The organism is Ferdinandcohnia sp. FSL W7-1320, from assembly GCF_038050315.1.
GTDB lineage: Bacteria > Bacillota > Bacilli > Bacillales > Bacillaceae_L > Ferdinandcohnia > Ferdinandcohnia aciditolerans.
The window spans coordinates 1-57,671 of the sequence record NZ_JBBPAM010000002.1; the positions used below are offsets into that span (position 1 = coordinate 1).

Genomic DNA, 57,671 nt, shown 5'->3' on the forward strand with positions numbered 1-57,671 from the left:
ACCACATTGAGCTTAAAAGGATTTAAACTAACAGAAGAAAAGGTCCTCAAATTGAAGCCGATTATCGAAAAGATATTATCTCGTAAATACGGTAAGGAAGTAAATTTTGTGGAGTTATCAATAGGAAATATTAAGATTGATTCTAAAAGCAACTCAGAAAAAATGAACTGAGCAAACTAGCCTAGCCTTTCAAGTGGTTAGGCTTTTTTCAAAAATAAAGGTTTGGATAAAAAATTACGTAATTTATGTTAAGTATCGAATTTGAGATTAATGTCTATATTACTGCAAATAGGGAAAAGTTGTTCTTATCGAAACCTATTTAGTTTACATAACATCGACTTGAACAACCCAATTTGTAAGAATTTCGAGTTTTTTCGATATTTTGCTCAGCGTTCGGCTACAGCCTCTTTAGTTTGAACGGACTCTTTTATTTGTTCTTGGATCCAGGCATCAATTGTTTCGTGGTTAAATAATATCCGTCTGCGAACTCGGAAATGAGGAATCTGTTTCTGACGGACCATTGTATAAATCATATCTTTGTGAACACCTATGTATTCAGCAACCTCTTCGGTTGTTAAAGTATTTCGTTGCAAATGAATCACCTCCAGTTTAATTAGCCAGGGTTAATTCATTCCTTCCCCATTTTCTTCAGAGGTATAAGCATTAATTAGAATTTGATTAACTTCAACCCCGTAAAAATCAGCAAGTTTTTCGATAACCTTTTTCTTAGGGAAACGCTCATCATTTTCATATCTGCTAAGAGAATTAACGCTTATTCCAATATTTCGCGCGACTTCTAATTGAGTAAGATTCTTCTTAAATCGCAACATTCTAAGACTCTGCCCTATAGTAAAAAACATGATGGTTTGCCCTTTCCATTTTCTGAACTTTATTTTATTAGTATCAAAGTCAGGTATTAAAGTAAATAACGTCTTTCATCTCTTCCAAGGGAATTTATAACTACTAGTTGTCATATCTTCTAATAACAAATTTGGTAGGAGATGAGTTAATTTGCAACTAACTTTTAAAGAAAAATTACCTAATTTAGTAAGTGGAATTATAAACAAGATCTCAATGGATGTTGATTATGAGATTAAAGAAGTCGGAAATGACATCGAGATTTTTGGGAAGTTTATCGTTATAAGAGAAATAAAGAATGAAAATAGGATAACAGAAATTAAGGACTGTATCCCTATAGAAATAACGATTGCAAAGAAATATCTGATTAAAAAAACAAAAGAGGTCTCTCTTCGCTTAGAAGGATTTCACTTTGAATTTGAAGAGGATATTACTGTTATATCGGGTGAAATAGAACTATCTAATGTCGAAGAGACGGAAGATAAATACGAGGAATTCGAATTTATTATAGAGGAGACAATCAATTCATGAATTAAATCGGGATGGATTATCCACCGATTCTTTGGAATGGGTCAATTCTTTTTTAGTTTTTAGTCCTAAAAGCTGTTAGATGCCCCTGTAGGCGTTTTTTATGACTGATAATATAAAACCGCTAGACTAATTCAAAAAACGTCATATCAACAAAGGTGGAAGTAGGTGGAGTGGGTTTAATACTTTCCTTGTAACTGTTTATTCCGACATTAAATAATCACATTTCTGTCACAGTATGGGAAAGGTTTAACCTTCTACTTATAGAATTTTTGTAAGTAGGGGGATGATAAAATGATAGCCAATACTGAAATTAAGGAACTAACTGCAATTCAGGAAATTAAATCAATGGTAAATTTGACAGTAGCTGAGATGGCAAATGGTGAAATTGATGTATTTGTGCTACCGAAACAGGGGGGCATCAAGGGATAAGATTCACGAAAGCAGGTAATAAAGACGATATTGTAGCTGAAGCATTAAAGGAATTTGAAGATGAAAATAATGTGAAATTAACATGAAATAAGTCCTATCTCTTAATCGAGGTAGGGCTTTGTTTTATTAATATTTTATTTGTAGGTTCAAGTCTTATCCAACAATATGAGAATATTCCTAGGGTGCTGGATAAATGGAATAACCTAAAGGAATGGGAACGAAACTGGGAGCAACAACTTGAAGAGGAAAAGAACGGTCCAGACCACGAATATAAACAGCATAATATCGAGTTATTAACGGAACAATTAAAGTCCATCAGGAAGGCCGTAAAAGAGATTGGGAAATGGATTTAAAATATGCAGGATTTTATGCGGAAAATGAGCACTATGGAAAACTGCTGGGTCCTCTCAAACCTTGTGATCATGAAAATTATTGAAATAGAGTATTGCAACCCTAAAAATTTTGTCTGTTTATAAATTAACAACCCACCTCATCTGGTAGGTTGTTAGTAAGATATATTAGTAACCAAAATTGTTATATTTTCTTTAGACGTTCATAAAAAATCTTTTTCTTTTTCTCAAATTCTTCATTTGCTTCCAAAGTATTTTCTTTTTGATTCGGTTCATTAATATCTAAAGCTAAAAAAAGATCTGCTTTTAAGGCATTAAATAATATACTTGCCTCATCAAAGTTTATATCCAATACATTTTGTATAATTTCTATAGACTTTTCTTGAATCAACCAATTTGGAAGAGGTTCTATTGACTTACGAAAGTAAGAAATGAGCTGTATTAATATCGATTGCTCATCTGAACTTACCGAGACTTGTTTAAAAGCTTCTGTAGTCGATTTCAATACTGTTGTTATGTACCCAATTGGATTATCAATATCTTTTCTTGCAGTCATTTTTTGCATTAGTTCTAGTACGTTTTCCTGGCCATATTTTTCCCAATTCCTAATTAAATCATCAGAAATTGATATTCCTAACTTTAATGCAAGTTTTTTCATCTGATTACTAAAGGACTCTTCAATTTTAGTATCCTCCAGGTTACCCTCGAACAACGATAGTTGCTTATCGATATTGTTATTTTTCTTCTTAGACGAAATTATAACAAATTTTATTTTCTCCACTCGACGACCAATTTTAATCTCTTCTATCTCAAAAGAAATATCGGTTTTTTTATTTAATTCTTTTTGTGCCGGAATTAAAACGCGTTGTTTAAAATTTCCGTAAGCTGGATATATATCTACTGCACCTACCATCTTCCTTAGTTCTAATAACGGCAATGTTCGTTCCCGGATCTTCTCGTACTGTTTCAAGAGTTCATATAAACGAATAGCATAGGTACTTTTTAGTTTAACGACATTTTCTAATTTATAACTTGTAAATTCCTTTTTTAAATGTAGTAAATATGGTCTTAAAAAAGGGTCAAAACGGATATCAATGGTCCCTTCTGTCTCGTTGTATGCTACAAAACTTAGCCAGGCTACCTGTATCACCTTTTTATCTATACGGACTTCAAAAACCTTTTGCATTAGTTCTTTAGTAATTTGTCTTAATTCCGTATATTTTGGATTACCTTTAAGACCTAAAAGTTTATTAAACTCCTTTATTGATAAAGTATAAGTCTTAAAGTCTGAATCTGTTGGTTGGATATTACTTGCTAAACACAAAATGATTTTTTGCTCAACGACACCCAACTTATAGTTTGCCTCTATTAGCATATTCGATTTTGTTACTAAATTATTTGGACTTGCCTCAACCATTTTTGTATCTATCATGTTATATCCCCTTCCCTAGTTCAATTATGACAAAAACTTAAGTATAACAAAAGTATTTTTTTGTTACACAAGACTCATTTATCTAAAAACCATTTTTGTTATGGTTGATAAACCAAATTTGTTATAGTTAAGACCATTTTCGTTATCGTTCAACCAAATTTGTTATAGTTAAGACCATTTTTGTTATGGTTGATAAACCAAATTTGTTATAATTAAAACCATTTTCGTTTTGTTTAGAACCAAATTTGTTATAGTTAAGACCATTTTTGTTATATATATGATTGTCGAAATAGCATGAATCCTAGTTTTATTCATGTCGAAAACAATAAAACAATAAAAACATTTAAAATATAATAAGTAAAACAACAAAACAAGATTATTATGTGTAACATAAATTGATATATTATTTAAATCAATCACTACTAACACAAGTTAAAAGGATCTAAAGATGTGTAAATGAATATGATATATATCGATATTCAACATTTCCCAACATAGTTTATGCTATGTAGAAAAGTAATTGCAGTCCGTTTTAGTTGTAAAACATGGGAGATAGGTACTAATAAATGCAGTAGTTTATCTTCAATCAATAAACGTTGGAAGAAAAGAAGAAATAAACATTTATAGTAGGAGTAATTTTATGAATTTTCGAAAACAGTTGGAAAAAGTCATTGATACCAAAGGATTGACTGATGACACGACACGCGCACGGAATAAAGTTACATGATACAAAATACGAAAAAAACGAGAAAATGATAAGTTTTGATAAGGTTAGTGAAAAAAAGTTGATAAAAAAGTACAAAGTTTAATATAAGAGTTCATGTAGAGAAAAAGGTAAATTACTTCAACTTTCCTCCACTTCTCAACTATTTTGTATTAAATTGGACATAAGGAGAGGGTTTATAAAACGAGGAGGTTGTGGCACTGAAAAAACAGGTTGTAGACATGGAGAAGGAACATACGATTGAGAGGTTAGATGGCTTCATCCAGGATACGGACGAAATTTATAAAGATATTGAGAAGCTTGAAAGTATTAAAAATGCAGAGGAAAAAAGAGTTGCAATAAGTGAAATAAAAGAAAAATATAGATCCTTAAAAGACAATTTAACATCGGACTTAAAAGACTTAGGAAAATATGAAACCGTCGGTATCGCTTCACGTTTTTACTTGCCAGCATTATGTGATATGCTGCATAACTCAGTACTTTTACCAGTAAACCAGGTAGCCTTAAAAAATATTAGTAAATTACATAGTTCTTTGTACGATATCCGGGACTATGCGAACTATTGGAAACACCAATTAGAAGGATTTAAAGTTGAGTAATTATTGTATATCAATGTATATGATATTCAATATTTCTCAACATAGTTAATATTAAGTTGAATTACAAAATATAAAAAACCCCATTACGATGAGGTTTTAGAGATAAGTATACTTAAGGTCATATGCATTATTTTATACATTGCTGATTTATCAACGTTTTGCGTGCAAATAAAAATTTATTTCCTGAATTTTTACGTATAAAATCGTGCTAAATTTTGAGGGTGAAACGGTCCCATCACCCCACATATTTTTTATAAACAATTGCTGCGGTGATTATTGGGGCTAGTGTCCAGACAATATCAGATGCTATTGATAATATGTCAGATGGATTTCCGATCATTTGAGAGACTCCCTTCGTGCTTTTATAAAGCTAATACGAATTAAGGTAAATATAAGTTTCATCTAGTCTCTCGGTTAACTATATAGAACATTAGCCCTATACTTTTCGAAGATGGGGCCTTTTTAATTTGAAATTTTAAAAGCCCTCACGCGATGGTGGGGGCTCACACTATTTGTTAACTTATTTTATTCCTTTGTTCGACTTGATAATTGTGTAGCGCTATGTTTAATCTTTTGATGTCATTTACAGATAAATCAACAAACTCTACACCATATGAAACTAACTTTCCTTTAATATGGTCTTCTCTTCTGATGATTTTGCCTTTCAAATCGAATTCTTCACCTTGGAAAGTAAAGTTTATTTTCATTAAAATATTGTATTTAACGGGAAATTCATAAGAAGAATGAAATTTTAGTCTGGTATGTCAACACTAAACTAGACACTTTTTTTAGGGTGTATCTTTTTAAATTCAATGGGACTTAGATAGTCAAGGGTTCCATGAATTCTTTCATTGTTAAACCATCCCACATAATCACTTAATTTACTGTGTAGATCTTCCAAGCTTTCAAATGTTTGCCCCTTACAGAATTCTGTTTTAATTATCTTAAACGTGGCTTCAGCTACTGCGTTGTCATAAGGACAGCCTTTTAAGCTTAATGAACGCTGTATTTCGAATGTGTCCAATGCCTCGTCAATTACTTTGTTTTTGAATTCACTTCCACGGTCTGTGTGGAACATACGAATCTTTCGTAAATCACCTTTAATCGTTGATAAAGCTCGATACACAAGCTGGGCATCTTTATTTGGACCTGGACTAAATCCAATGATTTCCCTATTGAAAAGGTCGACAAATAAACATATATAATGCCACGAATTTTGGACCCTTACATATGTCAAATCGCTCACTACAACAGCTAGGGGAGTATCCTGGTTAAATTCCCTGTTTAATTCATTTTTTACCGCTGACTCATTAGGCTTTTCAACATGTGGTTTAAACTGGGCAACGGTGTATTTAGATACAAGTCCATTTTCGTTCATGATACGGCTTATACGTCTTCTAGATACCTGTAAACCTAGTTTTTTTAACTCATGTTTAATCTTACGAGTTCCATAATTCTGACGGCTTTTATGAAATATCTCAGTAATAGTAATGGTCAATTCATCATCCTTGTTATCTCTAGCTTTTGCTTCATAATAATAGGTACTTCTTTGGATTTGTAGGACCTTACACATTGCTGATACAGGGTACTTGTGGGCATTTTGCCTAATCACATTTACCTTCGTCCGATTATCAGCGCTGCTTGCTTTAAAATATCGTTTTCCATTTGTAATCGCTTATTTTCTTTTCGTAGTTCAATTAGTTCATTTTCTTCTATTGAACGATTGTCTTTTTCTTTGAATGAACCCGTTCCTTGGCTTTGGATAATCCATCTATCCAAGGCAGAAGCAGTTAATTCATATTCCTTTACAATGTCTTTTCTTGACTTACCACTTTCATATAACTTCACCATTTGTGCCTTGAATTCATCAGTAAATGTACGTCTTGATCCCATATTATCAGTCTCCTTAACTGGTACGTAGCAGACTACGAGCGAAGTGTAAGTATCCGTAACTTGACATGGAGCCTCTGTGGGTATGCTTGATCCAGCCAGGCAACCAGCTCTCAAAGGGATCGCTGGCTTGCCAAGCAGGCTAGCATACCCACCCCTCCTTATAAAGTTACTAGTATCACTCTTTCCCGTTCTTATAGTTGATATACTTAATTCTCTATCAGTCTGCTAGCCCTTAATTTTTTTGTCCAGCTAAGTGTAACCTATCCACAGAAGGCACTTGAAGCAAAGGCAAACTCAATTCTTTACCGGTTAGAAGAGTTTTTAGGTAATGAAGCAACATTTAACATCTTTGCACAAGACCCTCATCCAGAATTAGACTTTGAAAGGTGGATGAAGGAAGGCAAAGTAATTATCTTAAGAATACCGAATCGGAAGTTAGGACCAATACCGACAAGAACGCTAGCACATTGGATAACGCTCAAAGTGTTTATGACAAAGTTACTCATGGATCCAAACGAATCTAAAACTTTTATCGTATTTAATGAACCTCATCAGTATTTGACTGAAGGCTTAAAAAACTTAATGCAAAGGATTTTATTAGAAGGACCTAAATGGAGATTAGCGGGGCTTTTTGCTTTCCACCACTTCAAACTACTAAAACATGGTTTAGACGATGATATTCGTGCTGCAGGAATCAACTGGTTCCTATTTGCCAATGATAACAAAAAGGTATATGAGGATTTAGCAGAACAATTAAAACCGACATTCGATGTTGAAACAGCAATGCAGACAGAGGCTTATCATGCGATTGTCATAACAAGATTTAACGGAAAAAGACAAAGCCCATTCTTAATGAAAGCTCTAGCTCCACCATCCCAACGCTATCCGGAATACGATAATTCGTTTTTAACCAAAAGGCATGCAAGACAATATGGCCGCCATTGGAGGGAAATTGAAAAGATTATCGCACAAAAAGAAGATATGAACTTTGGAACTTAATGAAAAAGTTTAGTGAAACATGCATATTTTCTATGTGGGGGAGCATATGCTTTATTGCAAAGCGCAGCTTGCAAAAAGCGTCTGTGGGGAAATACTGCTCTCTTCTAAAAAGAGAGTATTTTTTATTTCCTTGCGACCTATTTCCGAAATAAGTCTTAACTTGAAACTATATAGAATAAACACTTAAATGCTCCCATAGATTTTTATAAACCAAAAGTACAGGGGGTTATAGGGTGGTATGGAATAAAATTGATAAGATAAAAAAGGAACAAGAGAGAGAAAAATGGCACAGAGAATGGAATATGTTAGAGAAGTTTTTACAAACGTTCTTTTCACTATATCCGGTTGAAACGATAAAAGATCGTCTAATCAAAAGTGCTGAGAATAAATACGGTTTAGATGAATTTAGAACAGAGTACAGAACTAGTGATGCACAATTGGATAAGGAGAAAGATGAATTTATTAAAATAACATATGAAGACGATAAACCAATTATCAATTTGTCTGTCGAATGCTTATTCTGCCTTCATAATAATAAAGAATACCTTTCTACAACGCCTACTTACAAAAGAATAAAAAAAGCAATGAAACGAGATTTCGATATTAAAACAGATGGTAGAACGGAATATGGGGATTTCACATTAAGCTTTTATAAGGTTTATAGGTATTAGTAGCACTCTCTTTTAGAGGGTGTTTTTTTTGTGTGGTGGTGGTTTTCATTTCTTATCAAAACAGTTAAAATATAAGACAATGAAGAAAAGAAGAAAACAACGTTGGAAGATTGGAGGTTTAGATATGGCAATTACTATCACAATGGGAATTCAAAAAGGTGGATGTGGTAAATCAACAACAACTGGGATTCTTGCGCATTTACTAAGCAGAGACGGTTATAAGGTGCTAGCGATTGATATGGACTCACAAGGTAATTTAACTGAATTACTGGCTGAAAAACCTTCTAATGATTTTCTAGGTAAATCTGTACTAGAAGCAATGCAACATAACAACGTAAGAGAATACATATATCCGATAAATGAAAAGTTAGACTTGCTCGCAGCAAATAACTTTCTTGCTACATTCCCTAGATGGATCTATACAGGTAAAACGTATCAAGGAGAGAGTATTCCCTTTAAAGGAAGTCCAAGTTTAATATTGGACAAAACCCTAGAACAAGTCAGTGACGAATATGATTTCATTGTAATAGATACACCACCTTCATTGAGTGAACAAACGACTAATGCATTATGCTCCAGCGATTACGTTATAGTGATGTTTGAATGTTCAAATTGGTGTTATTCTGCAGTACCTAATTTCATGGATACAGTAGAAGGAGCTCGTGAGTTTGGAGAAAAAGGTGTAGAAGTTTTAGGGATCTTAAGAACAATGAATGATGTACGTAGAAGTGACGCAAAAGCATTTAATGAATTAATTGCAGAAGATTATCCAGAAGAAGTATTTGATACGATCATTACAAGGAGAGCTCCTACAGGTCGCTTAGCGTTGTATGGATTTAATAAAAATGCGGAAATAAGACAAGCATTAGAACAATACGAAGATTTTTATAAGGAGTTGTTGAGCCGTGTCGAAAGTAAATGATATTAAAAATAAAATGCGTAGTCAAAAAACAATAAGTCCAACTTTTGCATTAAACGAAGAAGTAGGGAATGAAGAAAACAAAGAAGAAATAAACGTTCCAAGAAAAGAAGAAAAGAAGATAGAGAGAAAGCGCGTGTCATTCGATTTACGCACCGATCTGCACAAGGAATTAAAGATGCAGTCCTTATTACAAGAGAGAAATATCTATATATTGATAGAAGAGGCATTAGAGAAATATCTAGACGAATTAAAGTAAAATTCGAAGGAATTTACGAAAAAACGTAGCTATTTCGTGAAAATGTAACTGTGCGTTACGAAAAACCATGATTTTCCCTTGTATATTATCGCCGATTTGGCTATAATAAGTTTGAGGATGAGATTATATCCGGTGTAGACGGGTGGCTCTACACTCCCGCGTAGGGGACGATAAAGATACTACGATATATCCAGTACGGGGATTCCTTCCTGGTACCGACCACCTTATTTTTTAAAAATTTAACAAATAATGTCGAATTTAAAGTATAATTGACCTTGGGCTTGTTTCCAGGGTCAATTTTTCGTTTTAGGGGAAATTAAGAAATGTTATCAGTTACAGATTTACTTACGATACAGAAAAAACCAAATATAAAAGACGTTTCCCTTCAACTATTCCAAGAGTTTTACAAGGAACATTTATGTGGAAGAGTTTTTCATTTTGAATTAGATGATACCGATAGACCATCGATTAAACTGCGTTTCAAAGAAGAAAACCTGTGTCACTTATTAGGGATTCAATACATAGTGGCTAAGCTTAAAAATAAACATGAGTATGCTGGTAAAACAGGTTATCAAAAGCTAGAAAATGGAACGCTCACTTTTGACTTTTTGAAAGCTACAGATAGGACATGGTTCAAATCAAAAAGAAATCGAATGCTGTATTTTCCATTTGTACATCAAATTGTTCAAAACCCAACAGTAATTGTCTTTTCAAATGACGGTTTAAACACAAATCTTGATGTTGATATTATTCTCTATAACCATTTAGATAATACATATTTGCATTTGGGATTGGATAAAGATCCAGATTCAGATTACTATTATCCAAAGAGTTTTTACGACCGCAAGAAAGATGACCATATATCAGGAAGAGTGCAGCTACCTGTTAAACATATTAATATAGAGATTGATTAGGCTCCCATTTCGGGAGTCTTTTTTTATTTTATAGTAATTTTTTATGATTTTTATAATTCAACATAAGATAAATTATGTTGAATTATGAATTCCTAAAATCCTATTAAAATGAAGTCTTGGGATTGTGCTAGTCAGTTTTTGAAAAAACATTATTTAATAAAAAAACAACATTGGAAGAAAAGAAGAAAACAACGTTGGAGGATTGGAGTCGTGACTGCCACCAGTAAAAGCTTCCTTTCCGTCGACCGTGACAATCTTACAATGATCCCGATAATTCCAATTAGATAAAATCCAGGGAAAGCGTAAAGGAAATATTGTCCGGCATTCTATCCCTGCTTCCACCATCTGAAGGATTTTTTTCGCGGGAATTTTTTACTCCCCCAACCATCTCTAATAAAACGAACCCGAACTCCATTTACTGCTTTTTCAATCAGCAGTTCTGTGATGCGATTACCTATTTGGTCATTCCGATAGATGTAATATTCCAGATCAATGGTTTTTTGGGCTTTTTGTAGGGATTCGATGAGTTGTTCATATTTTGCTATTCCATTGTTTAGTACGTGGACTTTGCCGACTCGAAGCCCGCCTACAGTAAAATACCTTAAAGCATCGGCGATTATCGATGCTGAATCAGTATATGTATCAGGTAATTTATCAGACTCATTATGAGAAGAGGTCAATCTTTTCCGATGAATAATCTTGGGATTTGATGTGCTAAGATATAGCCAGAAACCAATGATAGGCAAAACAAGGACGATTATTATCCAATTCAAAGCCTTGGCAGGACGACGAACTTCCCAAATAGCTATGAATAACATAAAGAACGTATTTAACAGGTATAGATAAAAAATCCACTCCAACTAAAATTCCCTCCTTAGTTTTTCCATTATCATGTACAAACAATGTACACCATGTAGAAGTTTTATAACAACGAAAAGCAACGGTTTCAAAAAGGGATTATTGCCTTTTGCTTTGGGCATCTTCCAATCCATTCTTTACATTAATTAAGCCACTACCAAATTCGTGATCAGTTCCAGGGATTCCTAAATCATAAGTAGAATTCTTAATAATGTCTATTACTTCTTGGTTCGTTAAATTAGGGTTTACTGAAAGCAAAAGACCTGCTAGTCCTGCTACATGTGGTGAAGCCATAGAAGTACCTGAAAGGGCAGCATACTGCTGGTTAAAATAGGTGCTCGGAATTTGAACTCCGGGAGCTGCAACATCGATATAATCTCCATAATTTGAGAAAGGGGCACGTTGTCCGGTGTAACTTACGGCGGCGACACTTAGAACCTTAGAAAAAGCAGCTGGATAGCTCGGCTGCATAGTATTTTCATTTCCTGCTGCAGCAATCAAGACAACATTTTTACTGTATGCATAATCGATTGCCCCTTTTAAAAGGGAAGAATGCTGATAATTGCCTAAACTCATATTAATGACATCGGCTCCATGATCCACTGCCCAAAAAATCCCTTTTGCTATATCAAAGGTCGTCCCATGCCCTTCGGCACCCATTGCTTTTATAGGCATAATTTTGTTATACCAAGTGATGCCTGCAACACCTTCATGGTTGTTTGTTTCTGATGCAATGATTCCTGCTACATGGGTGCCATGCCCGTTGTCATCATCAGGGAAATTATTATTCAACAGTACATTATAACCATTTGTAATTCGTCTTCTCAAATCAGGATGGTCCAGATCAACGCCAGTGTCTATAACAGCAATAATGATATGTTCATCCCCTTTGGTGATATCCCAGCCTGCTTCTGCTTGAATTGCCGATAAGTTCCATTGGTATTGTTCTCTATATAGCAAATCATTAGGAAGTCCAATTTGATTTTGCAGATAAAGATAATTGGGTTCAGCAAATTCAACCATAGCCTGTCTGTTAAAATATTCAATAAGTTCCTTGGTCGAAAGCGTATTAGAACGAAATACAATCGTAGAATTTAGCTTTTTAATGATAGTGCCATTTATCTCCTGTGTTATCCTTTTTATTTCCTTTGTTGAGGGAAGAGTCTTGAATGTAACGTTTACTTCTTTCTTAATATAATGACTCTCAGTTTTTTCATTGTGTTTAATTAGAAAAACGGAAGGATCATTTTTTAATTGATTCTTGATGGTTTGACCCATGGAAAGGCTGTTTATTTGAAGAACATTTTTTTCGTTTTCAACATTTTGGACATTGGTTATAGGGGGATTAAATTTGTTTTTGACAGCAACTGTTTTATTTTCGGGATTCTCTTTGTTTCTTGTATTTGGTACTATGAATAATAACCCTATGGATAGAAGAATAAGTACGGAAACAGTAACCAATAAGGACTTTCGTAATTTTGTCATGAGACACCTCTATAAATTTGTTATTAGAAAATGCTGCAATATTAGTATTAAATTTCTTATTAACATCCTTGAATCTTGATACATAAAGAACACCGTTTGAGAACAAACGGTGTATAAACTTATTCATCAATAGTATCTGGATCTGTTGCGTCTTCAGGATCTTCAATTGATTCTTCTGTATCAGGGGTGACATTATGTTCATCAATAGTATCTGGATCTGTTGCATCGATCGGATCTTCAATTGGTTCTTCTGTATCAGGGGTGACATTATGTTGATCAATAGTATCTGAATCTGTTGCGTCGATAGGATCTTCAATTGGTTCCTCTGTCCCTGGAGTTACATCCTCCGGTGGTGGATTATTATCGTCATCTCCATTATTACACCCTAATAACAAGAAAATTGAAAGAAAAACCGTTGATAAAAGTTTCATCCACTTAAGATTCATCTTACCGCCGCCCTTTCGAATGTTGTAAATTCTAAATTATTTTCTAGGTTGGTTAACAACTAACCAACCTTTTGTCTCGCATAACTATTGTTGTTTTACCTAGAGTTTATTCTTCTTGAACACGTGTTCTTTTATTGTATTACATTACCTCTATATGGATCTTGACTTTGCATGTAGTTAGAAAATTGCTGAACCGATTGTTGAATAGTTTGTGGAGTTTCTTTTTCCAAACCGTACCATCCGTTTTTAAACATTAAGTTATATAGATTGCGGTGACAGTCTTCTGTTTCTTGGGAAACAGACGCTATTGTACGATACAACGATTCATGGCTAGCTTCTTTTAATGCAGTCGAGTATGAGGAAGATATATATTTTTCCGTAGTTAAGGCATCGTTTAGAAAATCTCTATCGTTCATTTGCGGCGTCTTAGGGACTGGTGTTTCAGGATTTTTAATCCTGTTTGGAGTATTATTTTCCACTATAGTTTCCTCCTTATTGATTCATATTTTGTGAAGGTTGAGTTACATACTGTTGCATCTGTTGAAGCAGCTGTTGATAGTGTCGATCATGCATTTGTCCAGCTTGTTCAAGTGCTGCTCTTACTTCGGGATTTTGACATTGTTGAGCGAAAAAATGCATTTTCTTCATCGCAAGTAAATTCCAGCTTAACATATCGTTTACATAGAGATGATCCTTTGTTGACATTATTTCAGGCGGTTGTGTCATTAAAGCTTGTGCTTGTTGATTATTCATACCCGTCTGCATTTGTTGCATGATGTTTCCTCCTTGTTAACAATGTTGTAATCACTTTAGGTAGATTGCCACACAGCGGTCAAAAATATGCAGGTATTTTAGACTAGTTTTAAAGCCCCCCCACCTCTAGATAGCATTAAATACTCCCCACCTATACGCAGGTGGGGAGTATTTGTGGCTAAACTAAATATTAATTTATCCTATTCCAGACCCTGTTTAAATCTAAGGGGACATAGACTTTATCACCATGAATTTCCTTATGTATGATAGGATTGGTAAAACTTTGATCCAAATAATTTTCAATTATTTTCTTATGTCTAGCTCGTGGTTTTGTTCCTAAAATATTTTCAGTATAGTCCTTGTACATTACTAATGTATACCTCGCTTTTTTCACCATTTTCTTGTTTATTGAAAAAATATTAATGAGACAAACAAATTGTAAAATACTCCATTGACAAGTCCTTCACTGTGTTTGAAAAGGAATTCCCTGCAATGTAACAATTTCCAAGACACATAGTAACTACGAATAAATTTTCTGTATTTTAATCCGTTTATTAATAACTTAATTGTCCATTTTCACTATCCTCCTCTCATCGCTTTTTCTTACATGTGTATCTTTTCCAAAAGCAGTGGAAAATTACATAATCTAAATTTTTAAATATTTAAAGTCTGATAAAATTCAATGAATAAAAATCTTTTTATACTGCAATCTAATAAAGGTCAAAATAAAATATAGGAGGTGTTATTCATGACAGTCATCAGTGACGTTAAAACAGCTTTAGCCGGATTAAAAAGCGCTCAAGCTAGCTTTGAAACATTTGCTCTTAGTACAGATAATGAACAAGCAAAGCAACTTTATCAAGATGCTGCTACCCAAACCCAATCTGTTATTGATAATGTTGAACCACGTGTTCAACAAATCGAACAAGAAGAACCTCAATACAAACAACAATAATGAGTATGGCGAAAAGGTTGGTTGAGAGGCCAACCTTTTTTTAGCATCCCAATACTGGTAATACATGGAGGTGATTTCATGAAAGTGAAAATGTTATTTTTCATTTTAATCCTTATCGGAATGGGTTCAGGGTGTAACGGAAACGATAATCAGGTAGGTGAGAAAAATCATTCGAGTATTTCACAAATACATACAAGTAAACCAATTGAACAATCTGTTTCTAATCATGCTAAAGAAAAGATTATTACCAAGGAAGAAATTTCGGATGTAAAGGCAGTAAATACAAATAAGGAGCTTTTAGTAGCGGTAAAAGTCGAAAATTTCAACCGTTTCCGTTTAAAAAATATCGAGAAGTCAGTAAAATCTGACTTGGAAGGAATGTATCCAGATTATAAAGTATTTGTGTCTAGTGATAAAAAAATGTTCTGGGAGCTTGAAAAAATCGAACAAAAGTTACAACAACATGATACGAATAAGAAGAACCTGAAAAAGGATTTGAACAAACTGAAAAGTCTTATGAAAGAACAAACCTAAGAGGAAGGGTAGAGTTATGTCTAACAATCAAAAGAAAAAACTCACTCCTGTACAACAGGAATACCAAAAGTTGCAAAAACAACGAGAAATCAAAAGACCTGTTGTTCAAAATTGCATAAAGGCCTTTTTAACCGGTGGCCTTATTTGTCTGATTGGTCAGTTTATTACAGACTTTTACATTTATTATTTTGATTTTACTGAGCAAACGGCAGGAAATCCGACGGTAGGTACGTTGATTTTTATTACGATGCTTCTCACTGGTTTTGGTGTATATGATCGAATGGCCCAATTCGGAGGTGCTGGAACAGCTGTACCCGTAACAGGATTTGGAAATGCGGTGATATCACCTGCCATTGAGCACCGATCAGAAGGATTTGTTCTAGGCGTAGGCGGTAATATATTTAAATTGGCGGGGGCGGTAATTTTATTTGGTGTTTTTTCTGCTTTTGTCATTGCGCTCATTAAAACCATTTTAATCAAGTGGGGTGGTTTATAATGCTTACGGGTTATCGGACTTGGATTTTTGAACAAAAGCCTGTCATTATCTCCACTGGAACCGTTGGTGGACCATTTGAAGCCAATGGTGCTATCCCAGATGATTTCGATACTCTTCATGCTGATTTATGGCTTGGGCAGGATTCCTATGAGAAAGCACATAAAATCCTTTTTGAAGAGGCTTGCCAAAAAGCCATGGAAAAAGGGGGCATACAAAAGGATCAAGTTCAATTTATCCTAGCTGGGGACTTAATCAATCAAATCACCCCAACAAGTTTCGCTAGCAGAACGATTGGAGCGCCTTATTTTGGCTTATTCGGTGCTTGCTCTACCTCGATGGAAGGACTGGCTCTAGGTGCTTATATTGTAAATACAAAAGGAGCGAAATATTTGTTAACAGGAGCTTCCAGTCATGATACAGCTGTTGAAAAACAATTTCGGTATCCAACTGAGTATGGTGGACAAAAGCCACCTACGGCACAATGGACGGTTACTGGTGCAGGCGCAGCCCTATTAAGTGATTCTGGGGAAGGACCTCATGTCACATCTGCCACAATTGGTCGTGTAATCGATATGGGATTGACAGATCCATTTAACATGGGAGGAGCTATGGCGCCAGCTGCGGTTGATACCATTGAAGCCCATTTAAAGGAACGAAATGTTGAGCCATCTTATTACGATTTAATTGTAACCGGTGACCTTGGGCAAATCGGACAGGAAGTGTCCATGGATCTATTTAAAAAGCATGGAACTCCTATTAGTGAAGAACAATACCAAGATTGTGGCCTTATGATTTATCGGGAAGGACAACCCGTTCTTGCAGGGGCAAGCGGTGCAGGCTGTTCAGCAACGGTAGTTTATGGGCATTTATTAAACCGCATGAAAAAAGGTGAATTTAAACGAATGTTAGTTGTGGCTACAGGTGCTTTGCTTTCACCGTTGTCCTTTCAGCAAAATGAAACGATTCCTTGTATTGCACATGCGGTATCGATTGAATATGGAGGTAAACAATAAGATGACCTATTTTTGGGCATTTGCAGTAGGTGGTTTGATTTGTGTGATTGGACAGATAATGTTTGATGTTTTCAAACTTACACCGGGACATACCTTAAGTACCCTAGTAGTAGTGGGGGCCATTTTAGATGGGTTTGGTTTATATGAACCGTTGATTGATTTTGCTGGGGCAGGGGCCACCGTTCCGATTACAAGTTTTGGAAATTCGCTTGTTCATGGTGCGATGCAGGAAGCAGAAAAACATGGGTTAGTTGGTGTACTGACAGGAATGTTTGAAGTAACTAGTTCCGGTATTTCAGCTGCCATTGTTTTCGGCATGCTAGGAGCTTTACTTTTTAAACCAAAAGGATAAGGAGAATCTAGGATGACAGTAGGATCAGATGTCAAACAATGTTTTGTCAGTTTAAAAGGAGTAGAAGCAAGTCTGTCAATTTTAGCATTACGGACTCTTGATGATGAATCGAAGCGAACTTTGCATGAGGCTATGATGGTCGTACATGAAGTAACAAAAGATTTAAAAAAAAGAGTAGGAGAACTAGAAGGAGAGGAATTTCAGTACAAAGGTTTCTAGAAAACTATATTTACAGGGGGTGTAAGAGGTGCCTGAATGGTTAGATATAGCTGTACGCTCAGCATTATTTGTTGCTGTTTTATTTTTAATTACAAAATGGTTAGGGAAAAAGCAAATTTCCGAACTATCTTTCTTTGAATATGTCACAGGTATTTCAATTGGAAGTATTGGTGCAGAAGTAGCTATGGGACTTGAACGGAATATTTTTCACGGAGTCATTGGAATTGTCATCTTTGCTGCTATCCCCTTTTTCGCTGGTTTAATTTCCTTAAAAAGCAAAGGTTTTCGTAATTTTATAGAAGGGAAAGCAACTGTATTTATCAAAGATGGAAAAATCATGGAAGATAATTTAAAAAAAGAAAGATACACGATAGATGAATTATTAGCATTACTTCGTAAGAAGGATGTTTATCAAGTAGCTGATGTCGAATTCGCTGTATTAGAGGCAACAGGAGATTTATCCGTCATGTTAAAAAAGGAGAACCAACCTTTAACAGCAAAAGCCTTAAACTTATCCGTCCCTTCCATCAAAGAGCCTCAAACTGTCATTATGGATGGTGTTATCATGGATGAACCACTAGCTACAATTGGAAGAAGTCGTGCATGGTTACATACAGAGTTAGATAAATTAGGGGTTACGGTAGAAAATGTTTTTCTTGGACAAGTTAATTCCTATGGAGAGTTAACAGTTGACCTGTTTGACGATCAATTACAAGTCGCATCTCCTCAAGAAAGACCTTTAATTCTTTCGACCATGAAAAAGTGCCAAGCAGACTTAGAGCTGTTTGCTCTTGGAACCGAATCAAAAGAAGCTAAGCAAATGTATAGTAAAAATAGTGAAAAACTACAAGAAGCTATTGATAAAGTGATGCCTATTTTAAAAGGATAATGGTTTATTTCGCTATCTTGGATGATCTTAAGACACATAACAAAAAAGTAGTACCATTTTTTTATATAATATCATTAAGTCGAATCTTGAAAATAAAATCTTTGGAAAAATATTTTTTTTAAATTGATTAGAGGGTGCTTAAAATATTAAAACATTACTGGTTAACTTTCTCTGTTAATTTTTGTCTGTATAGTCAAAGAGATGAACATCCTTAGTCTGACTTCAGACTAAGGTGATTTTTCCTAAGAGGTGTTAGAAGTGTCTATTTTTTTAGTTAAATTAATTTTTATATATATTGTTTTTATTGTAGCCATAAAAATTTTAGGGAAATCAGCCCTAGCGCAACTTACCCCTCACGATTTTGGAGCGATTCTTTTTTTATCTTATTTAGCATTTGGGTCCATTAAAGTAAATGGAGTAACAAAGGGGATTATTGGAATCATTGTTATAACGGGCGTTCACTTAGTTATATCAAAATTAAGTTTATTAAATTGGTTAAACCCTTTTATTATGGGAAAACCGACTATTTTAGTTAAACATGGAAAAATTGTATATAAAAATTTAAGGAAAAATAGATATCCTTTATCTGAGCTGTTGTCAAGTTTAAGAACAGCAAGATATCCAGATATTCAAGATATTGAATATGCGATTTTGGAAGCAACAGGTGAAATCAGCATTTTACCAAGGAAAGAATTAGTTCCTGTTACTCCAAAGGATTTACATATGAAAGTAGAATACCATGGATTCCCAATAGCTGTTGTAATTGAAGGGAAAGTTCAGAAGCGTAATTTAAAATTAATCAACAAGAATGAAGAGTGGCTTAAGCAAGAACTAAAGGCAAAGGGATATCATCAAATTAAAGATATATTTTACGCTTCTGTTAGAGATACCGACCATTCACTAAACATTAACACATTTGATATTAGCGACTAATCTTAAAACGATTTCCCCTCCCTATATTAATCCTAGAATGGCAGAGATTTGTCCCCAGTTTAAGAGTTGTTGTGATGTACTGTACAAATCATTTGCCGCCTCCGTAAACGAGGAACCTTCGCCTTTGCCCACCCAAACCGGGGGCTGCTCCGCTTTTTGCTGTCCCTCCAGCTTGGCCACCTGTCGAGAAATCAAGCAATTGCACATACAAGGTGTATTGGCCATCGACATAGTCTATTCCAACAGCCGTAGCATAGTTCATGTTTTGCACTTCATATCTGCTCCAGCAACCGGTAAGGGTGAGAAGAAGGAAAAGTGCAACCATACTTTTATATCTCCTCATTTATGCCTGTCCCCTTGCCTTGTAGAATCTCGTGTCTTCAATATGTCCGGTCGAGTGTTTCGCCATGGCCAAGGTAATCGAAACAAAGCGTTGGCCAAGTCTTTAAATGGAGGTGATATTGGGGCCAAGTAAGGCAAGCCGCATGAACGCAACGAGGCTAAATGGCTGAGCACAATAAATAATCCAAGAAAGAAGCCATAAATGCCAAGCGTGGCAGACAGAATGAAAAGAAAAAAGCGTAAGGTACTAATCGTTCCAGCCAATGATAGGCTCGATAAAGTTGAACCAAAGATTTGTGTAATTGCTCCGATGACAACGATACCTGGGGATAAGAATCCAGCACGAATGGCGGCATCCCCCAGGATAAGTCCTCCTACAACCGTTACCGTGGAGCCGACCGCAGAAGGCAATCAGATACCAGCTTCCCGCAGGATTTCTAAGAAGAGAAGTGCAATAAACATTTCAACTGCCACATCAAAAGGGATTCCCAACCGGTTAATCCCCAAAGTGGCAAGTGATAATAGGGCAGCTGATCTTGATGATAGGAAAGAATGGCAACAAAAAATGCAGGAAGCAGTAGCGATACGGACAAGCCAAGTAAACGAAGCGTTTGACCAAATGTAGCTGCCAAAGCAGTAAAGTGGATATCTACGGGTGCTTTCACAAGCAAAAATAAATTGGCAGGCGCAATCAACGCAGCCGGTGTACCATCCACAAGTTCACGGTAAAGTCTGCTCTGCCTGTATACCCCATCAATTTATGAAATTGATTCGGGTATATGTATATATAGAAAGTTTTTCTTCAGCCGTTAAATTTAAAAACGCTAGGAAATTTTTTCAACTAAATATTCTGCTACAAATGATGTAAATACTCTAGAAGGAAGTCGTGATACCTATTCGTTAGTAGGGAAAGAGCAGAAGTATCAAAATCGTATTTATGTTATCGCCTAGTGTAAAATAAAGGGAGTAAACTGGGAATGCACCTATATTGCAAAAAAACATATATTATAATTGAATAAATTTAAGTTCTATCTGCAAAAACTGCCTCACCTCGGGTAGTTTTTTTGTATCATTAATAGACATTTTCCTTTAAACAGGGTTACTTGACCTACAAGGGCTAGGGTTATTAGTTATCGTTTTTTTGCGCTTATGTTGCGTCTACTTGCACTTCAGAAGTTATATTCAGTGAAGTAAAAGTTGTCTATAATGCTAACGTTTTTGGCATATACATAGAACACGTCCATTTAGACAGGAGAGTTCTTAATAAATGCCATATTTTATGAAAGCAGTTGCTATTCTTGTAGGCAGCATGTCAATAGCTTTGGGAATAAATACTTTTTTAATACCAAACAAAGTTTTAGATGGCGGAATTATTGGCCTAGGTTTAATTATTAGTTATTTATTAAATACAAACGCCGGGTTCACGATAATGGTATTGAGCATCCCCATTTTTGCTCTAGCTTGGTTTAAGTATCGTTCATATTTTTTTAATAGTTTGCACGGTATGCTTTTATCATCATTTTTTATTGACCTTTTTCATAACGTTAATCAAGTTCCTATAAAATTTTCACCAATTCTTAGTTCATTTACAGGTGGTGTATTCATTGGTTTTGGCATTGGTCTTATGCTTCGCTTCGAGACAAGCACAGGTGGAACAGATTTACTAGCCCAGTACTTTTCTGAATTCATTAAAATTAATGTTGGGATCATCATTCTCATTATGGATGTTTTTGTTATTTGTCTTGGGGGTTTATTCGTTTCAACAGAAACTTTCTTTCTTTCGGCTATAACTATTTCATCTGGTGGAATAACTACAAGCCTTTGCACTTGGAATTTTAAAAGCAATGATTATTGACCAAGTAATTCCAATTAATAACAATTAGGCAACTGTCTAGTCATTGGACAATCGCGGAGCATATGATGAAATTGTTAATATCAAATAGGTAAAAATCATTAACAAGGATGCTTTAATAAAAGGTTTGTGTCATTTTGAATAATTTACTTTTGATAAGTCTATTATCAATTACCGGAGGCCACTTACCTTTTCATAACCAGAAGCATTAACGAAATTTACCTATTTGTACTTTTAAACATGTCGATTGTTTTTTGAATATTATGGATGAAAATTATGGTCGGGAGATGAAGAGGAATGGAAGAAGTAGAAGAAATACAATATCGTGAAGAGTTGCTGGAATGGTGTGATAACATTTATTTGCATTGGGAAAGAATGAAACCAAGGTTTTCAAAATTATTTGATTTGAAGACCTTAGAGGAATGGGAAGAGTCATGTCGTGGGTTGAAAGAAAAATTACAGATAGATACAGAAGCTGATCTTGATGAATATCACACAGCAAAAAACTTATATGAACAGTGGGAAATGTTGTATGGAGAATCAATAAGTGGTAAAGAAGACGTTAATTCCGATGTGAGGGAAGGTGTGGAGTTGTCCACTCAATCTGATCGCGAAATCGAATTGTCGGATCGGGAAAGTGATAAAGAGGACGAACTTATACAGGTGACAATTAATTTGGAAATACCGAGACAGGATTTAAGGAAAATTTTATTAGACTATAAAATGGAAGTCTAGCCATCCCAAATAGAGAGGGGTCAATGGCCTATTTGTAATTCGTATAGAGAAAACGCCAAACCCTAAGTTCAAGGTGTTGGCGTTTGTTCATTTTTTACTCTTTATAAATAGTTATTTACACAACACTATTATTAAATTCCAAGTATCAAAAACCAGACAAGCAAGATCTCAATCTTCCAGAAAGTCCAGTAGACGTCCCAACATCGTTAATTATAGATGGGGAAATTTTATGGGATAATTTACATGAACTCGGATTTGATCAACAGTGGTTAGATAACCAATTAACTACTAATGGATATAATAATGTAAAGCGTATACTCTATGCAGATTGGCGAGAGAGTGAAGGCATACATGTAAGTCCTAAATAAAATTTGTTAGGATAAGAGCACATCAATTTTCTTGATGAATATAAACTTTAGTCTTCAACAATCAAGCGCTTTAATGAAGTAACTAAAGCCTAATTTTTCACTTATAACACCGAGAAATTAGACTTTTTATATTTTGATATCCTTAACGTTGTAAATCCGCATTTTCCTGACGCTACCCCATTATAGAATAATCCATATATCAAAATTTGATATATGGACAGGGGATTCAAAATTTTAACCTTTTTAATTAACATATGTTAACCTGGTTAACCATTAAATAAATATCATCCAGATGGTTAACTTTTACTTTTACTTTCATCAAGTTTTTCTTGTTTTAACTGCTCAACTTTTTCCTCATATTCTTTACGCATAGTGTTCATTTCTTCATACATTTGTTTTATTTTTTCGTTGTATTCCTCATTTGACTTCAACAACCTTTGCTGGTACTCTCTTTCAACCTCTAATATTGCTTTATCTTTTTCATAATCCTTTTTCTCGGTCAGACGTTCCAACTCGATATTGGGTGTTTTTGCCCATCCCCTCGAAAAGGTGGATTAAGGGATCTCCCTAAAAACAAATCCCCGTTAAAAGGCGCTTCCTTATGCAAGAATAGCGCCATTTAATGGAATAACTAAATTCTGACCTCTTCCATAAAATTACTTAATAAACTAACGCACCCCGATAGCGAGTATTTGGGTTGGGAGAAAATCGTATTAAACTGAGGGAGTTTAAGGTTTAAGTATTATCCTCCACAATTTAATTTTTAAAAATGTCAATTAGCTTTTTTATCGCACTAACTACTACTTCTGGTTCATCATTTTGTATAAAATGAGCACTGTTTTCAGCAATCACCAATTCACCATCTGAGGATATTTCAAGAATCTCTCTCTGCATGTCATTCCATAACTCTTGTGATTCCTTTGAATAATGAGCTTTCTTACCAGCTGAAAGAACAATTAATGGGACATTTAATTTAAGTCTGGTTTCTTTTAATTGCTTTAGACTTTCCATAAATTCATCATAATTGCCTTCATAAACAAATTGCTTGTTGTATGCTTGTTGAAAATCTTGTGACATCGTTGGGAGAAATCTTTCTCTGTAATCTTCAGGCGTAGAGTCAACTAAGACAAGTCCGCAAACTTCATTATGATATTCAGTTGCATATATCCGCATATTAACTCCACCAAATGAGTGACCAACTAATATGTACGGAGGTTTAATATTGGCTTCAATAAGAAGTTCCTTCAATTCTTTTACCATCTCACGGCTGGTTCTGGGGTTTGAACTTGTTTCACTTTTCCCAAGTCCTGCTCTATCATAAATTAGAACATTAGAGAGCATTGAAATATCCCCAATTACTGAATCCCAAGCCTTGGAAAAGTCTCCATATCCAGCGTCCATTATTATTGTTGGTTTTCCATTATTTTCCCCTATCAATTTAGCATATAGTTTACAATCACTTATTTGCACAAACATTTCTTTAGCCATTTAGTCCATTCCTCTCTTTTAGCCAACTATCATTAGTTAAAATTTAACAATTTTATGACATTCCTTCTTAATGTGTTTAAACTATCAAATGGTTGATTCTTGATTGTCAATGTCACTTTGATATTCAAGAATATCCCCAGGTTGACAGTCCAATGCCTTACAAATAGCTTCTAAAGTTGATAATCGAATCGCTTTAGCCTTTCCATTTTTCAAAATAGAAAGGTTAGCCATTGTGATTCCAACTCTTTCAGATAGTTCTGTTACACTCATTTTTCTTTTAGCTAACATCACATCGATATTGATTATAATTGCCACTGTTTCACCTCAGACCGTAAAATCATTTTCTGATTTTATATCTAAAACGTTTTTTAATAATTTCTGAAGAACCGCAGTGAAGACTGCAATAACAACAGAAGTAAAAATAATTGTTAATCCGATAATTGCTATTCCTGGGTGTAAGGCGTTTTGAGACATAAGAACGATGGTCCCTATCAAATATAAGATACTGATTGTAATTGCACAGTATTTTATATATTTCAAAACCTTTACAGACAATTCCGAAAAAGCATTGTTATTTTCAATGTAGTTTAAAAGTTTTAAAGCTTGATACAGAGCAAGGAAAAATGGTATCACAGTTACATACAAACCGATTAATACAGGATATTGCAAAAAAGCAAACTCCGGAAACATTTCTGCCGTATCATTTGCTAACCAAGGCAACCAAAATATACACAAGGCGAGTACCGTAATCCCAATAAGAAAAACAGCTATCTTTAAAAAAACAGTTGTTCCTCGTTTCATAAAAATGCACCTCACTTATTTATCGTTAATTTAAGTTTAATACAATATTTATCGTTTTACAATAAATCATTATCCATATGCAATATATTATTGTTTTTTTAAAACAACCCCTTTTATTCTTATTTTTAGACTAAAATAAAAAGCATTCATCATTATAAAATACTTCACAATCCTTAGCTATTTAATTTATCTCTTGTTCAACTAAATGGTCCGTACGTGGAGCAAAAATTCCACACTCAATTCTTTGGGTTCTTTTTTGTTTATAAAGGTGTACTTTTAAAACCTGTCTAATAAAGGGTGGTTCTTGCGTTTATAAATCTATGAAAATCTTTTTATAAACGTTTACTAAAATCGTCATACCTTTAGAAACTAAATATAGTAAAATAGTAGAAGAAAATATATCTTCTGGAGGAAGTTCATTGTGAAGATCGGTTATGTTCGCGTTTCATCTACAGATCAGAATGAAGAACGTCAAATCAAAAAAATGTTAGCTTTAGGCATCGAAGAGCGAATGATCTTTGTTGATAAACAAAGTGGAAAAGACTTTAATCGCCCCAGCTACCAGACGATGAAGCGTATCCTGCGGAAAGGGGATCTCCTTTATCTGGATGCCCTAGATCGATTGGGGAGGGATTACGAAGGGATTATCTATGAATGGAAACACATTACAAGGAACATTCAAGCAGATATTGTCGTGTTGGAAAACGAAACGTTATTTGATAGTCGTAAATATAGAGAGATGGGAGATATCGGAAAGTTAATGGAAGATCAGTTTCTAAGCCTTCTCTCTTATGTGGCCGAACAAGAACGAAAAAAAATCAAACAGCGCCAAGCCGAAGGCATAGCGCTCGCCAAATCTCAAGGTAGACATTTGGGACGACCAAAGCTTAATTTACGGACCCTTTCCCATGAACAGCGCCAATTATTAGATTCTCACTATCCGAAGTGGAAAAATAAAGAGATCACGGGCGTTGAGTTCATGTGTTTACTTGGGTTGAAAAAGAACTAATTTTATAAAGTAGTCAGGGAATTTGAGATTGGAATATGAATATGGAGAATAATACAACTACCCAAAAACGGTTGAGGATTCTTAGCGAAGATGAAGTAAAGATCATTTATGACAGACCAGGTTTCTCATACGAAGATCGCTGTTCTTATTTTTCTCTTTCACAGCCAGAGAAAGAGCTGCTACACACATTGCGTTCTGTCAAATCTAAGGCTTATTTCGTTTTACAACTGGGTTATTTCAAAGCCAGACAACTATTTTTTACATTTGACCTCCATGAGGTAGAAGAGGATCTTCAATATATTCTGAAGGAACATTTCAACAACAGTCAAATTGATGACTTGAGTTCAATTGATAAGTCCACTAGGTTAAAACAACAACAATTGATTCTTAAATTATTTAACTACCACAGTTGCGGTGCCGAAGAACGGCGTAAGATGGAGGAAAAAGCTCAAAAGTCTGCGGCGTTTTGTGGTAAGCCGATTTACATCTTTCGAGAAATCATGAATTATTTGTCTGAAAACTGCATTGTTGTTCCTGGCTATAGTTTTATGCAAGATATGACAGGACAGGCAATAACCCATGAGCAAAACCGATTAATTTCATTGATGCAGGATCATCTAAAACAGAATGATATGGAATCCTTAGATCGATTACTTGAAGATTCTTCAGGGCTGTATAAAATAACACTACTGAAACACGAACCGAAAGACTTTAGCGCCACTGAAATAAAGCTTGAAATGAATCGTGGTAAACAAATACAGCATTTATATTACCTTGCTCAAGAACTGTTACCAAAGTTAGGTATTTCCAACGAAAGCATCAAGTACTATGCTTCATTAGTAAGTTACTACTCTGTCTACAAGCTCAAACGGCTGAATGTATGGATTGTTTATGTCTATTTGTTATGTTTTGTATCCCATCGTTATCAACGGATGCATGACAACCTGATCAATACCCTCATATATAGTGTAAGGGGGTATGCAGATGAAGCTAAATTAGCAGCAAAAGAACGAGTTTACGAGTGCTATACAGAGAGTAATCAAGACATCAAAAAAGCAGGGGAACTGCTTAAAATATTCACTGATGATCATATTCCTGCCAATACTCCCTTTAGGGATATTCAAGACCGTGCATTTACTATTTTGGAACGTCAGAAACTGGAATCCGTAGCCAAACAGATTACTACAAATATAAAATATGATGAAACTGCCTTCCAATGGGAACATATTGGTCAGCAGGCACGACGATTTAAACGTTATTTAAGACCTATATTTTTGCAGGTTGATTTCGTAGCTCCTTCACCAAATGATCCATTAATTAAAGCAGTGAATTTTATGAAAACTGCTTTTAATAAGAATAAAGCGTTAGGACAATATCACTCAGATGATTTGCCAAATGGTTTCATATCCGATGGTGTGAAGCGTTATATCTATGAACAAAAAACAATTTTAGCAGATCGATATGAATTTTTAGTCTATCGCCTCCTACGCAACCGTTTGGAAGCAGGAGATATTTTTTGTCGTGATAGTATCCGATTTCGCAGTTTTGAGGATGACCTGATCAATGATCGTCAATGGGAACAGAAAGAAATGTTGATCGCTGACACTGGTCTGACGATTTTCAACCAACCCATTCATAGTCATTTAGTGGAGCTTGAGAAGCGATTAGAAGATCGCATTACTAAAGTTAACCAGAGTATTTCATCTGGGAAAAATGAGCATCTTCAAATCAAAAAACGGGGTTCACATACCCGATGGACATTACCTTATACTCGTGACACAGAATCTATTAATCACTCATTCTACGATACATTAAAGCAAATAGACATTAGGAGTGTCTTGCATTTTGTTCAACAGCACTGTCAATTCCTTGACTCATTTGAGCACATCTTGGGACGTTATGCCAAACAGAATAAAGACAATCGAATTCTTGTCGCCTGTCTGATTGCTTGGGGAACCAACATGGGGTTAGGGAGAATGGGGGAAATTTCTGATATTAGCTATCCGTTACTGGCTGCCACATCTGATAACTTTATTCGTCTGGAGACTTTAAAAGAAGCGAATGATTGTATCAGTAATGCAATAGCCAAACTCCCAATCTTTAAACATTATGACATTGGGGAGACGATTCATTCTAGTAGTGACGGGCAGAAAGTTGAGACTCGAATCAATACCATTAATTCCCGTCATTCACCTAAATACTTTGGTCTTGGTAAAGGGATTGTTTCCTACACAATGGTAGCCAACCATATCCCTGTTAATGCTCGAATTATTGGGGCCAATGAGCATGAAAGTCATTATGTATTTGATATTTTATTTAACAACACAACTGATATTCAGCCTGATGTGCATTCCACGGATACACATGGAACCAATGAAGTGAATTTTGCTATCCTGAACTTTTTTGGTTATCAGTTTGCGCCTCGCTACAAGGATATTCACGATAAGGTCAACAAATCTCTTTACGGATTCAAACATCCAAGCCAATATGGAGATAACCTGATCAAGCCAGTTCGAAAGATTAATACGAATCTTATTATAGAGGAATGGGAAAATATTCAACGAATTATGTTATCCCTTGCAGTTAAAACAACCACACAAAGCATTATTATTGGTAAGCTAAGCGCTTATGCACGGAAGAACAAAACCAAACGTGCTTTATGGGAGTACGATAACATCATAAGAAGTCTATATTTTTTGGATTATATTGATTCTCCCCCTTTACGCCGGAATGTTCAAAAGGCATTAAATCGAGGGGAAAGTTATCATAAATTACGCAAAGCAGTATCCTTTGCCAATTTTGGAAAATTACGTTTCAAAAATGAAAATGATCAACATATTTGGGGCGAATGCAGTCGCTTACTCTCCAATTGCATTATTTATTACAATGCCAGTATTTTATCTAATATGTTGGCTTACAGAGAAACAAAGGCTCTAGATTCGGATGTTATGAAAAAAATATCCCCAGTTGCATGGCAACATATTAACTTCTATGGAAGATACGAGTTTAATATACAACAAGAGTCTGTTGATTTGGATGCAATTATTCAAGAATTAGCCCAATTAAACGTAATATCGGAAACAGAGTAAGCGATGTTTAAGGAGTACTTCCCTAATCTTTCAGTGAGGTACTCCTTATTCCACCTTTTCGGGGGGATGGGCAAAAACACCCATCATCCATCCGGTAGGAATGTTACGGTTATCATTAAAATTGAATACTGCAAATGCCTTCCTGAAGGTGCAGCTGCTGCCTGGGGGGTTGTATTTGATGAAAACGGAAAAGTAATTGAACGAAAGATTGAAGTTGGCGACAAAATCATGAAAGTAGACTTTCAAAATAAAACGCTGCTCCACTTTGATATTGGAGCCGGTACAACGGAAATCGTTGTAACAGAAGGGATTAAATTTAATCCAAAGCTTTCGGAAGGGTTAAATTATGGAGTTAAACAAACAATCTTAGAAATTATCAAACGCTGGAACCGTAATCACCCCCGTAAATCGATTGATAGCATGGCTGAATTTAACGAAATTTATTTTGATTCGGAACACCCTCGCCATAATGATTTAAAACGGGAATCACAAACGGGAATGTTACAGCTGGCACAAAGAATAAGCAGCGCCATCATTAATAAAATTGATGAATTGAAAGATGATCCGTTTGTTTTTATTTATGGCGGCGGCGCAGCTGTCTTAAAAGATTATCTACAAAAAATCCTTGATACAAAAGGACGTACAACAAATGTAACCTTCCTGGCTGAACCTATGTTTGTCAATGCACGCGGCTTGTTGGTTTATACTTGCTCTCCACGTTATGAACAGCAAAAAGAGAAGAAATTAGGTGTTACACCAAATGGCGCGAAAGCGGAATAAAATTTACAAGCCCGGAGATAGAATCAATATTTATTTAAGCCAAGATGTGACTTCCGAGTTCATGGATTGGATCAATAGTCAATCAGATTTATCAAGTTTTTTCTTATATGCGGCTCAAAAGCTGTACGATCAGACTGGGTTAATTGATGTTTCTGAAATCATACCAAGAAAGATGAATTTTAACCTTTCTTCGGCTGATAGGCCAATACCTCAAATTCCACAGAAAGCAATTCATGAACCAGTTTATGATATTGAAGAATCAGACAATGAAGGCATCTTTGAAGACGACGAACAGGAAAAAGACAAACTCTGGTCTAACATTGAAGACCTTGACGATCCATTCGCTTAATTACTAGCCCACCTTAAGGTGGGTTTTTTATTTTTTCTTAAAGGAAATTTCACTTGTCCTCTAGAACGTATAAAAGAACGTGACTAGGGAGTGAAAAGGAATGGATAATACATTCGAAAAGGCTTACACGCCAAAAGAAGTAAATATAACCTTAGAAATTAGTGATAGCGCATTAAGAAAATGGTGTCTTGCTCTGGAAAAGAACGGGTATACGTTTATAAGGAACGACCATAATCAACGGGTGTTTGTTGAAAATGATTTAGTCGTATTGCGGCATTTTCAAAATCTAGTGAAACACCATAACATGCAGCTTGAGAACGCAGCGGCACTTGTTGTTGATCGTTTTGGAAAAGGGGCGTTCGAAGTAGGAACGGGGGTCGTTCCAGTAAAAAAGGAAGAAAAACAACCTGAATTACAACATGATTTTATACGTTCTTTTGATGACAAACTGACTGAGTTATTGGAACGTGTAAAAACACAAGAAGAAGCCAATAACGAGGTATTAAATCGCCTGGGTCAGCAAGAGAATTTTAACAGGGAGTTAGTACAGCGATTGGAACAGCAGCAAAAATATATAGAAGAACGCCTGGAACAGCGGGACCGGAAGTTAATGGAATCATTAAGGGAATCACAAGAGGTAAAACAGCAGCTTCTTCAAATCGCAGCGGCACAGGTGGATGAAAAGAAAAAAGGGTTTTTTGCTCGCTTGTTTAGTAAATAAAGGAAAATGTTGTTAGCCTAAATAAATCCCGTCAAGACAAGAATCGAAACCATAACAGTTTCTTAACAAAAGAAAGGATTCTTTTCTTGTTTATTTTCAAATAATTCCACCTCATGATAAAGTAATAGAATATAAACATAGTAGGGGGATGAATAATGTCTACTACAGCACAAAAGCCGCAACAAAAAACTAAAAAAACACCTCATCACGTTCAGAAACGTCTGTTTGACAAGTTTCTAAAACAATCTGTAGTGATCCATTTAACTTCAGGTGTAAAAGTTAAAGGAAAGTTAACTGAATATGATCAATACACACTTGCTGTATCTGTAAAAAATGATGAAGTGATGATTTTTAAGCATGCTATTGCTCTAATTCGTCCAGATCGAACCGAAGTAGAAGAGTGATTATTACAGAAAAAAAGACCGTAAAAGTGCAACAGACGCACACAACGGTCTTTTTTGTACATAAATCTACATAAAAGCTAACACTTAACCTTTTACCTATGAGTTAATCGTTATTATATTGTTTCTTTTTCTACTTCCAGCTTAAATACGCCGACAATCCCATTTATTGCTTTATACATAACATATAGCTTGGGAATACAGCAGCACTTGTTTTTAATCGTTTCGGAAAAGGGGCGTTCGAGGTAAGAACGGGGATCGTTCCTGAGAAAAATAAAAATAACCTGGATTACATACGATTTTATACGTTCTTTTGATAATACAAATTTATGATGGGTTGTAATTCGGATTATATGAACTAGTCACAATTAAAAAACCGCATAAATAAATCAAGCATTTGCAAAAGAGGCAAATCTTTTTTGTTCATTATTCATTTTTTAACATGAATTTTCCCCTAACACATTTCAAAAGAATTCCCCTTAATACTATGCCAATCGACTTAAGAAAATTTGTGTATCAGCATAAGTCCTGGATCATATAAATATTAACATGGAGGTGGCGTATGGCAGTAGTAAAGGCTAGTGCATCAGATATTGATCTTTTGGCAAGGTTGCTTAGAGCAGAAGCGGAAGGAGAAGGAAAATTAGGCATGTTGCTCGTTGGAAATGTTGGCATAAATCGAATCCGAGCTGATTGTTCAGATTTTAAAGGGCTAAGAACAATCCCTCAAATGATTTATCAACCTCATGCATTCGAAGCCGTACAAAAAGGTTATTTTTATCAGGCTGCAAGGGAGTCTGAGCGACGTCTTGCACGAAAAGTGATTAAAGGAGAAAGATATTGGCCGGCGAAATTTTCCTTATGGTATTTCAGGCCAACGGGAGATTGTCCGCAAACATGGTATAATCAGCCTTTTGTTGGAAGGTATAAGCTTCATTGCTTTTATGAGCCAACGGGTGAGGAATGTGAAAATGTTTACAATACATTTTAACTCCTTTGAGTCATTTATATAAATTTTATAATTATAGGGGTACAGCCAACATTTCGGAAATTTTGTACGCTAAGCAAATTTCAATCTAAAAAAGCCGATATCCTTGATGGATTCGACTTTTTTTATATGGATTTCTATTTGCTCCTAATTTTTTTAATTACAAATACTAAAACTGCAAACAGTATTACAAATATTATTATTGTTTTCATTTATATTCACCTCAAAAGAAGAAGCTATAAGTTTTTCTTTGAAAAGATTTGGATTGATATAATCATTGAAATTAAGATAATAAAAATAGATATTACAAAAGGCACCCAAACCATTACTGTTTGAGGTAGTGGTAATTGAAAATTGATATTAAAATTCATCGATTGGTACCACTCAATAATAGTGGGTAGTATAAATGGAGTTAAAAATATTAAAATAAAAAAGATATACTTTGTTTTTTCATAGCCAAATTTAGTTTGAATAGGTATTAATATTCCGAAAAAAACAGAAATGATCAAAAGAGCTATTCCTATACTATAAATATTTAATCTTGCTAGCCCTGTAGAAAAACCAATTGCTACTGCAAGGTTAAATAAAAGGAAACACCCAATAAAAATCACAAGAATAAATAGATATTTTGCTTTAATGACACCATTACGAGTATGTGGGGTTGTACAAAGAAGTGCTGATCCCCTATATTTATCCTCTTGCATCGAAACCATATTAAACAAAATATATTCCGTAAATAAAACGGTAATAAGAAAACTTGTAAAGCTACCGTTATCAAATCCTAACTTTGAATAAATAAATATGGGGCCAATAACTGCAAAAATAAGCATAAACAATAGGTATTTTTTGGCTAGAATGAAATCCTTTTTGACAAGATGAAATAACATTTTTATCCCTCCTTTACATAGGCTAACATTATATTTTCAATGGAAGGCCTCTCTATTAGACAATCGTTCATTTGTTCACGTACTACGTCTAATTTGTCTGTAATTCCTTCGAAGCCAACTGCTGTTTGACGCAAACTTAAAAATAACCTTCTTGTATGTTCATTGATTAAACTATTATCTCCTTTTACCAAAGCATGCCTATCCAGTAGTTCATCTTTACTTTCGTTGAATATGATTCTGCCTTTATCAATCAATATAAGCATGTCAGCTATTTTATCTAAATCAGAAGTTATATGAGTAGAAAAGAATACACTCTTTCCATCCTCTTCCATGAAATCTAAAAGTATCTCCATTAACTCATTACGAATTAATGGGTCAAGACCACTTGTTGGCTCATCCATTATCAATAGATCAGCATGATGAGAAAGAGCTAAAGTAATGGCAAATTTCATTCGCATACCTTTTGATAAGGTTGCAATTTTTTGGTTTAATTTCAAATTAAATCGATTGATATACTTTAAAAAAACAGATTCATCCCAGTTCGTATATGCAGGAGCAATAATACTTTATTTCATTTCTTTCAATGTCATTTCTTCATAAAAATAGCCTTCATCTAAAACTACCCCGATACGATTCTTTACTATGTACTCATTTTTTTCTATTTCTTTACCAAAAAACTTAATACTACCTTCGTTCTTCGGATAGAGTCCAAGTATGGTTTTTATAGTTGTTGTTTTTCCGGAACCATTAATTCCGATAAAACCAGTTATACAACCTTCTTTTAATAAAAAGTCCACTTTATCTAAGCTGAAAGTATCTAACTCTTTCTTTAAGTTTTTCACATCTAAAACAGCTGTCATCACTCATCATCCTCTTCAAAAATGATATCCATCATTAAATAAAGTTCTTGTTTATTTATTCCTAGAGTTTTAGCCATCTGCCACGCCTCTGAAAGCTTTTTTTCAATCATGTGCCTTTTAGATTCCGACAGCATCTCTAAGTTGTCGGATGCTACAAATGAACCTTTTCCAACGGTTGTTACAATAAATCCTTCCTTTTCTAATTCGTCATATACTCTTTTTGTTGTAAGAACACTAACATGTAAATCATTTGCTAATGAACGAATGGACGGAAGTTTTTCACCTTCTTTTAATTCCTGACGAAGAATTCCACCTTTAATTTGATCCTTTATTTGTTGATATAACGGTTGCTCGGAACCATTTTTAATAATTATTTTCATAGGAACCCTCTTTTTTCAACTGTATATGTACTTGATATACATTATATACATAATATACAATTATTATAATTTAATTTCAATATCTAAAATAACATAATGTCTTAATTCAATTATTGTAAGGAGTTGATGAACCATAAACGACCGTTTATGGTACTTATAAATATTTTTAAAAAAACAACCTATTTCTATTAATCTATAGAACCAAAACTCATTCCCAAAATCAAAGTAACATTTTTAGTATATGATACCGTTTTAGGTGCTAATATAGGGTTATAAACTACTTTTGCAGGTGATGAATGATGATATTTGGTTATGCACGTGTAAGTACGGAGGAACAAAACTTGGATATGCAAGTTGATGCACTTACAAAGTTTGGGGTAGAAAAAATTTATAAAGAAAAATTGACCGGAACTAGAAAAGATAGACCCCAACTTGAAGAACTTCTTAAAGTCTTACGCAGTGGCGACAAAATTGTTGTATATAAACTGGATCGTATTTCACGTTCTACAAAACATCTAATTGAACTTAGTGAATTATTCAATGATCTGGGCGTAGATTTTGTCTCTATTAATGACAGTATTGATACTTCAACTGCAATGGGGAAGTTTTTCTTTCGTACAATGGCAAATATTGCAGAGTTAGAACGAGATATTATTAGCGAAAGGACAAAATCAGGGCTTCAAGCAGCAAGATCCAGAGGAAGGAAAGGTGGCAGACCATCGAAGAAAAAGGACAAAGTTGAAATGGCGATTAAAATGTATAAAAGCAAGGATTATACAATCAACCAAATTACAGAAGCAACAGGAATCAGCAAAACCTCACTGTATAGATACTTAGACAAAGTAAATTAGGCGCATACCAAAATTATTAATAAGGATTGATTTAACTTGAGTGTAAAAGAACTACTGACACCAGAACAGCGCAAGGAAATTTTAAACCTTAATAATTTATCAGAATTTGAATTTACTTCTTATTACAGTCTATCTGACTATGATATTGATGTTATAAATCGTCATAGAAGAGATCATAATCGCTTAGGGTTCGCACTCCAATTATGCATTCTTAGAAACCCCGGTTGTTCTTTAATTAATATGTGAGAAATACCCGAAAACCTTATTAAATATGTTGCTAATCAAATTAATTTAGATCCAGAGGTTTACTCTTCATATGCTCAACGTGATACAACTAGACGTGAGCATTTAGAAGAAATACGTCAAGTTTATGGATATAGAAACTTTAATAACAGTGATTATCGTACGATTTCTAATGTTCTTTTAAAATCCGCATTGGAAAATGGGAATTCGATGTATCTAGTACGCACAGCAATTGGTTTATTAAGAAAGGAAAAAATAATCCTTCCTGCCATCCCAACAATCGAAAGGATGGTTTGGTTAGCAAGAACGCGTGCAGAGAAAAGAATATATGCCATACTAACAAGTAATCTTTCCGAAAGACATAAGCGTGAACTAGAAAAGTTAATCGATTTAACGGTAAATAATAATAAAACCCAATTAGCTTGGCTTCGGGAAATTCCCGGACAGTCGTCACCAGATTCTTTTTTAAAGGTCATAAAAAGATTAAAGTACATTAAAGAAATGAATATTGCAGCCAATACGGCATTAATACACCCCAATAGACTTTTACAATTGGCACGAATTGGGGCTAGATATGAACCCCATTCTTTTAGAAGATTTAACGAAGATAAAAGATATGCATTATTGGTCGCTCACTTAATCACTCTCTCCCAAGACTTAACTGACCATGCCATTGAAATTCATGATAGACAAATGATGGTGTTACAAGCAAAAGGCAGAAAAACGCAAGAAGAGATGCAAAAACAAAATGGAAAGTCAGTAAATGAAAAAGTTGTGCATTACGCAGATATAGGAACGGCTTTAATTAAAGCCAAAGAGGAAGGGATCGATCCCTATGTGGCATTAGAGCAAGTAATGCCGTGGGAGAAAATTGTAGAATCGATTGAGGAAGCTAAATTATTATCAAGACCAATGGATTATGATTACCTTGATTTAATAAAAACTCGATATAACTATTTAAGGAAATATACTCCAAGCCTGTTGGATTCCTTAGTGTTCAAATCTACTAAATCAGCAGAGCCTTTATTGAAAGCATTAGATACCATACACGAATTAAATGATTCTGGAAAAAGGAAGATCCCTGATGGCTCACCTTTGAGTTTTGTTCCTAAACGTTGGCAAAAACATGTTTTTGATGATGAAGGTAACATTAACCGTCAATATTATGAAATGGCTGCCTTAACAGAACTCAAAAACTATATCCGTTCCGGTGATGTTTGGGTTGAAGGTAGTCGATTACATAAGGATTTTGAAGAATATTTAGTGTCAAAAGATGATTGGGGAAAAGCAAAGATTAAAGGGACTAATATAGCTGTTAATGTAAGTTTTGAACAGTATATACAGGAAAGATGTGAAACTTTAAATACGAAACTTCAATGGATTTCCAAAAATATTGATAAAGTTGAAAGTATCAACATTGAAAAACAAAAGATACATGTTGAGAGACTTCAAGCTGATACTCCTGAAGAAGCTAGAAGTTTCAGCTTATCGCTTTATAATATGCTTCCAAGAGTTAAACTTACTGATTTATTAATGGAGGTAGCTGAATGGACTGGATTTGAAGAGTCATTTGTTCACGCTTCTTCAAATCAACCGCCCAAAGGTGAGGAAAGGTCTATTGTGATGGCTTCATTAATGGCGATGGGGACAAATATTGGATTAACTAAAATGGCAGAAGCAACTCCTGATATTTCATATCGTCAGATGGCCAATGTTATGCAATGGAGATTACATGAAGATGCTATGATTCGCGCTCAAGCTACACTTGTAAATTATCAGCACCGTCTATCTTTATCTACATATTGGGGAGATGGGACAACATCATCTTCCGATGGTATGCGTGTTCCTGTTGGTGTATCATCGTTACATGCAGATTCAAATCCTCATTACGGAACTGGGAAAGGTACGACCATTTATCGTTTTACAAGTGATCAGTTTTCATCCTTTTATGCAAAAGTTATTAATACAAATGCAAGGGATGCCGTACATGTAATAGATGGATTATTACATCATGAATCTGACCTTACAATTGAAGAACATTACACTGATACGGCCGGTTATCAATACCTTTTTGTAAAAAAATTAAAATTATTATGTGTTCTTTCATTGTAGACATGTACTTAACGAAAGATTTAAAAATGACTAACGATTTAAAGTCGTTAGCCATTATCTTTCACAATCGCGCTCGATTGTGGAAGATTTTAAAAAATAATAAAGCTTCAAAATTAATCTTTAGTTATTACTAACGCTTCCTTTACTTTTGAGAGCCAAATTTATTCTCTATTTCCTTGAAGTCTTTGCTATCAATATCTGGTGGTTCTTTATCATTTTCTCTTAATGTCCAATTAAAAAATCCAGAAATCAATGCAAATATGAGTGAACCTTGCGAAGCAATCTCAATATTCACCATAAATGTATCGAGTAACTCCATTAACACAAAAGTGAGACCTGTATTCAAAATAAATGACAACCAGCCGTTGCTTGATTGAATAATACCAACAGATCTCAAAGCTTTTGGTATCGCATTTGTAATGAGTGAGAGAGGTATTTCAAGGAATACATACATAACAAAGAAAAATACTAAAGCACTGATTGAATTATATTGTAATCCGAGTAACCTTAAAAATATGTATTCAAAAAAGGTAATACCAAACAAAATTATTAGTACGATAGATGTACAGATAACTATTGTTTTAATTTTATTTATCTTAAACGACTCCTTCCTAAATTTGCCCGTTAATTTAAGTACAACGCTTCACAACCTCTCTTAAATTTTATCATTATATTCAATTTTCTTTAAAGCTATTGTTCCAGAAAATGGCCCGATTGCTGAATACAACTTATCTTTTAACGGCATTGTCATATTACACAGAAAATCAAACAGGGAGGGAAAATCGTAGATCTTAAATTCCCTCATAAATCTTCCCAAATTTAATTTTCATTTGTTCTTTAATTTCTTTATTTTCCTTCTCTAAATCTTTGATTCTCTTCCGTAAGGAAGAAATAATTACATCTTTAGATGCGTCACTCATATTTCTTTTAGCTTGTTTTATTGAAGGGAGACCTTCTTGTTGATTGCGAAGTGTTTCGATTCGTTCTCGGAGTTCTGTATTTCTGTATAGAAATGCTTTTGAAACCCCTGATTCTGCAGAAACAGAGTTAAAATTGATTTTTATTTGTTTTTTTATCATCTTTTTGATCGCTTCTTCAACTTTTTGAATGGTCTTTTCCGTTTTTAACTTTGCATGTTTTATAATACCTTCGGTATTTGGGTTTTCATTAGACATTTTGCATCACCTTCTCACGTTCATCTCCAACATACTCACGCCTGGTTTTATCTAAACCAAAGATACCACCAGTATGTAGTAAACCATTTGCTAATTCTTTATATCTTTTTAATTTGGGCTCAATTAACTCAACGGAACGTAACCTTCCGGATTTTTTGTATACTCCAATATCAGCTTCCATTTTAGATATCTGTTCTTGGTAATAGTCGAGAAACGTCTTGTCAACGTGAAAACTTCGGCAGTTGTTTTTAATACAGGGTGGTTCTAATGTCTGTTCAAGAAAATCACAATGAAGTTTAGGGCTTTTTACACAAAACCCATGATCTAAACGAATGGAGTCCATGTTATGACGTATCCATTCCAGTTCAACTCCGTTTTCTTCAGCCTGTTGAGCTAAATTAGCGACAATAACTTCTCCATGTGTATCTAGTCTTACTGCGCCAATATCGCGAGCCTTTTCCCATTCATCACGGAGTGTTTGATCATGAATTTGGGCATAGACTAACGTCATTTCAGGACTGGCATGAGCCATCAGTTTTTGAACATGAAGAATATTCATTCCGTTATTAATCAAATTAACACCGTAACGGTGTCGGAACGCATGATTTTTAAACCAATAAATTTCTCCATCTTTGTCCTTAATATTACATCTGTTAGCTAGTTTATTAAGGTTCAACTTAATGGAATCTTGCGATATGGGATTACCCATCCTTTTCCCTTTAAGTGTTGGAAACAAATATTTCTTAGGGTTCGTGTCCAAAGTTGATCTCTTTTTTGTAAGTTCTTGCTGCGCTAGGACCACATTTGCAATTTCCTCTGAAATAGGAACTTTATGATTTTTATAACTTACTTTTCTTTGATCTCCGATAATCCACCAGCCATCTTCTTGATTTACTAAGCAGTCAATTTTAAGTGATAAAACGTCACTTATTCGAAAACCTGTAGCTTCCATTAGAAGAATTATAGGTATATGATCTGAGGAAAGTTGGTTAATATGGTAAATTAACTGTTCCCATACTTCATCCGGGATATATTTAATTTCATCAGCTTTTGCTCTTTTCTTTTTAGGGATATCTTCAATTGACAATAGTGAAATTACTGACTTTGTCGGAGCTTCTTCCCATTCGAATTTCTGTATGTATGAGATAAACGTTTTAAGGTCTATTAAAAAACGATTTACATAATTGTGATCTGGATTAATTAAATATTTTCCCTTTTTAATAGTGGAATGTCGCAAGTATTCAATGTACTCCTCAATATCCATTCTGGATAGCTGGTTTAATTCTTTCCACTCAGGATGTTTACCCTTCAAAAAGGTGAAGAAAAACGAAAGTCTATTTAAATAACATATTGCTGTAGAAAAGCTAATGGATTGCTGAACAACTAGGCGAGTCTTTATATATTTTTTAAATAATTGTCTATAAGGTTGTGGAACCTTCGAAAAGTCTAATGAATATCTACTAATTGTATTGTTATAATTAATATTCAATTTTCGTACATCCCAACAATCCTTGTCTGTTTCATCACGTTCATCATAAAGCTGATAATAAAATTCATAAACTTGAAGAAAGAGTCTAATATACAAAGATGGTTGAACTGTTGGTGACAACCATGGTGATGACTTTTTCCGGTGTACAATTTCAACTGATTTTCCATTCTCTACAAGAAATGTTCGATATTCTGTTAGAAACTTTTCCTTCTGTATATCAATAATAGAATCTAAATTGGCATAGTATCGAGAGATGAATTCTGTAAAAATTTTAAGACATGGAGAATAATGCATGAAAGCATAGGTAATCGAAATCCTTGTCTCCTTTAATCCCTTATAAAAATAGTATTTTAATTCATTTTTCAATCTAAGATTGTGTACCTTATCAAAAATCAATTTTCTATTCCAATCATAATGTTTATCCAGGATGGGACATTCTTGTACATTCCATACATCATTTGCCCAATATCCATGTAATGGTTCATTTATCTGTTCCAGATGGTGGGGAAGGGGTTTTATTTTCAATGTACTCTGTGTCATTATTTATCTCTTCTTCCTATTTTTTTGTTTGATTGAGCTTGTTCCCAGCTTCCACGTATGGTTTCATCGGATGCATGGATATAAGTCTGTATCGTTGTTTGAACGTGTGCATGCCCTAATAATCTCTGTATGATGGCAATATCTACTCCTGCTTCATGTAACTCTGTGGCATATGTATGCCGAAGCATATGAGGGGTAAAATCTATTCCTGTTTTTTTCTTCATCCGTTTAATTAAAGAACGTACAGAACCATCAGTCATTGGTTTACCACGATTTGGTCCAGTTAAGGTGATAAACACATAATTGCTATCAATTTCGTAAGAATGAAAGTCTATTAGATAATCTTGAAAGAGATTCATAGTCTCAATAGATACATAGACTTTTCGTTTTTCTCCATCGGATGTTTTGGATCTCCTAACCGAAATAGCATTTTTACCAATATCAAAATCCTCTACCCACAGAGAAAGGGCCTCTCCAATACGTAATCCACCTTCATATAAAATACGGAACAATAATTCATCCCGTATATTGCTGCAAGCATTATGAATTACTTGTAATTGGTTTTTATTTAACGTTTTAACTGTACGCTTTGGCTCCTTAACTTTTAAAATGTTTTTATCATAAGAATTCCCTTTTGTAATGTGATGGAGGAAGGGTTTAAACGTCCTAAAACGCCCTGGGGCCTGCTTTTTTAATTGATTATTTACATTTCCCACGTAATCCTCATTACGAGTCAAATAGTCATAGAATCCTATGACACAAGTTATGATGGTATTGACTGTTCTTTCTGATCGTTTAGCTAAGGTTTCTTCAAAGTAAATGACTTTTGTAGATTGATCGGGAATTCTCAGCCAACCGATGAATTGAGCCAAGATATCAAGGTTCACTTCTTGATATCTTAACCGACTTTCCTCTAGGAATTGAAAATAAAGCTTTAGATGGTAACAGTATGACTTTAGTGTATTTTCAGCTTTTCCAATGTTATCTAAATACTTTATATACTTTGCAACCGGTATGACCGGATAGCCTCTCTTATCAATTAACAGATATCTTTTCTTCTCTTGAATGAGAACTTCTTGTACTTTCAACATTCCACCCCCTAATTCGTAAGATACTATATATTCATAAATTTAATAGTACAAATAATAATTCTTTAATGAAATATAAAAGAAGTAGTTACTATCGCAAGATACGTTAATAACTACTTCTAATACTAGTACAATTAAGGCCGGTTACACGGATCAAGTTTTCGGATTAAGTCATTTGTTAGGGTTTCGTTTTGCACCAAGACTAAGAGATATAAGTGATGCTAAATTATATACCGTTTCTTCTCCTAACGATTTTCCAAACATAAAAGGCATACTTCGAGGTAAGATTAACACAAACGTTATTAAAGAGAATTTTGATGATGTATTAAGGCTAGCACATTCAATTCGAGAAGGAAGAGTTTCTGGATCATTAATCATGGGGAAATTAGGTTCGTATGCAAGACAAAATAAAATAGCTACAGCTCTTCGGGAGATTGGAAGAATTGAAAAAACAATCTTTATTCTTGACTATATTACGAATGAAACATTAAGAAGAAGGATACATCGTGGACTAAATAAAGGAGAAGCCATGAATGGATTGGCTAGAGCTTTATTTTTTGGTAAACGTGGTGAATTCAGAGAACGGGGCATACAAGATCAACTACAAAGAGCTAGTGCATTAAATATATTAATCAATGCAATTAGCGTATGGAATACTGTGTATTTAAGTGAAGTAACAAAGGAATTTAAGAAAAATAATATTCTAAGGGAAGAATTGCTTCCACATATTTCACCTTTGGGATGGGAACATATTAATTTTCTTGGAGAATATAAATTTGATTCGCATCGATTACCCACAAATTCTCTAAGACCATTAAATAAAAATTAACCTATAACATATAAAGCCAAATTCCTTAACGTACAGGTATTTGGCTATTTCTATATCGAATTTTGCTTAGCGTACAAAATTTCCGAAATGTTGGCTGTACCCCATGATGGAGAGAGCGAACCGCGTGCACACGCACGACCTTACCCTTACGTCCCTTGGTCTTTTTCTTTTCCTCGAGTTCTGGTAGGTAATCACGCTGCAGCTGACGTAGTTCGTAACGGTAATCATGACGATACTCCGCATGAACCTCAGCCCCATTTTTAGAGTTTACAGTCCCAGCAAGCCTAAATACACGTGCTGCATCGGACGCCTTTGAGTCACCGCCCAGGTCTTTTAATTGATTTAAGAAGTAATCCTGTAACGCTTGCCATAACGGTAGGGCACGGTAGGGAACCGGCTCCAATAACCAGATCAGGACGACACCTTGTCCACTAAATATAATAATATTGGGCTCTGGAATAGATTGGCCAAAGAAATCATATTCGAGCTTCCCTATTATCCAGGAAGGATCGTAATTAAAAAGATAAAAATCAAGGTCCACGTACAAGGACTTTAACTGCCTTAAATTTTGAATTTGTCTTTGAGGCTTATAAAATGTATTCTGGCTGAAATAAACGTCTTCTCCCAGCCAATCTGAAAGGCTTTTCGCCAGTTCTTGAGGTTTATAGTACCTTTGCTGGAATCCGCCAAGTGATTTCTTTGCGACAGTGATCCAGCCGTCCGAATCATGATGATGGAACCAGGCGTGATATTGCGCTTCTTTCAAATTTCCCATAAAAAAATCCTCCTCCCTACTGGAAAAGGACGTGTACCTATGCTATATTAATAGCATCAATTAAATAAAAGGGTACACGAATCCCTTGCCTAAAGACTCCCGCGGCGGCCAAACCATTGGGAGTTTTTTCTTTGTCTATTATTTTATCAGACAAGCTTCTAGATTAATAGACAAAATGGTATGAATTTCACGGTTAGCCGAATAATAATTGGCGAAAACAATAAAAAGGCTTTCATAACATCATGTTTTCGGTCGATAGAGCCAATATAAACGGAGTAGGCCTGTTCTATAAAAAAATTGATAACCCGTGTAATCCAAAATTTGAATCCCTTAATTTTAAAATTCTGTCTCCAGCATTTTTTCCATCATTCTATTAATTAAAAAGACTAATCCCTCCACTTTGGCTATATCTTCTTTCGTTATATTCTCAACAGAAGAAAAATAGTGGTTATACCGTTTTAATTGCTCATAAAGATCCCAATAAAATTTGTTTAATATCTCTTTGGAGTTACCCCCTTGATTCGCTGGGATATAGCTCATGTCAATAATGTCCACTTTCGCTAACCTTGCAATCCATCCATCGTATTTCTGTGACTGATAACAAGCTACATAATAGTATGGGTAGTAATGTGGCAACACTTCATATTTAAGATGCTCTAGTGCCTCTAGGTAGCCAACATCACCCGGGATACCGTTTAAGTGTATTTCGATAATATGTCGACCGCGCTCATCATGCTGCTCCCTTATAAATTCGGGTTTTGGCTTTTGTTCTCGGGCCATTCGCTTCCATTTCCCTACGTCAGCCTGAAGTTTTTTAATATGTGCCTTTTGTCGTTCAATCTCTTCACGTAGTTGCTCTTCCAGTGTTTTTTCTTGAATCACTAAAAATCCCTCCTTTTTATCGCATGTATCGTTCAGCGAGATCCCACCGATCTTCACCATGGCCAATTTCTTCGTGCACCTGGTCAATCGCTGATTTTAATAAGTTGTAAACTTTGATATCTTGTTCTGTTAAAATGCTATAATCAGCTTTTCGCCCTTTGTCCCTGTTATTCATAATACGTTCTAGCATCACTTCTCCCTCGTTTGCGATTCCTTTTTTTGCTAGTAATTCTCGTAATCTATCACGACAATACAAGTGCCTAAATCCATGGGTCCCTCGGCCGTTTTGCTTCATACCAGCTTTTTTACAGGCTTGGTTAATAGCTTTTCTTACAGTTGCTTCCTTAACCCCTATTAGTAATTCATCCTGTTCTTTATTGGTCATCATTTTCTCGATTTCATTTATAAGAAGTTTTGGAACTGGTGTGTTCCGAAATCGCCCGCCCTTTGTAATTCCTCGGCCCTCACCTTCTGAAATTCTCAACTCTAATCCATCATGGCTGACGGTCTTAAAATGCATCACCTTAACGTTACAAGCCTCCCTTACCCTTAATCCCATGTATCTCATCAATTTAGTTGCAGCTTGAACTTTTTGTGATAGGAATGGAAGCAATTTCTCGTATTCCTTCTGAGAATAACTGCGGTTTTCAGCTTTCTTGAGCTCTCGCCAATCAGTTAATCGCTTATTAGGAATAAACCATACTTCTTCCCGTCCCAGTTCTTTACTACGAATATTCATCCCCATCTGCATGTGTTTTAAAGCTGTCTCTACATTTTGCCTATGTCCAGCAGAACGTTCTAGATCTTTTAAATACTGTAAATAAGCAGTATAGTGTTCTTCGGTTAGCTCATATATACTTTTAATTCCAAACTCATTTCTAACCCATTTTACAAAGTTCTGTGCAACTGATAAGGTCCCTTTAATTTGTTTAATAGAATGGATACCTGATGTGCCCTTCTTCTTTGCTTCACGTTTTGATTCGCCAATTCGATTGATTGCTGTAATTGTTTGTGATACCTGGTGAACAATGCTACTACGTCCTTTTCTTGCCATGATTTATCTCCTTTCGATATATAAGAAAAACAAAAGGACTAAAACAGAAGCCCATAACTATAGTGTTGATGAAATAGTTCGTCATAAGGTGTGGTATTTATTTGTGATAGTGATAGTATTCAACCTTACATGTTGAAGTCCGCTCAGTTATTTATCGAGGCGAGCAATTAAGCCTCGTTGGGAGTTCTAGCGTTTTTACTGTTCCTAAATTCCTATGATTCAGTTTTGTTCTGCTCGACTTCCATGAACAAGAACGTTTTAGATTTTGGCTCGTTCATCCTGAACGTATTTCGGGCATCGATTATTCCATTGATGTCCCCTTACTAATGGCTGGTAGCATTTTATACTGGTCTGATTTTATTCCATCAGTTCAGTCGCTCTGTTTAAACCTTCATAAACAGAACTTTTTAATAGATTTTATACTGGTGCTCTATACTTCATGAGCTACAGTCGTTCAATCATTATTCCATTGATTGAATCCTCTTTTTCTAGTTTGGTAGCATATTTTCTAAACCGCCTGCTTTACCAATGGCGATCGACTCTTGACAGCTGTCTGCATTCTGTTTGTCCTTTTTGGCTGCTTGATAAATACGACAAATATACTTATCTGCTCACTCCCCCTTGTAATACCTCGGACTTCTAGTCTAAATAAAAAAGCCCACAGCTAATGAGAGGCTACCAAGGATACTGTTTCCTTTGTACAATCACTCTCAAAGCCGTGGACTTTGATTATTATAAAATTCCTCACAGAGATAAGATAAAAAACGACCATTCAATAAGAACCGTCGAAAAAAATCTCTATTGATTATTACACACACTCTTGCCATTCTCGTTTGTAACGATTAGCATTGTTTAAAAACCACAAAAGGCATACTTGCCCCTTTTTAATAAAATTCATCGACCCCAAAGGCCGCATTTGCTTAATACACACTACCGCTAGCTCCTGCCTAGGAACTGCAACAAAAAAAGAAGTTAAAATAAATATAGTTAAATTATATCAAAAAGAAAGATTGATTTCCAAAGTTAATTTAAAAATCATCTATTTATTACTAGATAAAACTATATTTGTGGCCTTATTCAATGACTAAGAGGGGGGAACGACAGATATTTTTTGAAGCAGCGTAGCTCGAGGAAAATAACTTACTTACAGGGAATTTCAGCAAAAAAATAACCCACCCTGCCTAATAATAATGTCCAGTTAGATGATGGGTTATTTCTCGCTTAGGACCACTGCTCTTCTCTCAGTAGATCAACACAATTATACCTCAATATGCCTTTAATTAAACCAATAGAATTCTATCTTTTAGTACTTTATCAATAAAATCATGAATCTGGTTTTCGTAATATTTTACTTCAATCTCTGATGTAGCTACTAACATGTTTTGTTTGAGTTCATTCAATTTTCCCCTTTCATCTTCTGTCAAACTTTGTTCTATTGATATTCTTTTTGCTCTGTTCAGCTCTAAATCTAAACCATCAAGTTCCCTAATTACCTTCTCTAAACCTTCAACTATTTGTTCTTTCCCGTATGCACTTTCTTGTTGAAGCAAAACAACAATATCCAATAATTTTTGTTTTAGTTTAACTACATGAAACTTAGTAACGGCATCCATAAAAAAGCACCTCTTTTCAACAACTTTTTATAAATTAAGCTCGGTAAAAAACTATTCACTGACCATAATCGGACCACTAATTGTACAATTAGTTGATCGTCAATTATAGAAGGATCATTACTAAATACTCCTTATACTTGTAACATCCTATTTTTTCTGTCTTATATCAAATTTTGATATATTGATTTAAAAGCATAAAAATAAGCTCATTAAACAACTGGAGGATTCAAAATTTGAACCCTCCCCCAAAGTAAGTAACCGCAAAAAAAGGACACTTAATGTTTCCCTCTTATCTATCAAGGGGATATATATATTTATTTTCATATCAGGTTAACCATCATAAACATGTTAACCATTTAAAAAACAGGATTTTATAGTTAACCAAAAATACATAAAAATTCAATTCCTGTTTTGTAGGTTCGGTCTAAATAAACAATACTTTATTTCTTACTAATGATAATAACCGGATTTACCTTTATTTTTTATCCCCTTCACTTTCTTGTTTCAATTGCTCGATTTTCTCCTCATACTTCTTACGTAGAAAGTTTATTTCTTCATACATTTGTTTTAACTTCTCGTTATACTCTTCGTTCGACTTCAATAACCTCAGCTGATATTCTCTTTCAACCTCCAGCAACGCCTTATCCTTTTCGTAGTCTTTTTTCTCATTAATACGTTCTATTTCAATAGCATGACTATTTTTCAGTAACCCGATTTGTTGTTTTAAGTCTTTAACTTCGTCTTGTAACTCATCATTTTGAACAATAATTTCTTTCACTTGGGATTGTAGACGTTCACGTTCTTTAGAAAATCGCTCTTTTAACTTTTCATTTTCATCCGCAAATTCTTTGTACTTAGTAACCAAGCCACTTAATGTATCACTTTTTTCTTTATATTCATCAATTAAGAGCTGATTATTCTCATTAGTGGCACGCAATCCTTCCAGCTGCTTCAACGCTTCCTTTTTCTCCTGTTCTACCACCTTCAACGTTTCCTGAGTCTGTTTTGCTTCCTCTACCGCCATTTTAACCTTCTCTTGGCATTCACCAACGATCGCTTCTTTTTGCTCTAGCTTATCGGAAATTTCCTTTACTGCATGGTCTTTTATGTAGATGGACCGTTGAACCATATTAGAAACAAGCTCATAAATTCGACTAGTATGTACTTCCAACTCGTTCAAATCTTGGCTGTAATCAGTCGCCCCTTGTTTAATCGACTGCAATTCAGTAACAGCGACAGCTTTCTCAAACCATTCTTTCGCAGATTCTCCGCTGTTTTCAATCATAGTCTTTACTTTTTCATGCAACTCCTCACTAACCTTTACCCCAAATGTTTTATCCGCCATTTCTCCACCTCATATATGGTTAACCATTAGATACAGTTTTACCAATAAGTTAACCAAGTTTTTTGTAGTTAACCATATTGTAGCATTTACCCTGATAAATGAAAAGCAACAATCCCACCACTCTTGACCTTGTTTGTGTCCGTGGTAGTGGTTTTTATGACAGATAGCGAAAAAACAGACTTTAGGGCTCTCCATCCATCAGCAACGTACCACGGACAATGAGAAGCGATTGCTCGCTTACCTTTTTTTCACTTCAGACTTGGTGTTGTCGAAATTTCGTCTACTTCCCCAGAAATCGGTAAGGTTAACGAGGAGATACAAAGTTTTCCAAAATGGAAAATATCGTTTTTCATGTCTCCATATAGCAAAATGCACATGCTCCTCAATCAAAACATGTTGTAGGTGTTGTGGCCTCTGAAATGCCGATTTCATTTGAAGTGGAAGCACTAAAAGCTCAAGCATTAGCAGGAAGAACATTTCTCGTTTATCGAATGCTTTCTGATTCTAAAGTTAGTTTATCTAATAATGCTGAGATCACAGATAATCATCAGTTTCACTAGGTCTATAAAATAAAGAGGAATTAGCTGACCAGTGGGGGGAAAATTACAAAACTAATAAAATGTTTTTTAATTTTTGGAAGGACTTCCATATTTTGTGAAGAATTATATAGTGAACAATATAAAGTTAATAAGGAGGAATAAGTAATGAAAGTTATGAAAAAGGTCTTGCTATCTACAATGTTAATTCTCTCGGGATTTGGGTTTGCGGCTAATGATTCTTTTGCACAATCAGTAACAACTGGCAAAGAGGAATTTAGCCAAATCGAAAGTTCGAATAAATATGTTCTTATTAATCTACAATTTAGTAGTTATCCGCCAAGCAAATACTACTATAGTGACGGCGAATATGCCGGATGGTTAACTTTGCACTCTGTAGAGAAAACTTCTACCGGGTATAAGGCAAAATATACTGGATATGTATATCCAATTTGTGTAGGAGCTATTTGTCCGGAGAGCAGTGAAGAAAAACAATAGATGCATAAAAGAAAAGAAGATATTACGCTTTCTTTGTATAAAAGTTATAGAAAAGAGCCGCGCCCTTGACGCGGCTCTTTTCTATAACTTTATGTGAAAAATGACTGAATAACGGTTAAGCTTCATAATATTAAGCATATATATTAGAAGAAGATTTCAACCATTAAATTAAAAACGAAAAAATATTTTCCGGTTTTTGAAAGGAGCGAAAATGGAGTTAATAACCAATTGGATTCAACAGTTAATATTAATAATTTTATTTGCTTATGTGGTAGAGATGCTATTACCAAGTTCGCAATGGAATAAGTATGTAAAAACAGTCCTTAGTGTAATTATCCTTCTTGTCTTATTGCAACCTGTGCTAACGATATTTAAGGTAGATATCAATAATTTATTCTCTAAAACTAACATCAGCAAAGAGAGTGATTTTTTATATAATGAAAAAACTAATGAGTATTCGAATAAAATTAACCAAATTCAAAACGATATGATTTCTCAACAAGTGACTGACTTAATGAAAAAGAAGGTGACTGATGAACTGGCGTCTGAGTATAAACTTGCTATAAATAACATAGCTATATCTGGCAAGGATGGCGAAATGAATGTTTCTGTAACCTTGGTTGATATTGTTGAGGAGGAAGTTCAATCCATAGAATCTTCTAAACCCGTTTCAATAAACTTGATAGAAATAGACAAAAACAGAGTTGCTGAAGAAGACATAGGGCTACGTGAAAATGAAGGTGTTCTTGCTTTACTTTCTCAAAGTTGGGACTTACAAAAAAAAGATATTAAACTTATATATAGGACAAGCTACTGATAGCTTTAGCCAAATTTAAGAATGTAAATATTAAGAAATCGTGCTGACGATGAAAAATGTGAATCTCTTTATTACTGACTTTTTATTTAAATATAGTTTCGTAGTTTGACAAAAGCTCTAGTTCCGAAATAGAACCAGGACTTTCCTTATTATATTAACTCACTATTGTTTTTTCTGATTCTTCGTCAAGATTCAAAACTTGTTAATAGCACATGAGCGAAAGCGTGCGATAAGCAAGGATTTCGCTCCCTGACTGGCAGGAATACAACTCATATTAACCATGTCATCCTTTGCTATCTTAACAATCCATCCATCATATTTTTGGGACTGGTAACAAGCAAAGTATGGATAATGATTGGGAATTTATGATTTATATTAAAAAACACACTCATTTGCGCATGAATAAGGTACAATGAAACTAGTAATCTAACTATCGATAACCCACGTTATCACTACATAGAAAGGAAGAAAAATCCATGAGTTTGGAATTGAAAGTCCAGGAAGAAACATCCCTTTCCACTGAAATGTTGGAGCTTCAGAAAGAAGCAAAAAATCACTTGGCCAACTCGAAAGCTGAAAATACGAAACGAGCCTATCGAAACGATTGGACCCAATTTTCCGAGTGGTGTAAAAAGAACGGATTTCTGGAACTGCCAGCTGACCCAGAAACGCTTGTCTATTACATTACGTTTTTAGCAAAAACATTAAAAGCTTCCTCCATCAAACGGAAAATGACCGCCATCTCACAGCGCCATGAAACAGCTGGACATCCAAGTCCTACAAAAACAGCCCTGGTAAAAGGAGTGTGGGACGGAATCCAGCGAAAGATCGGAATCAAAGAAGAAGGAAAAGATGCGCTTTGGCTTGAGGATCTTCGGCAAGTAGTCCAAGCGATTCCTCAGAATAAAGGAATTGGTGTACGGAACCGAGCTTTATTAGTGATAGGTTGGGCCGGGGCTTTACGAAGAAGTGAATTGGTCCAGTTAGACATCGAAAATATCTCCATCACTCGCGACGGATTAATTCTTAACTTAAATAAAAGTAAAACGGACCAAAAAGGAGAAGGACAGGATGTTGCCCTCCCATACGGAAGCAATCCATTAACATGTCCCGTTCGTAGTTTAGAAGATTGGTTGGCCGTATCTGGCATTTCAGAAGGACCATTGTTTCGTCGATTGGATCGTCATGGAAATATACTCGGAAGGTTAACTCCTCAATCAGTGAGGCTGATCGTGAAGAGTTGTAGTGAAAAGGTGGGCTTGGATCCAAATAGATATGGAGCTCATAGTTTGAGAAGTGGATTTTGTAGTACGGCTGCAAAAGCAGGAAAGGCTGAGCATCAGATTATGAAGCAGACTAGGCATAAACGGTCCGATTCGTTGCAACGATATATTAAAAAGGTCAGTCTGTTTGATGATAATGCAGCAAGTGGGATTGGTTTATAAACTATAAACCGATCGAAGTAAGATGGTATTTTAATTCGATTAGAAGCACTAGTGTTGATTAAGGTACTGGGAAAATCACCTAGTGTCGCTTTTTTTGTTTTGTAGGGTTATATACTTCTTGAAAACTGGTAATCATTTGCTTAGGATTTGCCCTTTAATTATTTGTATATTGTGATAAACTACAGCCATTGCTACTTTAGATGTGCTTTCAACAACGTGCTAGTCTGTTATTTTATTTTGTGTTTGTATATGTGATTTGATAAAACGGACCAGGTGGATGCTACTTTACGAATGAATTTGCTATGGTGGTGGATGATAGTGATAAGAAAGAAAAGGAAAGTGCTATACCAGGATTAGTAGCGGAGGACATAGTAGAAAATAAAGAGGCCTAAAGAATCAATAAGAAAAATTTATTAAAGAATCCATCAAGTGACGTGACACACAGCTAATGGGAGTCAATTAGAGCTATACAGGAGTATCGTAGGTAGACGATTGAAACGGCATCAGCTATTTCTAAAGTATTAAGTTTAATAAAGGCTTCATAGCCAACATTTTGGAAGCTTTCTATGGTAAGGCAGGTAAAACTAAAGGATGGTTTAGTTAAATGTTCTATCCACAGTTAAGCGAAAATGGTACGATGGCAATGGATAACACACCTATTTATGGATTTAGTAACAGTTGATAAGGATCGTTTTAATGATGCTATTCAAGCATATTTCCTTTGGAAAGAATTAGATTTAATTATTAGAAAGTCGCATACAAGAGGAGTAAATATTCCAGAAACAATTTCAGAAGCTTTACTTTGTTATGTGAGTGATTTTCAATTAAATCGTGGTTCTGGTGGAGACGCGTTTGATCCAAAAACGGACAGAGTAATAGAAAGCAAAGCAACTTCTAATTTTGATAGAGATACAAGTTCTTTCAGTCCAAAGGAAGAATTTGATGCTTTGTATTTTTGCCGTTTGGATAAACGTAGTTTTGGCTTGCCGAAGGCAATTAGGTTTTGACCTTCCGAGCATTCGGAAGGATGGTTTTTGTTGCGAAGCAACCGCACACACCAATCCGGTGTATAAGTGCGCCCTTAGGATTATAATATCACAGGTTCGGTAAAGTAATCTAGCTAGCGTTTTAAGTTTAACAATATAAAAAAGCCAATAATGATTTTTAACATTATTGGGTCTATGGAGGTCTATAAATAGTCATTATTCGAACACTAATCTTATGTGTAAGAAAGATTTCTATTTTTTAGTTTTCATCAAGTTCTATGCCATCTATTATGCAAGAAAAGCTAATATTATCCAAAATCCATACTTGAAAGATTTCATCAACTTTCTTTTTAATTTCTTGTGTGCTCATATTTTCATCAATTTTTAATTCTTCAAAAGTAAAAGTTTGTGTAATTGTTGAATTTATATCTGTAGTTCTAATTGAAAAAGTGACTGTTTTATCTGTTTTACTGTCCAAAATTTGAACCTCCCTCTATAAAGTTAATTTATCTCACGAATACTCTCTTTTTCTCAAAATTTCATAACCACCTAATAGTTGACACACCAAAATTAATGGATATTAATTGTATTTCTTTAAATGATTTACAGGTTGGGGGACATCCTACCAACCAAATTGGTTTTATTTGGTAGATAGTGTATAACCGTGCTAGGAAATCTCCACGCAAATCACGGTCGCTAACCCTCCCATGTCTCTCCGGATTGTAATCCATACATTCCTTCGTCCTGCGTATCCATGAGGTGGAGGTTGGATAAGCTCCTTTGCTGGGTCTCATGCCCGAATGGTAAAAATAAGCTCCAACTCTGCACTATTGGTGTTTGTTTGAGAAATTAAAAGTGATTCGGAGTTATACTCATCAAGACTTATGCAGCCTGTAATGATAGGTTTTGTGTTAACCCTTTTAATAATTTTGATCCATCAAATTCACATTGTTTCTGTCCAATGACAAACAAGACCCGTAATAACTTACAACACAAGGCAATAAGTGACTGTTGTTTCTTAAGTGGACGCTCAGATCTCGTGGTGTAATATTTATGCAAAGCTTTAAAGATTGGGTTATGAGCTACAAGTGGACGAATAGCCAAATATAAGGCTCGTCGTAGACGACTTCGTCCTCTTTTAGTAATTCGTGTTTGACCTTTAAATTTACCTGAACTGTGCTCTCGTAATGAGAGTCCAGCTAGATTAACTAATTGCTGAGGATGATTATATTTCGTTATATCACCTACTTCTGCAAAAAACAGAGCGATGGTTGTAGAGCCCAGCCCAGAAATATCCATCATCTGCTTCGCTCCTGGAAGCTTTTCAACTAATGTTTCTAGCTCCGTGTCTAACTGTTCCAACTGTTGCTTATAAAGCTCATACTGTTCCAGTAGACATTCTAATTCACGCTTGGCAAACTTAATGCCGATTTGAATACCTATACTTTTTTTCGCAGCTTCTACAAGTTTCGTTGCACGTTTGATTCCTACACCTCGTTGGACAAATGGTTTCCAACTCTTCAATACTTCCTCGGGTGTCATTTCTTTGATTTGTGATGGAAAAGGAAACATTCGTAACGTACAGAAAGCTGCTTTACCTTCCCAGTCTCCAAAGACATCAAAGAACTCGGGAAAATAACGCTGAATATTGTTTTGGATTCGCCCTTCAATAATCATCAGTTGTTTCGTGAGCTGATCTCGTAATTTGACGCCTTCTCTTAATTCGGCATAAATGCCATCCAAGAGATTTGGTACGGAGTATCGCCCATCCTTAATCAACTGTGCTATTACTCTGGCATCTTTTGTATCATTTTTGGTGGGAGAGTTATCATCAAGCTCTTTACTTTTCTTAACGTGCATTGGGTTAACTAAAACAAAGTCATAACCCTTAGCCCTTAGAAAATAAGCTAAACTTAACCAGTAATGCCCTGTAGGTTCTACACCAAATATGACGTGGTTCTTGCCATTTTGCTTTCTGTGTCGTTCCATCCAATCTAATAGTTTTTGGAATCCGTGAATGCGATTTTCGAAGATTAAGCGTTTCCCGAACTCCAATCCTCTGTCATCTTGTGCACGTGCCACGTGTTTGTCCTTGGCAACATCAATGCCAATAATAAGGGTTGATTGAGTAATTTGAGAGATTTTTTGATTTTGTGTATAATTCATTAGTGAGTCCTCCTTGGTTACTTAATTAAGGGTCCTTGCGCTGCAGCTTCGGACACCTCGTACTATACCAAGAGGGCTCTTTTTGTTTCAACTCTCAAATTTCTTTATTACAGGAATGCTCCTATTATTTAATATATATAAAAAAATAGTAGTCCATTTTTTAACTTGGAAACTACTATTTTTATAAATTAATTTTAGTTTTGCTTTTCGCTAGCAATAATAATTTTATTTCCATCGTATGTTATTGCACCAGAACAACCATAAACTGCAACTCCACCAGATACTCTAGTAAAAGTACCTGAAGCACAGGCACGATATCTTCCTGCTTTTGATGGATACCATGTCTTTTGATTACCTTCTCTTAGACCTTGTCCTCCAGCATAATTAAATCCTTGAGTATAAATTGTGTCCCAAGTAAGGTCATACCACTCTTTTTTATATTGGAGAGTCATTGATAAATTAACCCTTAAAACTGGGGAATTTGTTGTATAAATCCAATTCGCTTCAAGCCCATTTGTGATTCTTGGCGTAAGCGTTACACTGAACTTATTACCAGGAGCTAAAACAAATGGTGATATTTCAGAACTCTCGGCATCAAGATCTTGAGTAATAGAAAAAGGGTCATCACCATTCAATAACGATTCAGGAACTTCAAGTTCTACCGCATCATCTATTTTTTCAAGTGATTCGGCATTAGCGTAATTAAATGGAGTTAACAATAAAAATATTAAACTAAAAACAGAAAAAAATCCTAATAATTTTTTCGACAAAATAATTCCTCCTTTTACATTTTCTTCTATATTTTCTAATAAATTGTTAATGTTGTCTAGTATTTTTTATATTTACCAATATATTAAAAAAATAATAGAGAAACTTTGCTAGGGATACGTATAATTTAATTGTTAGTTAACATAACTTCCATTTTAGCCAGTGTAAAGTGAGTAAACAGTTTTAGGGTTGGAAAAGGAGGATATTAGGTTTATGAGTGCTTTATTATCAAAAGTTGAAGAGTTCGCTAATGAGCATTATGCTGGTCATTTTACAGTAATAAAAACTAATAAAAATTGGCATGCTTGCTTTGGAGTATTGGATGAGAAAGAAGAGATAAAGTATATTCATAGTGGTAAGTCCTTTGAGGATGTTTTACAGAAATTGCTTAACGAACCTTTAGATTCATCTGGTGTACGAGTAGGAGAAGATAATTTTGATTTTCATGGATTTGAGGATGTCTATGCCATAAAAATTAATGATAAGCATTGGTTCCCCGATTATTATCATCCTGAAAAAGAACATGTTTTAGTATTTACTACAGAAAAAAAGGCATTTAAAGAAGTAGAGTTGATAAAAAAAAGACCTAAGTATTCTGAACTTGATTTAAAAGTTGTAAGAGTTGAAGAAGAGACATTAATTCATTTTAAAAAAGGAATACATAGACAGACTATAAGAGAGTTACAGTAGTTTTAATACATAATAATGATTATCTCTATCAAGCCTTAGGAAATTAAATAAATTATATAAAACAAAACGGATAAGCCGGCAAAGGAAGTTTCGTAAGAGAGTGGCGCTTTTTTTGTATTTGCCAAATATTCTATGTCCTACCTAAACCTTTTTAGTGATACAATCGTATAGGTTAAAGGGAGGTGGGGAAAGATGAATAAAAAGCCTATAAAAGAGCAAAAAGCAGAAAAAGAGGATGCTCTAAGAACTTGGATTGAAAAAAAGGTAAATTTAGCACACGAGTGGATCGATAACGAGAAAAAGCAAAAATCACGAGGAATTATCCGCGGTGGGATTTATATGTGCGAATTGGGAGAAAATGTAGGTGCAGAACAAGGTGAGTATCGTCCTGCTCTTGTTGTCTCTAACGACACAATAAATTCGACTTCAGGTAACGTATCGGTGATTCCACTTACAAAAAACCTTAAAAAGAAAGTTATTAAGGATAAACAAGGTAATCTGGTTAAAGTTCTAGATCAACCTCGTTTAAGCAGCCACTACTTTTTGAAAAAAGGTAAATATAGTTTTTTAGACCATGATTCAGCCGTTCTTGGAGAGGAAACCAAGACGATTAGTAAGGTGCGTATAGGTGAACACAAAGGAAATATTGATTCAGGTGACATGGATCGTATAATAACTCGTGTTAAGTGGGTATATGGAATTTGAAACCAACAACTTGACGGGGACAAGCTTTCATCCTATAATGAAATTAACTTACATCGCCTATCTTAGTCATAGGCAAATCACGTGAACGATTCACGGTTTTTCTCAAATAGGGGCCTTTAGGGGCTCCTTTTTACATATTGAGTCATAAAATGGCTATAACTGAGTAAACTTTAAATACATCGCTCGTCCAGTCACGAGCAGATCTGCTCCAGTAGCAGGGAAGTCTCGCCTGTCTCGTCACAGGCAATCCGGCCTCCTTCATTCGTGAAGGGGGTTTTTGTATTTTTAGACACACTAAAAACACCCTCCCATTCGTTCAGGAAAGTGTATTTTTTATTCATTTTCTGGTATGCACTTTTCAAGAGCTCGGGAAGTTAAATAAATTAAAAGTAAAACGAATATACGCTGTATAACAAAATAGAAAGTGTCATACATTGTATTACAGTAAATTTAATTGGCATTCTAAATGGCATTCCCATTGGAATATGCTCGAGAAGCTTCTG

General features: G+C 34.9%; 63 protein-coding genes and 5 pseudogenes. 37 read left to right on the plus strand and 31 right to left on the minus strand.

The features are described from left to right. Nucleotides 1–386 precede the first annotated feature (386 nt). Together NST91_RS25870 and NST91_RS25875 are read right to left on the minus strand one after the other, a co-directional pair. Nucleotides 387–593 carry a helix-turn-helix domain-containing protein gene (locus NST91_RS25870; RefSeq protein ID WP_116354745.1) on the minus strand — a complete coding sequence of 69 codons (207 nt, stop codon included), beginning with the start codon at nt 591–593 and terminating at the stop codon, nt 387–389. Nucleotides 594–623: 30 nt separating this feature from the next. After that, complete coding sequence (locus tag NST91_RS25875) at nt 624–860, minus strand: helix-turn-helix domain-containing protein (protein ID WP_341333605.1); 237 nt, start codon at nt 858–860, stop codon at nt 624–626. A gap of 151 nt (nt 861–1,011) precedes the next feature. On the opposite strand from NST91_RS25875, the gene NST91_RS25880 reads away from it, so the two are divergent. From NST91_RS25880 to NST91_RS25890, 3 genes are all read left to right on the plus strand, one after another. After that, complete coding sequence (locus tag NST91_RS25880; protein WP_116354743.1) at nt 1,012–1,389, plus strand: hypothetical protein; 378 nt, start codon at nt 1,012–1,014, stop codon at nt 1,387–1,389. A gap of 291 nt (nt 1,390–1,680) precedes the next feature. Beyond that, nucleotides 1,681–1,818, plus strand: a complete 138-nt coding sequence (locus NST91_RS25885; protein ID WP_189655353.1) for a hypothetical protein — start codon at nt 1,681–1,683, stop codon at nt 1,816–1,818. A 182-nt stretch (nt 1,819–2,000) separates the two neighbouring features. Beyond that, the gene (locus NST91_RS25890) at nt 2,001–2,171 is read left to right on the plus strand and encodes a hypothetical protein (protein ID WP_189655352.1); all 171 of its coding nucleotides are present in this window, start codon (nt 2,001–2,003) and stop codon (nt 2,169–2,171) included. A gap of 181 nt (nt 2,172–2,352) precedes the next feature. Here NST91_RS25890 and NST91_RS25895 read toward each other — a convergent pair whose 3' ends face one another. Then, nucleotides 2,353–3,600, minus strand: coding sequence for a replication initiation protein (locus tag NST91_RS25895; protein ID WP_116354742.1), 1,248 nt, complete (start codon nt 3,598–3,600; stop codon nt 2,353–2,355). Nucleotides 3,601–4,518: 918 nt separating this feature from the next. Between NST91_RS25895 and NST91_RS25900 the strand changes: the two genes are divergently transcribed. Continuing rightward, nucleotides 4,519–4,923: a hypothetical protein gene (locus tag NST91_RS25900; RefSeq protein WP_116354741.1), complete on the plus strand. Its 405-nt coding sequence runs from the start codon at nt 4,519–4,521 to the stop codon at nt 4,921–4,923. Between the two features lie 775 nt (nt 4,924–5,698). Here the strand turns inward: NST91_RS25900 and NST91_RS25905 are convergent. Next, nucleotides 5,699–6,816 (minus strand): IS3 family transposase gene (locus NST91_RS25905; RefSeq protein ID WP_116354739.1). Its coding sequence is split into 2 segments (ribosomal slippage): nt 5,699–6,573 and nt 6,573–6,816, totalling 1,119 coding nucleotides; the frame shifts between segments, so codons are not numbered across the junction. Nucleotides 6,817–7,206: 390 nt separating this feature from the next. On the opposite strand from NST91_RS25905, the gene NST91_RS25910 reads away from it, so the two are divergent. From NST91_RS25910 to NST91_RS25930, 5 genes are all read left to right on the plus strand, one after another. Further along, on the plus strand, nt 7,207–7,815 hold the full coding sequence (locus NST91_RS25910; protein WP_116354738.1) for a hypothetical protein: 609 nt from the start codon (nt 7,207–7,209) through the stop codon (nt 7,813–7,815). 233 nt (nt 7,816–8,048) lie between these two features. After that, complete coding sequence (locus tag NST91_RS25915) at nt 8,049–8,486, plus strand: hypothetical protein (protein ID WP_116354737.1); 438 nt, start codon at nt 8,049–8,051, stop codon at nt 8,484–8,486. A gap of 124 nt (nt 8,487–8,610) precedes the next feature. Further along, the gene (locus NST91_RS25920) at nt 8,611–9,408 is read left to right on the plus strand and encodes a ParA family protein (protein WP_116354747.1); all 798 of its coding nucleotides are present in this window, start codon (nt 8,611–8,613) and stop codon (nt 9,406–9,408) included. Further along, nucleotides 9,392–9,664, plus strand: a complete 273-nt coding sequence (locus tag NST91_RS25925; RefSeq protein WP_116354736.1) for a hypothetical protein — start codon at nt 9,392–9,394, stop codon at nt 9,662–9,664. The genes NST91_RS25920 and NST91_RS25925 overlap by 17 nt, the downstream gene beginning before the upstream one ends. 323 nt (nt 9,665–9,987) lie before the next feature. After that, nucleotides 9,988–10,578: a PBECR4 domain-containing protein gene (locus tag NST91_RS25930; RefSeq protein ID WP_116354735.1), complete on the plus strand. Its 591-nt coding sequence runs from the start codon at nt 9,988–9,990 to the stop codon at nt 10,576–10,578. Between the two features lie 216 nt (nt 10,579–10,794). Here NST91_RS25930 and NST91_RS25935 read toward each other — a convergent pair. The 5 genes and pseudogenes from NST91_RS25935 to NST91_RS25955 all read right to left on the minus strand — a co-directional run. Next, nucleotides 10,795–11,438 (minus strand): annotated as a pseudogene (locus NST91_RS25935) (phospholipase D-like domain-containing protein); the annotation flags it as partial. A 97-nt stretch (nt 11,439–11,535) separates the two neighbouring features. Further along, nucleotides 11,536–12,921, minus strand: coding sequence for a S8 family peptidase (locus NST91_RS25940; RefSeq protein ID WP_116354734.1), 1,386 nt, complete (start codon nt 12,919–12,921; stop codon nt 11,536–11,538). Nucleotides 12,922–13,040: 119 nt separating this feature from the next. Then, a complete protein-coding gene (locus tag NST91_RS25945; protein WP_009336493.1) occupies nt 13,041–13,367 on the minus strand; it encodes a hypothetical protein in 327 nt (108 codons plus the stop codon). A gap of 131 nt (nt 13,368–13,498) precedes the next feature. Beyond that, nucleotides 13,499–13,846 carry a spore coat protein gene (locus NST91_RS25950; RefSeq protein ID WP_174752363.1) on the minus strand — a complete coding sequence of 116 codons (348 nt, stop codon included), beginning with the start codon at nt 13,844–13,846 and terminating at the stop codon, nt 13,499–13,501. Nucleotides 13,847–13,859: 13 nt separating this feature from the next. Continuing rightward, nucleotides 13,860–14,132 carry a hypothetical protein gene (locus tag NST91_RS25955; RefSeq protein ID WP_034298115.1) on the minus strand — a complete coding sequence of 91 codons (273 nt, stop codon included), beginning with the start codon at nt 14,130–14,132 and terminating at the stop codon, nt 13,860–13,862. Between the two features lie 736 nt (nt 14,133–14,868). Between NST91_RS25955 and NST91_RS25960 the strand changes: the two genes are divergently transcribed. The 8 genes from NST91_RS25960 (at nt 14,869) to NST91_RS25995 (ending at nt 19,511) form a co-directional block, all read left to right on the plus strand. Further along, nucleotides 14,869–15,075, plus strand: a complete 207-nt coding sequence (locus tag NST91_RS25960) for a DUF1657 domain-containing protein (RefSeq protein WP_066229922.1) — start codon at nt 14,869–14,871, stop codon at nt 15,073–15,075. A gap of 78 nt (nt 15,076–15,153) precedes the next feature. Next, entirely contained in the window at nt 15,154–15,609 is a 456-nt protein-coding gene (locus NST91_RS25965; RefSeq protein ID WP_116354733.1) for a YhcN/YlaJ family sporulation lipoprotein, read from the plus strand. Between the two features lie 16 nt (nt 15,610–15,625). Further along, complete coding sequence (spoVAC, locus tag NST91_RS25970; RefSeq protein WP_116354732.1) at nt 15,626–16,105, plus strand: stage V sporulation protein AC; 480 nt, start codon at nt 15,626–15,628, stop codon at nt 16,103–16,105. Next, nucleotides 16,105–17,118: a stage V sporulation protein AD gene (spoVAD, locus tag NST91_RS25975; protein WP_116354731.1), complete on the plus strand. Its 1,014-nt coding sequence runs from the start codon at nt 16,105–16,107 to the stop codon at nt 17,116–17,118. Before spoVAC ends, spoVAD begins: the two co-directional genes overlap by 1 nt. A gap of 1 nt (nt 17,119) precedes the next feature. Continuing rightward, complete coding sequence (gene spoVAE / locus NST91_RS25980; RefSeq protein ID WP_116354730.1) at nt 17,120–17,470, plus strand: stage V sporulation protein AE; 351 nt, start codon at nt 17,120–17,122, stop codon at nt 17,468–17,470. A 12-nt stretch (nt 17,471–17,482) separates the two neighbouring features. Further along, entirely contained in the window at nt 17,483–17,689 is a 207-nt protein-coding gene (locus NST91_RS25985) for a DUF1657 domain-containing protein (protein WP_116354729.1), read from the plus strand. Nucleotides 17,690–17,717: 28 nt separating this feature from the next. Next, nucleotides 17,718–18,578 (plus strand): DUF421 domain-containing protein, encoded by an 861-nt coding sequence (locus NST91_RS25990; protein ID WP_116354728.1) that lies wholly within the window; start codon nt 17,718–17,720, stop codon nt 18,576–18,578. A 258-nt stretch (nt 18,579–18,836) separates the two neighbouring features. Next, entirely contained in the window at nt 18,837–19,511 is a 675-nt protein-coding gene (locus NST91_RS25995) for a DUF421 domain-containing protein (RefSeq protein WP_116354727.1), read from the plus strand. Between the two features lie 88 nt (nt 19,512–19,599). Here NST91_RS25995 and NST91_RS26000 read toward each other — a convergent pair whose 3' ends face one another. The 3 genes from NST91_RS26000 to NST91_RS26010 all read right to left on the minus strand — a co-directional run bounded on the left by NST91_RS26000 (nt 19,600) and on the right by NST91_RS26010 (nt 20,569). Beyond that, a complete protein-coding gene (locus tag NST91_RS26000; protein ID WP_242634654.1) occupies nt 19,600–19,773 on the minus strand; it encodes a hypothetical protein in 174 nt (57 codons plus the stop codon). 77 nt (nt 19,774–19,850) lie between these two features. Then, the gene (locus tag NST91_RS26005) at nt 19,851–20,264 is read right to left on the minus strand and encodes a spore germination protein (RefSeq protein ID WP_262983996.1); all 414 of its coding nucleotides are present in this window, start codon (nt 20,262–20,264) and stop codon (nt 19,851–19,853) included. 26 nt (nt 20,265–20,290) lie between these two features. Continuing rightward, nucleotides 20,291–20,569, minus strand: coding sequence for a spore germination protein (locus tag NST91_RS26010; protein ID WP_341333606.1), 279 nt, complete (start codon nt 20,567–20,569; stop codon nt 20,291–20,293). Nucleotides 20,570–21,120: 551 nt separating this feature from the next. Here NST91_RS26010 and NST91_RS26015 point away from each other — a divergent pair. From NST91_RS26015 to NST91_RS26025, 3 genes are all read left to right on the plus strand, one after another. Beyond that, on the plus strand, nt 21,121–21,708 hold the full coding sequence (locus tag NST91_RS26015) for a YitT family protein (RefSeq protein WP_116354726.1): 588 nt from the start codon (nt 21,121–21,123) through the stop codon (nt 21,706–21,708). A 294-nt stretch (nt 21,709–22,002) separates the two neighbouring features. Then, nucleotides 22,003–22,440 (plus strand): hypothetical protein, encoded by a 438-nt coding sequence (locus NST91_RS26020; RefSeq protein WP_031538346.1) that lies wholly within the window; start codon nt 22,003–22,005, stop codon nt 22,438–22,440. 113 nt (nt 22,441–22,553) lie between these two features. Continuing rightward, entirely contained in the window at nt 22,554–22,808 is a 255-nt protein-coding gene (locus NST91_RS26025; protein ID WP_223254541.1) for a YetF domain-containing protein, read from the plus strand. Nucleotides 22,809–23,104: 296 nt separating this feature from the next. Here NST91_RS26025 and NST91_RS26030 read toward each other — a convergent pair whose 3' ends face one another. The 4 genes from NST91_RS26030 to NST91_RS26045 form a co-directional block, all read right to left on the minus strand. Then, entirely contained in the window at nt 23,105–23,320 is a 216-nt protein-coding gene (locus tag NST91_RS26030; protein WP_116354725.1) for a hypothetical protein, read from the minus strand. Between the two features lie 244 nt (nt 23,321–23,564). Then, nucleotides 23,565–24,296, minus strand: a complete 732-nt coding sequence (locus NST91_RS26035; protein ID WP_001040756.1) for an alpha/beta fold hydrolase — start codon at nt 24,294–24,296, stop codon at nt 23,565–23,567. An 84-nt stretch (nt 24,297–24,380) separates the two neighbouring features. Continuing rightward, complete coding sequence (locus tag NST91_RS26040; RefSeq protein WP_000974627.1) at nt 24,381–24,611, minus strand: helix-turn-helix domain-containing protein; 231 nt, start codon at nt 24,609–24,611, stop codon at nt 24,381–24,383. A 9-nt stretch (nt 24,612–24,620) separates the two neighbouring features. Then, entirely contained in the window at nt 24,621–25,097 is a 477-nt protein-coding gene (locus NST91_RS26045) for a DUF2975 domain-containing protein (protein WP_000820334.1), read from the minus strand. A gap of 421 nt (nt 25,098–25,518) precedes the next feature. On the opposite strand from NST91_RS26045, the gene NST91_RS26050 reads away from it, so the two are divergent. The 7 genes from NST91_RS26050 (at nt 25,519) to NST91_RS26080 (ending at nt 32,437) form a co-directional block, all read left to right on the plus strand. Further along, nucleotides 25,519–26,106 (plus strand): recombinase family protein, encoded by a 588-nt coding sequence (locus NST91_RS26050; RefSeq protein WP_341330240.1) that lies wholly within the window; start codon nt 25,519–25,521, stop codon nt 26,104–26,106. A 41-nt stretch (nt 26,107–26,147) separates the two neighbouring features. Next, nucleotides 26,148–29,195: a Tn3 family transposase gene (locus NST91_RS26055; RefSeq protein WP_116354746.1), complete on the plus strand. Its 3,048-nt coding sequence runs from the start codon at nt 26,148–26,150 to the stop codon at nt 29,193–29,195. Nucleotides 29,196–29,261: 66 nt separating this feature from the next. Continuing rightward, nucleotides 29,262–29,975 carry an Alp7A family actin-like protein gene (locus NST91_RS26060; protein WP_341333607.1) on the plus strand — a complete coding sequence of 238 codons (714 nt, stop codon included), beginning with the start codon at nt 29,262–29,264 and terminating at the stop codon, nt 29,973–29,975. Continuing rightward, nucleotides 29,956–30,324 (plus strand): hypothetical protein, encoded by a 369-nt coding sequence (locus NST91_RS26065; RefSeq protein WP_116354722.1) that lies wholly within the window; start codon nt 29,956–29,958, stop codon nt 30,322–30,324. The genes NST91_RS26060 and NST91_RS26065 overlap by 20 nt, the downstream gene beginning before the upstream one ends. Before the next feature lie 100 nt (nt 30,325–30,424). Continuing rightward, nucleotides 30,425–31,045 (plus strand): DUF3967 domain-containing protein, encoded by a 621-nt coding sequence (locus NST91_RS26070; RefSeq protein WP_116354721.1) that lies wholly within the window; start codon nt 30,425–30,427, stop codon nt 31,043–31,045. Nucleotides 31,046–31,200: 155 nt separating this feature from the next. Next, nucleotides 31,201–31,449 (plus strand): RNA chaperone Hfq, encoded by a 249-nt coding sequence (locus tag NST91_RS26075; protein WP_116354720.1) that lies wholly within the window; start codon nt 31,201–31,203, stop codon nt 31,447–31,449. Between the two features lie 559 nt (nt 31,450–32,008). Further along, complete coding sequence (locus NST91_RS26080) at nt 32,009–32,437, plus strand: cell wall hydrolase (protein WP_061793750.1); 429 nt, start codon at nt 32,009–32,011, stop codon at nt 32,435–32,437. Nucleotides 32,438–32,670: 233 nt separating this feature from the next. Here the strand turns inward: NST91_RS26080 and NST91_RS26085 are convergent, their stop codons facing one another. The 3 genes and pseudogenes from NST91_RS26085 to NST91_RS26095 all read right to left on the minus strand — a co-directional run bounded on the left by NST91_RS26085 (nt 32,671) and on the right by NST91_RS26095 (nt 34,561). Then, nucleotides 32,671–33,321, minus strand: a complete 651-nt coding sequence (locus tag NST91_RS26085; RefSeq protein ID WP_116354915.1) for an ABC-2 transporter permease — start codon at nt 33,319–33,321, stop codon at nt 32,671–32,673. A 2-nt stretch (nt 33,322–33,323) separates the two neighbouring features. Then, nucleotides 33,324–34,181, minus strand: a pseudogene (locus tag NST91_RS26090) (ABC transporter ATP-binding protein). After that, complete coding sequence (locus NST91_RS26095) at nt 34,181–34,561, minus strand: GntR family transcriptional regulator (protein WP_053474821.1); 381 nt, start codon at nt 34,559–34,561, stop codon at nt 34,181–34,183. The pseudogene NST91_RS26090 and the gene NST91_RS26095 overlap by 1 nt, the downstream one beginning before the upstream one ends. A 299-nt stretch (nt 34,562–34,860) precedes the next feature. Between NST91_RS26095 and NST91_RS26100 the strand changes: the two genes are divergently transcribed. Together NST91_RS26100 and NST91_RS26105 are read left to right on the plus strand one after the other, a co-directional pair. Next, the gene (locus NST91_RS26100) at nt 34,861–35,412 is read left to right on the plus strand and encodes a recombinase family protein (protein ID WP_116354896.1); all 552 of its coding nucleotides are present in this window, start codon (nt 34,861–34,863) and stop codon (nt 35,410–35,412) included. 36 nt (nt 35,413–35,448) lie between these two features. Further along, nucleotides 35,449–37,716 (plus strand): annotated as a pseudogene (locus NST91_RS26105) (Tn3 family transposase); the annotation flags it as partial. A 193-nt stretch (nt 37,717–37,909) separates the two neighbouring features. Here NST91_RS26105 and NST91_RS26110 read toward each other — a convergent pair. The 4 genes from NST91_RS26110 to NST91_RS26125 all read right to left on the minus strand — a co-directional run bounded on the left by NST91_RS26110 (nt 37,910) and on the right by NST91_RS26125 (nt 42,062). Next, a complete protein-coding gene (locus NST91_RS26110) occupies nt 37,910–38,362 on the minus strand; it encodes a YrvL family regulatory protein (protein ID WP_061794294.1) in 453 nt (150 codons plus the stop codon). A 196-nt stretch (nt 38,363–38,558) separates the two neighbouring features. Beyond that, entirely contained in the window at nt 38,559–38,942 is a 384-nt protein-coding gene (locus NST91_RS26115; RefSeq protein ID WP_061794293.1) for a DUF6262 family protein, read from the minus strand. Next, nucleotides 38,935–40,971: a tyrosine-type recombinase/integrase gene (locus NST91_RS26120; RefSeq protein WP_061794292.1), complete on the minus strand. Its 2,037-nt coding sequence runs from the start codon at nt 40,969–40,971 to the stop codon at nt 38,935–38,937. The genes NST91_RS26115 and NST91_RS26120 overlap by 8 nt, the downstream gene beginning before the upstream one ends. Beyond that, a complete protein-coding gene (locus tag NST91_RS26125) occupies nt 40,971–42,062 on the minus strand; it encodes a tyrosine-type recombinase/integrase (RefSeq protein ID WP_061794291.1) in 1,092 nt (363 codons plus the stop codon). The genes NST91_RS26120 and NST91_RS26125 overlap by 1 nt, the downstream gene beginning before the upstream one ends. 85 nt (nt 42,063–42,147) lie before the next feature. On the opposite strand from NST91_RS26125, the pseudogene NST91_RS26130 reads away from it, so the two are divergent. Next, a pseudogene (locus NST91_RS26130) lies at nt 42,148–42,888 on the plus strand (Tn3 family transposase); the annotation flags it as partial. A 25-nt stretch (nt 42,889–42,913) separates the two neighbouring features. Here NST91_RS26130 and NST91_RS26135 read toward each other — a convergent pair. The 5 genes from NST91_RS26135 to NST91_RS26155 all read right to left on the minus strand — a co-directional run bounded on the left by NST91_RS26135 (nt 42,914) and on the right by NST91_RS26155 (nt 48,557). Next, nucleotides 42,914–43,663 carry a hypothetical protein gene (locus NST91_RS26135; protein WP_189655362.1) on the minus strand — a complete coding sequence of 250 codons (750 nt, stop codon included), beginning with the start codon at nt 43,661–43,663 and terminating at the stop codon, nt 42,914–42,916. Between the two features lie 336 nt (nt 43,664–43,999). Next, nucleotides 44,000–44,545, minus strand: coding sequence for a hypothetical protein (locus tag NST91_RS26140; RefSeq protein WP_116354858.1), 546 nt, complete (start codon nt 44,543–44,545; stop codon nt 44,000–44,002). 16 nt (nt 44,546–44,561) lie between these two features. Continuing rightward, on the minus strand, nt 44,562–45,599 hold the full coding sequence (locus NST91_RS26145; protein ID WP_116354859.1) for a tyrosine-type recombinase/integrase: 1,038 nt from the start codon (nt 45,597–45,599) through the stop codon (nt 44,562–44,564). Between the two features lie 1,280 nt (nt 45,600–46,879). Continuing rightward, a complete protein-coding gene (locus NST91_RS26150) occupies nt 46,880–47,212 on the minus strand; it encodes a hypothetical protein (RefSeq protein WP_116354860.1) in 333 nt (110 codons plus the stop codon). Between the two features lie 475 nt (nt 47,213–47,687). After that, nucleotides 47,688–48,557 (minus strand): coiled-coil domain-containing protein, encoded by an 870-nt coding sequence (locus NST91_RS26155; RefSeq protein WP_116354861.1) that lies wholly within the window; start codon nt 48,555–48,557, stop codon nt 47,688–47,690. 395 nt (nt 48,558–48,952) lie between these two features. Between NST91_RS26155 and NST91_RS26160 the strand changes: the two are divergent. From NST91_RS26160 to NST91_RS26180, 5 genes and pseudogenes are all read left to right on the plus strand, one after another. Continuing rightward, nucleotides 48,953–49,117, plus strand: a pseudogene (locus tag NST91_RS26160) (SpoIID/LytB domain-containing protein); the annotation flags it as partial. Between the two features lie 144 nt (nt 49,118–49,261). Continuing rightward, on the plus strand, nt 49,262–49,591 hold the full coding sequence (locus NST91_RS26165; RefSeq protein ID WP_116354863.1) for a hypothetical protein: 330 nt from the start codon (nt 49,262–49,264) through the stop codon (nt 49,589–49,591). A gap of 211 nt (nt 49,592–49,802) precedes the next feature. Further along, complete coding sequence (spoIIIAF, locus tag NST91_RS26170) at nt 49,803–50,408, plus strand: stage III sporulation protein AF (protein ID WP_116354864.1); 606 nt, start codon at nt 49,803–49,805, stop codon at nt 50,406–50,408. A gap of 476 nt (nt 50,409–50,884) precedes the next feature. Continuing rightward, nucleotides 50,885–51,853 (plus strand): tyrosine-type recombinase/integrase, encoded by a 969-nt coding sequence (locus NST91_RS26175; protein ID WP_223254545.1) that lies wholly within the window; start codon nt 50,885–50,887, stop codon nt 51,851–51,853. A 662-nt stretch (nt 51,854–52,515) separates the two neighbouring features. Beyond that, complete coding sequence (locus NST91_RS26180; RefSeq protein WP_189655363.1) at nt 52,516–52,860, plus strand: Bsp6I family type II restriction endonuclease; 345 nt, start codon at nt 52,516–52,518, stop codon at nt 52,858–52,860. Nucleotides 52,861–53,098: 238 nt separating this feature from the next. Here the strand turns inward: NST91_RS26180 and NST91_RS26185 are convergent, their stop codons facing one another. The 3 genes from NST91_RS26185 to NST91_RS26195 all read right to left on the minus strand — a co-directional run bounded on the left by NST91_RS26185 (nt 53,099) and on the right by NST91_RS26195 (nt 55,775). Then, nucleotides 53,099–53,317 carry a hypothetical protein gene (locus NST91_RS26185; RefSeq protein WP_223254546.1) on the minus strand — a complete coding sequence of 73 codons (219 nt, stop codon included), beginning with the start codon at nt 53,315–53,317 and terminating at the stop codon, nt 53,099–53,101. A gap of 404 nt (nt 53,318–53,721) precedes the next feature. After that, the gene (locus NST91_RS26190) at nt 53,722–55,005 is read right to left on the minus strand and encodes an IS110 family RNA-guided transposase (RefSeq protein WP_116354906.1); all 1,284 of its coding nucleotides are present in this window, start codon (nt 55,003–55,005) and stop codon (nt 53,722–53,724) included. Between the two features lie 194 nt (nt 55,006–55,199). Beyond that, nucleotides 55,200–55,775: a hypothetical protein gene (locus tag NST91_RS26195; RefSeq protein ID WP_116354890.1), complete on the minus strand. Its 576-nt coding sequence runs from the start codon at nt 55,773–55,775 to the stop codon at nt 55,200–55,202. A 211-nt stretch (nt 55,776–55,986) separates the two neighbouring features. Here NST91_RS26195 and NST91_RS26200 point away from each other — a divergent pair, with 211 nt between their 5' ends. Both NST91_RS26200 and NST91_RS26205 read left to right on the plus strand, forming a co-directional pair. After that, the gene (locus NST91_RS26200; protein WP_116354889.1) at nt 55,987–56,463 is read left to right on the plus strand and encodes a hypothetical protein; all 477 of its coding nucleotides are present in this window, start codon (nt 55,987–55,989) and stop codon (nt 56,461–56,463) included. Nucleotides 56,464–56,655: 192 nt separating this feature from the next. Beyond that, the gene (locus NST91_RS26205) at nt 56,656–57,168 is read left to right on the plus strand and encodes a type II toxin-antitoxin system PemK/MazF family toxin (protein ID WP_116354888.1); all 513 of its coding nucleotides are present in this window, start codon (nt 56,656–56,658) and stop codon (nt 57,166–57,168) included. Nucleotides 57,169–57,671 lie beyond the last annotated feature (503 nt).

Excerpts from the sequence above, each read along its gene's own strand:
- NST91_RS25875 (WP_341333605.1), bottom strand. The coding sequence starts at position 860 with ATGTTTTTTACTATAGGGCAGAGTCTTAGAATGTTGCGATTTAAGAAG.
- NST91_RS25885 (WP_189655353.1), top strand. The coding sequence starts at position 1,681 with ATGATAGCCAATACTGAAATTAAGGAACTAACTGCAATTCAGGAAATT.
- NST91_RS25895 (WP_116354742.1), bottom strand. The coding sequence starts at position 3,600 with ATGATAGATACAAAAATGGTTGAGGCAAGTCCAAATAATTTAGTAACA.
- NST91_RS25910 (WP_116354738.1), top strand. The coding sequence starts at position 7,207 with ATGAAGGAAGGCAAAGTAATTATCTTAAGAATACCGAATCGGAAGTTA.
- NST91_RS25920 (WP_116354747.1), top strand. The coding sequence starts at position 8,611 with ATGGCAATTACTATCACAATGGGAATTCAAAAAGGTGGATGTGGTAAA.
- NST91_RS25930 (WP_116354735.1), top strand. The coding sequence starts at position 9,988 with ATGTTATCAGTTACAGATTTACTTACGATACAGAAAAAACCAAATATA.
- NST91_RS25940 (WP_116354734.1), bottom strand. The coding sequence starts at position 12,921 with ATGACAAAATTACGAAAGTCCTTATTGGTTACTGTTTCCGTACTTATT.
- NST91_RS25945 (WP_009336493.1), bottom strand. The coding sequence starts at position 13,367 with ATGAATCTTAAGTGGATGAAACTTTTATCAACGGTTTTTCTTTCAATT.
- NST91_RS25955 (WP_034298115.1), bottom strand. The coding sequence starts at position 14,132 with ATGCAGACGGGTATGAATAATCAACAAGCACAAGCTTTAATGACACAA.
- NST91_RS25960 (WP_066229922.1), top strand. The coding sequence starts at position 14,869 with ATGACAGTCATCAGTGACGTTAAAACAGCTTTAGCCGGATTAAAAAGC.
- NST91_RS25965 (WP_116354733.1), top strand. The coding sequence starts at position 15,154 with ATGAAAGTGAAAATGTTATTTTTCATTTTAATCCTTATCGGAATGGGT.
- spoVAC (WP_116354732.1), top strand. The coding sequence starts at position 15,626 with ATGTCTAACAATCAAAAGAAAAAACTCACTCCTGTACAACAGGAATAC.
- spoVAD (WP_116354731.1), top strand. The coding sequence starts at position 16,105 with ATGCTTACGGGTTATCGGACTTGGATTTTTGAACAAAAGCCTGTCATT.
- spoVAE (WP_116354730.1), top strand. The coding sequence starts at position 17,120 with ATGACCTATTTTTGGGCATTTGCAGTAGGTGGTTTGATTTGTGTGATT.
- NST91_RS25985 (WP_116354729.1), top strand. The coding sequence starts at position 17,483 with ATGACAGTAGGATCAGATGTCAAACAATGTTTTGTCAGTTTAAAAGGA.
- NST91_RS26000 (WP_242634654.1), bottom strand. The coding sequence starts at position 19,773 with ATGAACTATGCTACGGCTGTTGGAATAGACTATGTCGATGGCCAATAC.
- NST91_RS26015 (WP_116354726.1), top strand. The coding sequence starts at position 21,121 with ATGCCATATTTTATGAAAGCAGTTGCTATTCTTGTAGGCAGCATGTCA.
- NST91_RS26020 (WP_031538346.1), top strand. The coding sequence starts at position 22,003 with ATGGAAGAAGTAGAAGAAATACAATATCGTGAAGAGTTGCTGGAATGG.
- NST91_RS26035 (WP_001040756.1), bottom strand. The coding sequence starts at position 24,296 with ATGGCTAAAGAAATGTTTGTGCAAATAAGTGATTGTAAACTATATGCT.
- NST91_RS26045 (WP_000820334.1), bottom strand. The coding sequence starts at position 25,097 with ATGAAACGAGGAACAACTGTTTTTTTAAAGATAGCTGTTTTTCTTATT.
- NST91_RS26055 (WP_116354746.1), top strand. The coding sequence starts at position 26,148 with ATGGAGAATAATACAACTACCCAAAAACGGTTGAGGATTCTTAGCGAA.
- NST91_RS26060 (WP_341333607.1), top strand. The coding sequence starts at position 29,262 with ATGGGCAAAAACACCCATCATCCATCCGGTAGGAATGTTACGGTTATC.
- NST91_RS26065 (WP_116354722.1), top strand. The coding sequence starts at position 29,956 with ATGGCGCGAAAGCGGAATAAAATTTACAAGCCCGGAGATAGAATCAAT.
- NST91_RS26070 (WP_116354721.1), top strand. The coding sequence starts at position 30,425 with ATGGATAATACATTCGAAAAGGCTTACACGCCAAAAGAAGTAAATATA.
- NST91_RS26075 (WP_116354720.1), top strand. The coding sequence starts at position 31,201 with ATGTCTACTACAGCACAAAAGCCGCAACAAAAAACTAAAAAAACACCT.
- NST91_RS26080 (WP_061793750.1), top strand. The coding sequence starts at position 32,009 with ATGGCAGTAGTAAAGGCTAGTGCATCAGATATTGATCTTTTGGCAAGG.
- NST91_RS26085 (WP_116354915.1), bottom strand. The coding sequence starts at position 33,321 with ATGTTATTTCATCTTGTCAAAAAGGATTTCATTCTAGCCAAAAAATAC.
- NST91_RS26095 (WP_053474821.1), bottom strand. The coding sequence starts at position 34,561 with ATGAAAATAATTATTAAAAATGGTTCCGAGCAACCGTTATATCAACAA.
- NST91_RS26100 (WP_116354896.1), top strand. The coding sequence starts at position 34,861 with ATGATATTTGGTTATGCACGTGTAAGTACGGAGGAACAAAACTTGGAT.
- NST91_RS26115 (WP_061794293.1), bottom strand. The coding sequence starts at position 38,942 with ATGTCTAATGAAAACCCAAATACCGAAGGTATTATAAAACATGCAAAG.
- NST91_RS26120 (WP_061794292.1), bottom strand. The coding sequence starts at position 40,971 with ATGACACAGAGTACATTGAAAATAAAACCCCTTCCCCACCATCTGGAA.
- NST91_RS26125 (WP_061794291.1), bottom strand. The coding sequence starts at position 42,062 with ATGTTGAAAGTACAAGAAGTTCTCATTCAAGAGAAGAAAAGATATCTG.
- NST91_RS26135 (WP_189655362.1), bottom strand. The coding sequence starts at position 43,663 with ATGGGAAATTTGAAAGAAGCGCAATATCACGCCTGGTTCCATCATCAT.
- NST91_RS26145 (WP_116354859.1), bottom strand. The coding sequence starts at position 45,599 with ATGGCAAGAAAAGGACGTAGTAGCATTGTTCACCAGGTATCACAAACA.
- NST91_RS26150 (WP_116354860.1), bottom strand. The coding sequence starts at position 47,212 with ATGGATGCCGTTACTAAGTTTCATGTAGTTAAACTAAAACAAAAATTA.
- NST91_RS26155 (WP_116354861.1), bottom strand. The coding sequence starts at position 48,557 with ATGGCGGATAAAACATTTGGGGTAAAGGTTAGTGAGGAGTTGCATGAA.
- NST91_RS26165 (WP_116354863.1), top strand. The coding sequence starts at position 49,262 with ATGAAAGTTATGAAAAAGGTCTTGCTATCTACAATGTTAATTCTCTCG.
- spoIIIAF (WP_116354864.1), top strand. The coding sequence starts at position 49,803 with ATGGAGTTAATAACCAATTGGATTCAACAGTTAATATTAATAATTTTA.
- NST91_RS26175 (WP_223254545.1), top strand. The coding sequence starts at position 50,885 with ATGAGTTTGGAATTGAAAGTCCAGGAAGAAACATCCCTTTCCACTGAA.
- NST91_RS26180 (WP_189655363.1), top strand. The coding sequence starts at position 52,516 with ATGGATTTAGTAACAGTTGATAAGGATCGTTTTAATGATGCTATTCAA.
- NST91_RS26190 (WP_116354906.1), bottom strand. The coding sequence starts at position 55,005 with ATGAATTATACACAAAATCAAAAAATCTCTCAAATTACTCAATCAACC.
- NST91_RS26200 (WP_116354889.1), top strand. The coding sequence starts at position 55,987 with ATGAGTGCTTTATTATCAAAAGTTGAAGAGTTCGCTAATGAGCATTAT.
- NST91_RS26205 (WP_116354888.1), top strand. The coding sequence starts at position 56,656 with ATGAATAAAAAGCCTATAAAAGAGCAAAAAGCAGAAAAAGAGGATGCT.